This is a genomic window from Sphingomonas sp. GW821-FHT10F11, from assembly GCF_058809095.1.
In genome coordinates this window covers 114,579-171,212 of sequence record NZ_JBXASH010000005.1, presented here as the reverse complement: position 1 = coordinate 171,212, position 56,634 = coordinate 114,579, and the positions used below count along the sequence as shown (strand labels likewise).

Sequence of the window (56,634 nt, the reverse complement as noted above, 5' to 3'; positions counted from 1 at the left end):
GGTCGAGGTCAGCCGGATGCCGATATTGTCGCCGTCGACCAGGCCGGCATTGTTGACGGTGATCGCCCCCGAGACGGTCGCCTGGTCGATGCCGATCAGCGGATCGATCACGCCGGTCGTACCGATGTTGGTGACGATGTTGCCGATCGTCGAGGTGCTGCCGATGCCCGCCGCGCCGGCGTTGATCCGGCCGTTGACGTTGATCGTCGTGGTGCCCGAGGACACGCCGCTATCGGTGCGGATGCCATAGGCCGTCGCCGTATTGGCCGTGATGGTGCTGCCCCCGGTCAGGGTGACGTTGATCGTGCCGGCGTTCGCCGCGGCGGCGGCGTTCACGGCGATGATCGCCGAGTGGCCGGTGGACGAGACATTGCCCGTGGTCACTGCGATGTTGCCGCCCGTCGACCGGGCGAAGACACCGTTGCCGATGGTCGCGGTGACCGGCCCGACCGCGGTGACCGTCGTCGAGCCCAGGCCGAAATTCTCGGCATCGATGCCGAATTGCCCGGCGACCGATCCGTTGGTTGTCACCGCGACGTTGCCGGTTGCCGCGGCCGAGAGGAGCGCGGCGACCACACCGGCATTGCCGGCTTGGACGCTGCCGTTCGCCACCACGGTGACCGAGCCGGCGGTCGAGATGCTCTGGACGTCGATCGCATCGCGGGTCGCGCCCGTCGCGGTCACCGCACCGGTGGTGACGCTGATGTTGCTGCCGATCGCCGTGTCGCGAACAAGGATGCCGTCGCCGCCGGTCGCGCTGCTCGCGCCGGAGATGTTGACCAGGACACTGCCCGCGCCGTTGTTGCGGATGTTCGCGCCGTCGCCGTTCAGCCCGACAAAGCCGCCGGTGCCGGTCACCGCGATGTTGCCCGTGCCGCCGGTGCCGCCAATCAGGGTCAGGCCGCGCGTCGCGCCGGTCACGGTGTTGGCGACCGCGACGGTCACCCCGCTGTTGCCGGCCGCCATGATGCCCTCGGCGACCGTGCCGGTGACGGTGCCGTTGGCAGTGACCCCGACCGTGCCTGAGCCCTGGTTGAGAGCGAAGATGCCGGTCGTGCCGGAGACGGTGCCGGCGGTGACATTGACCGCACCCGTACCCGCCGCGGCGACCTGTTGCGCGACGATCGCGATGGCGCCGGTGGAGGAGACGCTGCCTGTAGTGACCGTGACGTTGCCGCCGGTAGCCAGCGCGAAGATGCCGTTGCCGGTGGTCGTGGTGACCGGGCCGACCGTGGTGACGCTGGTCGAGCCGGTACCAAAATTCTCGGCGTCGATGCCGAACCGCGCGTCGATCGACCCGTTGGTGGTCACGCCGATGTTGCCGGTTCCGGCTGCCGGGAAGATCGCTGCCACCACGGCGGCATTGCCCGCCCGGAGATTGCCGTTGGCCACGACCGTGACATTGCCGGTGGTCGACAGGCTCTGGACGTCGATTGCATCCTTGCCGCCGGCCAATGCGGTGACGGCGCCGGTGGTGACACCGATATCGCCGCCGATCGCGGTGTTGCGCACGACGATGCCTTCGCCAGCGGTCGAGCTGCTGGCGCCCGAGATGTTGACCGTGACGCTGCCCGAACCGTTGTTGAGGATGTTGGCCGCATCATCGGTGCCACCGACGAACCCGCCGGTGCCGGTCACACTGATGTTGCCCGTCCCGCCGGTGCCACCGATCAGCGACAGGCCGCGTGTTGCGCCGGTCACTGTGTTGGCGGCCGCGACGGTCACCGCGCCGTTGCCGGTCGCCTTGATGCCCTCGGCAAACGTGCCGGTGACCGTGCCGAGGGCGGTCACGTCGATCGTGCCGGTGCCGTTGTTGAGCGCCAGGATGCCGGTCGTGCCGGAGACGTTGCCTGCGGTGACATCGACATTGCCCGCACCCGCAGCGCTGGTCTGCTGCGCGACGATCGCCGTGTTGCCGGTCGAGGTCACGTCACCTGCGGTGACGGTGACATTGCCGCCGGTAGCCAGCGCGAAGATGCCGTTGCCGGTGGTCACATTGACCGGACCGACCGTGGTCACACTGGTGGAGCCGGTGCCGAAATTCTCGGCGTCGATGCCGAATCGAGCGTCGATCGAGCCGTTGGCGGTCACGTCGATGTTGCCGGTTCCGGCGGCCGGGAAGATCGCGGCCACGATGCCGGCGTTGCCGGCCTGGACATTGCCGTTGGCAACGACCGTGATGTCGCCAGTCAGCGACTGGGCCTGGATGTCGATCCCGTCCTTGCCGGCGGTCAGCGCGGTGACCGCGCCCGTGGTGACACTGATGTCGCCGCCTGCCGCGGTATCGCGTACGACGATGCCCTCGCCGCCGGTCGAGCTGCTTGCACCGGAGATGTCGACGGTCACGGTGCCGGAGCCGTTGTTGAGGATGTTCGCCGCATCGCCGGTGCCGCCGACAAAGCCGCCGGTGCCGGTGACCGAGATGTTGCCGGTGCCGCCGGTCCCGCCGATCAGGGAGAGACCGCGCGTCGCGCCGGTCACGGTGTCGGCGACGCTTACGGTCACCGCGCCGTTGCCGGTCGCCTTGATGCCTTCGGCGAACGTGCCGGTGACGGTACCGTTGGCGGTGATGCCGACCGTGCCGGTGCCGTTGTTGAGGGCGAGGATGCCGGTCGTGCCCGAGACGTTGCCCGCGGTAACGTCGACATTGCCCGCGCCTGCTGCCGAGGTCTGCTGCGCGACGATCGCCGTGTTGCCGGTCGAGGTCACGTCACCTGCGGTGACGGTGACATTGCCGCCGGTAGCCAGCGCGAAGATGCCGTTGCCGGTGGTCACATTGACCGGACCGACCGTGGTCACACTGGTGGAGCCGGTGCCGAAATTTTCGGCATCGATGCCGAAGCGCGCATCGATCGAGCCGTTGGCGGTCACGTCGATGTTGCCGGTTCCGGCGGCGGGGAAGATCGCCGCCACGATGCCGGCGTTACCCGCCTGGATGTTGCCGTTGGCAACGACCGTGACGTCGCCAGTCAGCGACTGGGTCTGGATATCGATGCCGTCCTTACCCGCGGTCAGCGCGGTGACCGCGCCGGTGGTGACACTGATGTCGCCGCCTGCCGCGGTATCGCGCACGACGATGCCTTCGCCGCCGGTCGAGCTGCTCGCGCCGGAGATGTTGACCGTGACGGTACCGGAGCCGTTGTTGAGGATGTTGGCCGCATCGCCGGTGCCGCCGACGAACCCGCCGGTGCCGGTGACCGAGATGTTGCCGGTGCCGCCGGTTCCGCCGATCAGCGAGAGGCCGCGCGTTGCGCCGGTCACGGTATCGGCGACGCTTACGGTCACTGCGCCGTTGCCGGTCGCCTTGATGCCTTCGGCGAACGTGCCGGTGACGGTGCCGTTGGCCGTGATGCCGACCGTGCCGGTGCCGTTGTTGAGGGCGAGGATGCCGGTCGTGCCGGAGACGTTGCCGGCGGTGACGTCGACATTGCCCGCACCCGCTGCCGAGGTCTGCTGCGCGACGATCGCCGTGTTGCCGGTCGAGGTCACGTCGCCCGCGGTGACGGTGACATTGCCACCGGTCGAGAGGGCGAAGATGCCGTTGCCGGTGGTCACGTTGACCGGACCGACCGTGGTGACGCTGGTGGAGCCGGTGCCGAAGTTCTCGGCATCGATGCCGAACCGGGCATCGATCGAACCATTGGCGGTCACGTCGATATTGCCGGTTCCGGCGGCCGGGAAGATCGCCGCCACGATGCCGGCGTTGCCGGCCTGGACATTGCCGTTGGCAACGACCGTGACATTGCCCGTCAGCGACTGGGCCTGGATGTCGATACCGTCCTTGCCGGCGGTCAGCGCGGTGACCGCGCCCGTGGTGACACTGATGTCGCCGCCTGCCGCGGTATCGCGTACGACGATGCCCTCGCCGCCGGTCGAGCTGCTTGCACCGGAGATGTCGACGGTCACGGTGCCGGAGCCGTTGTTGAGGATGTTCGCCGCATCGCCGGTGCCGCCGACAAAGCCGCCGGTACCGGTGACCGAGATGTTGCCGGTGCCGCCGGTCCCGCCGATCAGGGAGAGACCGCGCGTCGCGCCGGTCACGGTGTCGGCGACGCTTACGGTCACCGCGCCGTTGCCGGTCGCCTTGATGCCTTCGGCGAACGTGCCGGTGACGGTACCGTTGGCGGTGATGCCGACCGTGCCGGTGCCGTTGTTGAGGGCAAGGATACCGGTCGTGCCCGAGACGTTGCCGGCGGTGACGTCGACATTGCCCGCACCCGCAGCGCTGGTCTGCTGCGCGACGATCGCCGTGTTGCCGGTGGAGGTCACGTCGCCCGCGGTGACGGTGACGTTGCCACCGGTCGAGAGGGCGAAGATGCCGTTGCCGGTGGTCACATTGACCGGGCCGACCGTGGTGACGCTGGTGGAGCCGGTGCCGAAGTTCTCGGCATCGATGCCGAACCGGGCATCGATCGAACCATTGGCGGTCACGTCGATATTGCCGGTCCCCGCAGCCGGGAAGATCGCGGCGACGATGCCGGCGTTGCCCGCCTGGATGTTGCCGTTGGCGACAACCGTGACGTCGCCAGTCAGCGACTGTGTCTGGATGTCGATGCCGTCCTTGCCCGCGGTCAACGCGGTGACCGCGCCGGTGGTGACGCTGATGTCGCCGCCGGTCGCGGTATCGCGCACGACGATGCCTTCGCCGGCGTTCGAGCCGCTCGCACCCGAAATGTCGACCGTGACGGTGCCGGAGCCGTTGTTGAGGATGTTCGCCGCGTCGCCCGTGCCACCGAAGAATCCACCCGTACCGGTGACCGAGATGTTGCCGGTGCCGCCGGTCCCGCCGATCAGGCTCAGGCCGCGCGTCGCGCCGGTCACCATGTCGGCAACGTTGACGGTCACCGCGCCGTTGCCGGTCGCCTTGATGCCCTCGGCAAACGTGCCGGTGACCGTGCCGAGGGCGGTCACGTCGACCGTGCCGGTGCCGTTGTTGAGCGCCAGGATGCCGGTCGTGCCGGAGACGTTGCCTGCGGTGACGTCGACATTGCCCGCACCCGCAGCGCTGGTCTGCTGCGCGACGATCGCGGTGTTGCCGGTCGAGGTCACGTCACCTGCAGTGACCGTGACATTGCCGCCGGTAGCCAGCGCGAAGATGCCGTTGCCAGTGGTCACGTTGACCGGACCGACCGTGGTGACGCTGGTGGAGCCGGTGCCGAAATTCTCGGCGTCGATGCCGAACCGGGCATCGATAGATCCGTTGGCGGTCACGTCGATATTGCCGGTCCCCGCAGCCGGGAAGATCGCCGCCACGATGCCGGCGTTGCCCGCCTGGATGTTGCCGTTGGCAACGACCGTGACGTCGCCAGTCAGCGACTGGGCCTGGACGTCGATACCGTCCTTGCCGGCGGTCAGCGCGGTGACCGCGCCCGTGGTGACACTGATGTCGCCGCCTGCCGCGGTGTCGCGTACGACGATGCCCTCGCCGCCGGTCGAGCTGCTTGCACCGGAGATGTCGACCGTGACGGTGCCGGAGCCGTTGTTGAGGATGTTCGCCGCATCGCCAGTGCCGCCGACGAAGCCGCCGGTGCCGGTTACACTGATGTTGCCAGTGCCGCCCGTGCCGCCGATCAGGGAGAGGCCGCGCGTTGCGCCGGTCACGGTGTCGGCAACGCTTACGGTCACCGCGCCGTTGCCGGTCGCCTTGATGCCCTCGGCGAACGTGCCGGTGACGGTGCCGTTGGCCGTGATGCCGACCGTGCCGGTGCCGTTGTTGAGGGCGAGGATGCCGGTCGTGCCCGAGACGTTGCCGGCGGTGACGTCGACATTGCCCGCACCCGCAGCGCTGGTCTGCTGCGCGACGATCGCCGTGTTGCCGGTGGAGGTCACGTCGCCCGCGGTGACGGTGACGTTGCCACCGGTCGAGAGGGCGAAGATGCCGTTGCCGGTGGTCACATTGACCGGACCGACCGTGGTGACGGTGGTGGAGCCGGTGCCGAAGTTCTCGGCATCGATGCCGAAGCGCGCATCGATCGAGCCATTGGCGGTCACGTCGATGTTGCCGGTTCCGGCCGCCGGGAAGATCGCCGCCACGATGCCGGCATTGCCCGCCTGGATATTGCCGTTCGCCACGACCGTGACGTTGCCGGTCAGCGACTGGCTCTGCGCGTCGATGCCGTCCTTGCCGGCGGTCAACGCGGTGACCGCACCCGTGGTGATCGAAATGCCGGTGCTGGTTGCGACGTCGCGGACGGTGATGCCTTCGCCCGCCGCCGCAAAGACGTTGCCGGAAACGTTGATGTTGACCGAACCGACGCCGCCCGTCTGCACCGCATCGAGCGCATTGCCTGCGCCGTTGTTGGTGATGCCGCCACCGGTGTAAATGATCGGGCCGCCGGCCGCCGTCAACGACAGGGCGGCCGTGCCCCCTGCGGTCGGCGTGTTGCCGGCATCGACGCTGATCGTGCCATTGTTGGTGACGGTGATCCCGCCAGCGGCGGTGTTGGTGACCGCAAGGCCGTTCCCGCTCACTGTCGTTCCCGCGTCGACATTGAGGATGATCGGCGTGGCGATCGGGCCTGAATAAGCGCGGTCGTTGGGCGGATTGGTGGGATAGGTCGTGTCGGTGGTGACGGTGTTGTCGCACACGACGGTGACGCCACCCACGAGGCAATCCGCCCAGGCCTGTCCCGGCGTCAGCAGACTCGCGCCCACAACGACAGCGGCACCGATAGTGGACCGCAAGGCGAGCCGACTCGCCTGCGAGCGCAGGTTCCTTTGCAATGTCGATTTGTTGGAAGCCTGACCGGGGGTCGTCGTCGAAAGACCATCGAGGTTCTGTACGCACACCATATATCTGCCCCTTTGTAGTGCAGCGAAATAGGTGCGACCCCGGATCATGCCGAAGCTTATTATTATTGTTTTTCCGAGGCCCCTATCGACGAGGCATTGATCTGAGTCAACCGACTCCGACTCCGGGCGAGGCGGCGCCAGCGACATCTTGCACCAGTAACGGTTCCTTCTCCGCCTGCCTGAATCGAAGATATTCTTCGGTTTCCGGGTTGAAAGCGGCCAGGCCTACCGGCCCGTCAAAACCGCTCCGCATAGGCCTTGACCAGGTCGAACAGGAAATCCCGCCCGACATAGACCGAGCGCACTTCACGCCGTTCGTTCAGGCCGTGGGTACCGTTGCCGTCCGGGTCGCTCCAGCCGCCGGGCACGCCATAGGTCGGGATGCCGATCGGGGCGATGAAGGTGGCGTCGGTCGCACCCGTCATCATGGCGGGGATGAGCGACACGCCAGGAAAATACCGTGCGACGAGCTTTTCCGCGGGCCCCATGATCTTCGGGTCGAGCGGCGGGGGGACGGCGACGGGGCGGAGACGACCGACGAGAGTGACCTTCACCTTCGGGTCGCCGATCGCCGCGATCAACGCGGCGCGGGTCGTATCGGCATCCTCGCCGGGGACGATGCGGCAGCTCACCGTCGCCTTGGCCCGTTGCGGCAACGCGTTCACGGCGTGCCCTGCCTCCAGCATGGTCGCCACGCAGGTGGTGCGCAGCATCGAATTATGGGTGCGATCGGACGAGACGATCGCCTCTGCCGCGCGATCGGCCGGGTCGGCGGCGAGCGCGACCATGGCGCGGCCGACGGCGTCCTTCTGCTCGGCGCCGGCTTTCGCGAAATAGGTACGCGTGGTGTCGTTGAAATGGACGGGGAATTTGTACGCGCGCACCTTGCCGATCGCGTCGGCGAGCTCGTAGATGGCGTTATCGTCGATCGGGATCGAGCTGTGGCCGCCGATATTGGTCGTCTCCAGCTCGAAGGCGCGATTGGATTTCTCGCCGATCTGGATCGCCTGGCTGACGACCTTGCCATGCCCGTCGGTGGTGCCGCCGCCGCCTTCGTTGAGCGCGAATTCGGCGGCGATGAGATCGGGCCGGTTCTCGGCGAGCCATTGCGCGCCGTTCATGCGGGCGCCGGATTCCTCGCCGCAGGTGAGGGCGAGCTTGATCGTGCGTTTCGGCTTGTAGCCCTGCTGCTTGAGGCGGATCAGCGTATCGACCCAGACCGCGACCATCGCCTTCATGTCCGAGGTGCCGCGGCCGTAGAAATAGCCGTTTTCCTCGATGAACTTGTAGGGATCGCGCGTCCAATCCTCGCGGCGGGCATTCACCACGTCGAGATGGCCGAGGAGGAGCATCGGCTTCGCCTTGGGCGAGGTGCCCGGGAGCTGGGCGACGAGGCCGCCGTCGAGCGGGAATCCGTCCACCTTGAACAGAGTGAGCTGATCGTCGGTGTAGCCGGCCGCCTTGAGGCGGGCGGCCATCTTCTCCGCGGCGGCGGTGCAGCTGCCGGTAGAAACCGACGTGTCGGTCTCGACAAGTTCCTTGTAGAGATCCCGGAAGGCGAGCTGGTCGGGGCGGGGCGTGATCACCTGGGCGGCGGCGCCGTGGGACGCGAGCAAGGCGAGAGCGGCGGCGGCTGTGGCGAGCGGTTTCATGCGGTGTCCCCCCGGGGTGTTGAAGCGAGGCTAGGGGGGCGGTTCGGGGGGTGTCAAACGCTTCCGGTGGATGGGTTCACTTACCTCCGTCATGCCGGACTTGTTCCGGCATCCACCGTTCCGCGAGAACCTCGGTGTTTGGTTTTCGGCACGGTGGACCCCGGAACAAGTCCGGGGTGACGATGGGGATGGGGCGGGAATTTTATCCCGACGCCCCACCCACCAGCAGGATATGCGCGGCGCGATCGATGAAGGTCGGATCGCTGGCGCAGAAATGTTCGAGGCGGGCGAGGCTGGCTTCGAGCGCCAGATCCTCGGTCGCCGGGTTCCAGTCGCTTTCCGTGCGGAAGCGGCTGTGGAAGACGTCAATGCCGGCGATCTCGCGGATCGCGCAATGCGGGGCGAACAGCGCGCGGAACTCGCGGGCGCTGAACAGGTGAAGGCCGAATTCGAGATGGCGGCCGTCGACCAGGTCGATCTCCAGCCGATCATGGGCATGGTCCTGGTGGAAATGCCGGACCTTCTCCATGCCGGAGATGAAGATCGACGGCAGGCTGCCGGTCGAGCGGACGGTGGCGATCAGGGCGCCGTCCGTGACCCGGGCCAGCGCGCGGGCGACCGCGGGGAGCTGCGCAGGGGCGACATGGTTGAGCACGCCATAAAGGCAGAGCGCCAGGTCGCAGGCGTGACGACCTTCCTGCTCGAGTGTTTCGAGGATGTCGCCGACCGCGAAGGTCACGCCGATGCGGGGATCGATGACGTCGGCCGCAGCCTGGCGGGCGAGGGCGATCATCGTGGGCGAGAGATCGATGCCGTGCCCCTCGATCGCGGTGAAGCCGAGCGCGCGGGCGCGGGTGACGGTGCGCAGCAGCCAGGTACCCGGGCCGCAGCCGAGATCGAGGATGCGGATGGCGTGGCGGCCCTGGGCGCGCAGCTCGATCAACGCCTTGTCGATGCGCTGCCACAGCTCGCGATCGGCGAAGCCGTAGCGGCCGGAGAAATCGCCGTCGCCATCGGCATAGTCGCGATAATCGATGCCGGCGACGTCATAGGCGAGCGCGATTTCCCTGGCGGGCAGGAGAGGATCCGGGTCGGGGACATGTTCGAGCGAGATTGGGCGAGTGGCCATTGAGTGGTCCTGTGGATTGTTGTGTCCCCGCGAAGGCGGGGATCCAGCCTGGGCTCCCGCCTTCGCGGGAGCACAATGAGGGAGTCAGTCGGAATCGGGGCGGAACGGCCTCAGCGATAAGGGTCCCTGAATCCGAGGGTGATGTCGGGGCGCGGTTTCCGCGCCGGGGCGAGGCGGCAGGCCAGAGCGAGGGAGATCAGCGCGAAGCCGATCAGGCCGACCACCAGCAGGCCGGTGAGATCCGGAGTCATCATCGTCCTCCATGTCAGGCTGCGAGGGTTGAGGTGAGCGGGGCGCTCACCAGCTCCACGGTCGCGCCGGGGAAGGCGTGGCGTTCGAGGCGGGCGAAATGGAGGGCGGCGTCGCGCGAGATGAACACGCCCTCGATCAGGCCGTGATTTTCCTGGACCATCCAGCGGCCGCGGCGATCCTGCCCGACCTGGAGGATATGGGGTGTCGCACCGGGCTCGGCGGGACGGGTGTGCATCGAGATGCTCCTGCGCCGGCAATGGGGCCGCCGGCACGGCACGGCGCGCGGTCGCGTCGTGGCCCTCAGATAGGCGTGGGACGCATTAAGCTTCGAGGGCGAGCTGGGGTCGTCCGCATTAGGATCGCGTAAAGAGCGGCCGGGGTTGGACAGGTCCCCGGCCGCTCCCTGCTGTGGTTATCGCGACGCGTTCCGGATCTCCCTAGCCGATCCGGTCGCGGCGCGATTCCGCAGGCACTTGTCCCGCCTCGGCGAGTTCGGTGAGCTTGATGAATTCCTGGCGCCAATAGCCGTCCGGGTTGCCGGCGAGGCGGCGGATATCGGCATAGGCGATGTCGCCGAGCCGCGTGTCGCCGCGCAGTTTCTGGCCAAAGGCGGCGACCGCGGTGGCGAAGGCCATGTCGCCCTGGGGCAAGGCGCGGGTGGCGAGCTGCGTGGCGGCGACCGGGCGTTCGATCAGGCGCGAGGTGTCGCCGTTCGGCAATTTGTAGCGCAGGCGGACAAAGGCCATTTCGCCGTCCTGTTTGCCGGTCGCGGGCGCGCGGCGGTTGTCGGTGTAGCGGCGGTCGGACAGCCAGCCTTTCGTGCCGGCGGGGACAACCTCGTAGATCGCGGTGACCTGATGGCCGGCTCCGATATCGCCCGCATCGACTTTGTCATTGTCGAAATCCTGTTCGGCCAGCGCGCGGTTCTCGTATCCGATCAGGCGGTACTGGCTGACATAGGTGGGATTGAACTCGACCTGGACCTTCACGTCCTTGGCAATGGTGAAGAGCGTGGAGGACAACTCCTCGGACAGGACCTTCTTCGCCTCCATCGCGCTGTCGATATAGGCATAGTTGCCGTTGCCGAGATCGGCGATCGATTCCATCAGCGAGTCGTTGAGATTGCCCTGGCCGAAGCCGAGCGTGGTAAGAGTGATGCCGTCATCGCGCTCATGCTCGATCAGTTTCTCCAGCTCGGTCTGGTCAGTGATGCCGACATTGAAGTCGCCGTCGGTCGCGATGAGGATGCGGTTGACCCCGTCCTTGATGAAATGCTCGCGGGCGATGGAATAAGCGAGCTGGAGCCCTTCGCCACCCGCGGTCGACCCGCCCGCGCTGAGATCGTCGAGCGCTGCCTTGATCTCGGAAGGATTGCTGGTGGAATCGAGCACCACGCCTGCCGCGCCAGCGTAAACGACGATCGCGACCTTGTCCTCGCGGCCGAGATTGTCGGCGAGGGTGGAGAGGGCCGATTTGACCAGGGGCAGCTTGTCCGGCTCGTCCATCGAGCCGGATACGTCGACCAGGAAAACGAGGTTTGCGGCAGGGCGGCGGGCATAGGACAGGTCGTAGCCGCGCAGGCCGATGCGCAGGATCTTCGTGTCCTGGTTCCACGGCGATTGCGCGACGTCGGTGGTGACGCTGAACGGCGCTTCGCGATCGGCGGGCAGAGGATAATCATAACGGAAATAGTTGATCATCTCCTCGGTGCGGACCGCGTCGACCGGCGGTTTCTGGCCCTGGGTGAGGAAGCGGCGGACATTGGCATAAGCACCGGTGTCGACATCGACCGCGAAGGTCGAAACGGGGGCGTCGGCGACCATGTGGACGGGGGAGATGGCGTTGGGCTTGTATTTCTCGCCGCCGGGGTCGGTGGCGAGCATCTCGTCGGCCGCGGCGCCACCCGTTTCGTAGCTGGGGGTCGAATAGGTGTTGCCGCCTGGCTTGGAACAGCCGGCCAACATTGCCGTCAACGCCACGCCGCACAGGATCGTCTTGGACTTCATGACATGCTCCCTAGCTCGGCTCGCCTTATTTGAGCCACATTATGGCCATGTTTGTGTCACGCCTGTTTTGGCTTGGCAAGTGTTTTCCTATCTCATGAGGGGATATTGGATTCTTGGCGGAAAACCGCGATTCTTGATGAAGGGTGCCAGAGTAAGGCTCATGCGACATTTCGGTCGACACGCGCGATCACGGCGTTAGAATCCGGCTTAATGGGCAAGCAGATCATCACCTATGCCGCATTCTGGCCTTATTATCTGCGCGAGCACGCGAAGCCGGAGACGCGGCGGCTGCATTATGCCGGGACGGCGCTGACCTTCGTGTTTCTCGCGGTCGCAATTATGAAGGGCGGCTGGTGGTGGGCGCTGGTGCCGATTGCCGGATATGGCTTTGCCTGGGCGGCACATTTCGGGGTGGAGAAGAATCGGCCAGCCACCTTCACCTGTCCGATGTGGTCGCTCTTCAGCGATTACCGGATGTTTTTCCTGTGGCTGACCGGGCGGCTGGGGCCGCATCTGCGCGCGGTGGGCGTGGCCTGATCAGAGCGCGGGGACGATATCCGTCCTGGTGAAATCGTCGCCTTTGAACAGGAGTGGTTCGTTCGCCTGGGAGGCAAGTGCATAGGCGAAACAATCGCCGATGTTCAGACGGGCAGGGTGCCCGCTGTGCTTGCCGAAGGTGCGATAGGCGTGTCGGGCGATACGGGCATGATCGGCAGTGGTATCCGTGATGCCGATCTCGAACTCGGCAATCAGGTCGTCGAGCTTCGCGGCGTCGCTGGGGTTGAGGTGGCGGTCGGCCACAATCCCGGCTTCGAGATAGGTCGCAGAGGACATGCGCGTGGAACCCCGCGCTTCCTCCAGGGCAAGAAGGATGGCGGCGGCCCCGTCCTCCCCCTTGAGCAGCGCGATCAACGCCGAACTGTCGACGATCATCTCGGCAAGTCGTCCTCATCGTAGAGCAGGGCGTCGATATCGGCGGATCCCGGCATATCGGGATAGCGACGCTTGATGTCGGCGCCGACCGCCAGCCATTTCTCGATCAGCTGTTCCCGGTTGGGGCGGGCAAGGCGATCGAGGCGCTCGCGCAGCGCCGTCGTGACAGCCTCGGTCAGGCCTTCGCCGGTCACCTCGGACAAGCGTTCGGCAAGGGCACGCGCCTCCGGGCTTTTGATATTCAGCTGTACGCCCATGTTTCTACCTCGTTCGCCCCACATTCTACCATAAGCTGGAATTGCCGTCAGCAAATTTTAGGGTGGATTGCAGGCGACCCCGGGGACGCTATGTCAGGGCCATGCACACCGCCCCCAACACGCTCGCCCTGATCGGCAACACGCCGCTCGTCCGTCTGAACGGCCCCAGCGAGGCCAGTGGCTGCGACATCTTCGGCAAATGCGAGTTCGCCAACCCGGGTGCCTCGGTAAAGGATCGCGCGGCGCTATTCATCGTCGAGGATGCCGAGGCGAGGGGACTGATCCAGCCCGGCGGGACGATTGTCGAGGGGACCGCGGGCAATACCGGCATCGGCCTTGCGCTGGTCGCCAATGCCAAGGGCTACAAGACGATCATCGTGATGCCCGAGACCCAGAGCCGGGAGAAGATGGATACGCTGCGCGCGCTCGGTGCCGAACTCGTGCTGGTGCCGGCCGCGCCTTATTCGAACCCAGGGCATTTCGTGCATACTTCGCGCCGGATCGCCGAGGAGACGCCCAACGCGATCTGGGCCAACCAGTTCGACAATATCGCCAACCGTCGTGCGCATATCGCGGGGACGGCGGAAGAGATCTGGACCCAGATGGATGGGCGGATCGATGGCTTCACCTGCTCGGTCGGTACCGGCGGGACGCTGGCGGGCGTGGGGCTGGGGCTCAAGGCCAAGGACGAGAGCGTGTGCATCGCACTGAGCGATCCGTACGGCGCCGCGCTCTACGAATATTATGCCTGTGGCGAGCTGAAGTCCGAGGGCAGTTCTGTCGCCGAGGGGATCGGGCAGGGGCGCATCACCGCCAATCTGGAAGGCGCGCCGATCGATACGCAGTTCCGCATCTCCGACGAGGAGGGCATGGAATGGGTGACGCGGCTGCTCGACGAGGAAGGGCTGTGTCTGGGGCTGTCGTCGGGCATCAACGTCGCCGGTGCGGTGCGGCTGGCGCGGGAGCTGGGCCCGGGCAAGAGGATCGCGACGATCCTGTGCGACACCGGATTCCGCTACCTTTCGACGCTCTACAACCGCGCCTGGCTCGAGTCGAAAGGGCTGACGGTTCCGGAGCGGCTGAAGCGCGAATAGTCGAACCATCGACAAGACTCTTTTCATGCGTTACATTTATGCCACACGTATGAAAATGGTCGCACAGGATCCGGCGCAGACGTCGCAGCGGGTGAAGGTCGGGATGATCGGCCTTGCCGCCGTCCTGCTTCTCATCGGGCTGGCGGCCGCGATCTTCTCCACCGCCAGCAAGGAACGCCCGCTGATCGTGGTCGGCGGTGCGCATCCCGATGTCGTTGCCAACCTGGCGGCGGGCAACCAGGCCCTGCCGGTCGAAGGAGCGAGCAGCGAGCCGCTCGCCGAGCTCGGCGTGGCGCCGAGCACCGTGACCGACGTGAACGTGGCGCAGGCGTCCAACAACGCAAAGCCCAAATGAGCCCGATCTCTCCGATACGGCCGACGACGTCGGCGGGGAGAATCGGGGAGAACACGCCCGGGCCCCGGGGCGATCGGGGGAAAATGCCCCCGAAACCCCGAGATCGCCAGAACACACCAAGAACAGGTTGAAATGACTAGAATTAATTCCCCGGAGAATCGAAGCCATTAGGGCTTTTGCCCCGGTTTTCCCCTGATTTCCCCTTGAATCCCCGGTAGCCCCGAGTTAACCCTGTTCCAACAGGGGTAAACTCATCTCGCCTGCGCGGCGTTGCGCTGGAGGGCGGCGAAGGCCGTCTTTCGAAGACGGGAGAGTCATGCCTGCTGGTGTTCGGGGTACGGTGTGGCGCAAAGGGCGGAATATCAGGGAGACGGACTTGGCCTTGTCGACGACAAGGGCCGTGTCGCCATCCCCGCTTCGCTCAGGGCCATCCTGGCGGCGAACAGTCCGCGTCCCGACGGGAAGGACGGCGGCACCGTCATCATCGGCGTCCATCAGAAGCACCCCTGCCTGATTGCCTATGACCCCGCCTATGTCTCCATCCTGAAGGCCAAGCTCGACGCGCGCGAGGAGAATTACACCACGGACGACGGCGAGTATGACTACAACATCAAGCGCCGTGCTGCCCAGGGAGAGGCGACTCCGTTCGACGGATCGGGCCGGTTCATCATGCCCGGCTTCCCACGCTTCCACGCCAAGATCGGGACCAACGCCTTTTTCTACGGCGTGTTCGATTATTTCGAGATCTGGGACCCCAAGACGCTGATCGAAGCCGAGGGCGTGGCCGAGATGGTGAAGTCGTGCGCCCGCTACCACTGCCAGCTCAAGGGGATCGCGCTGTGATCGCTCCTGAGCCCCATGTGCCCGTGCTGCTCCGAGAGGTTGTCGCCGCGCTCGCCGTTACCCCGGGCGAACGTCATGTCGATGCCACCTTCGGTGCCGGCGGCTACACGCGCGCTTTGCTCTCCAGCGGCGCGATCGTCTTTGCCTTCGATCGCGACCCCGATGCGATCGCGGGCGGGCGGGCGATGGAAGCGGCGGCGGACGGCGCGCTGACCCTGATCCCGGCGACCTTCTCCGCGCTCGATGCGGAGCTCGAGGCGCGCGACGTGGTGCCGGTGGACGGCGTGACGATGGATATCGGCGTGTCCTCGATGCAGCTCGACCAGGCCGAGCGCGGCTTTTCCTTCCAGTCGGACGGGCCGCTCGACATGCGCATGAGCCAGGAAGGCGAAACCGCCGCCGACTTCGTCAACATGGCCGATGAAGGCGCAATCGCCGACGTGTTGTATAATTACGGAGAGGAGCCGCGGGCCCGCCGCGTTGCCCGCGCGATCGTCGCGGCGCGCCCGATTACGCGCACGGGAGAGCTGGCGCACGTCGTCCGCCGGGCGCTCGGATACAAGCCGCACGACAAGAAGGATCCGGCCACGCGGACCTTCCAGGCGATCCGTATCTATTTGAATAGAGAGCTGGAAGAGCTCGCCGAGGGCCTTGCCGCGGCCGAGCGCGTGCTCAAGCCGGGCGGTCGTTTGGCAGTGGTCACTTTCCACTCTTTGGAGGACCGGATGGTCAAGCGATTCCTCCGCGAACGGAGCGGATCGTTACCCGGCCGCTCCCGTCATCTTCCTGAGTTGATGGTTAACGCCAAACCAAGCTTTGAGAATGTCGGTCGCGCGGTGCGTGCCGACGATGCCGAGATTGCGCGCAACCCCCGCGCCAGATCGGCAACGTTACGAACAGCGTTGCGGACGGATGCCGCAGCCTGGTCTTCTGAAGGAGCGTTGTGATGCTTGCGTATGCCTGGAAGAGTCTTGGTTGGTTCCTGGCCGGCGTTGCCGTTGCCCTGGGCTTCCTGCTCGTGCCGTTGCAGGTCGCGGCCGAGCGCAAGAAGCTCGACAAGACGGTGGCGCTGATCGCCCAGGCGCACCGCGATATCCGCGCGCTGGAGACCGAGTTCGACACGCGCGCCAACCTCGCCCAGCTCGAGAAGTGGAACGGCGACACGCTGCGCCTGACTGCGCCGGCGGCGACCCAGTTCGTGTCCGACGAGGGCGCGCTCGCGTCGCTCGACCTCAACCAGGGCCATGATGCGACGGTGCAGACCGCCTCGCTGGTCGTGCCCGCGCTGCCCGACGGATCGACCATGCGCCCGGCGGCGACACCGGCGGTGGCGACCCGCATCGTCGAGGCGGCCGCGACCGCGACCAAGCCCGCGCCGGCTGCTCCGGCGACCGTGGGACAAGTTCGCGAGCGGGCCGTGCAGGGCGGCAAGACCCAGACGGTGGCGCTGCTCGACCGCAAGCTGCTGAGCGATTCGACGATCGGCGACCTGTTCAGCGGCGCCCGCACGGAAGCGGGGCGCATGCGTTGACCGCGCTCGTCGCCCGGCCATTGCCGCAACGGCGCCTGACCGGCCAGCGCCATGCGCTGGTCGCGACGGCGCATGTGCGGCTGATGATCCTGATGCTGATGCTCGCGGCCGGCTTCACGCTCGTGATCGGGCGGATCGCGATGCTCGGCTTCGTGTCCGAGCCGACCAGCATCCAGGGGCCGGTATCGGGTATCGGGCCGCGCGGCGACATCCTCGACCGCAATGGCGAGCCGCTGGCCCGGACGATCGAGGCGTGGACCATCGGCGTGCACCCCGGCAAGCTGCTCGGCGACAAGCGGGAACTGGCGGCGAAGCTGGCCGCGGTGCTGCCGGGGCATGATGAATCCTGGTATTATGCCAAGCTGACCCTGCCGGTGAACTTCACCTATCTCGAGCGCCATGCCTCGCCGGCGATCGTCAACGCGGTCCATGCGATCGGCGAGCCGGGCCTTGCCTTTGCGCGCGAGCCGGAGCGGCTCTACCCGCAGACGACGATGGCGGCGCATGTGCTTGGCTATATCGGGCCGACGGGCGACGACAAAAGGATCATGGGCCGCGCCGGTATAGAGCGCGCGTTCGAGGACCAGCTGACCAGCCCTTCCACGCGCGACACGCCGGTGATGCTGTCGATCGACAGCCGCGTTCAGGCGGCGATGGAGAGCGAGCTGGGCCGGGCGATGATCGCGTTCAAGGCGAAGTCCGCGACGGGCATCGTACTGGACGTGAATACGGGCGAAGTGATCTCGATGGTCTCGCTGCCGGTCTATAATCCCAACAAGCTCGCCGGCACGAGCAGCGACGCGCTGCGGAACAACGTGACCCAGAGCGTGTACGAGCTGGGATCGACCTTCAAGCCGATCACCATGGCGACCGCGATCGAAAGCGGCGTCGTGACCTCGATGGCGAAGCGCTACGACGCGACCGAGCCGCTGCATGTCGGCGGCTTCACCATCCATGACGATCATGCGCAGAAGCGCTTCCTCGATGTGCCCGAGGCGCTGATCCATTCGTCGAACATCGTGACCGCGCGCATTGCCGACGAGATCGGCAAGGATCGCATGGCGGCGATGTTCAAGGCGATGGGCTTCGACACGCGTCCCGAGATCGAGCTGCGCGAGAAGCAGAAGCCGATCTGGCCGGTCTTCTGGGCGCGCACCACGGTGATGACGACCGCCTATGGGCACGGCATCGCGGTGACGCCGCTGCACCTCGCCAATGCCTATGCGACTTTGGTGAACGGCGGCATCTGGCGCCCGACGACCTTGCTGAGGGTCGCGCCGGGCAAGGCGCCCGAGGGCCGCCGCGTGCTGTCCGAGACGACCAGCGCGCGGATGCGTCAGCTGCTGCGGCTGGTCGTGACCCAGGGCACCGGCCGCAAGGGGGAGGCGCCCGGATACCGGGTCGGGGGCAAGACCGGCACCGCCGAAGTGGCCGGTGCTGGCGGTTATTCGAAGAAAGCGAACGTCTCGACCTTCGCGGCGGCTTTCCCGATGGACGCACCACGCTATGTGGTGATCGCCATGCTCGATTCGCCCATCGGCAATGCCGAATCCTTTGGTCTCACCACCGCTGCCTGGACCGCGGCCCCGGTCGTCAGCCGCGTGATCTCGCGCACCGGCGCGATGCTGGGCGTGACGCCCGATAACAACCGCGACGTCGACGTTTCGGAGCTGCTGCCGCTGCTGTGGCATGCGCCGGGCGAGAACCCGGCGGACGCCGAATGAAGCTTGGCGCGCTGACCGGTGGAGCGGAGGACGCGACTGTCACCGGCTTCGCGATCGATCACCGCAAGGTGGCGCCCGGCACTATCTTCGGTGCGTTCGAGGGCGCGCAGGTGAATGGCGAGGATTTCATTCCGGCGGCTGTCGCCGGCGGTGCGATCGCGGCAGTGGCGCGGCCCGAGGCGCACGTCGAGGGCGTGGTGCATATCGCCGATACCAATCCGCGGAAACGCTTCGCCGGGCTAGCCGCACGCTATTTCGCGCCGTTTCCGGAGACGGCGGTCGCGGTGACGGGGACCAACGGCAAGACATCGACCGTCGAGATGACGCGCCAATTGTGGCGGATGACCGGTTTCCACGCTGCGTCGATCGGTACGCTGGGCGTGACCACGGCGGACGACCAGGTCTCGACCGGGCTGACCACGCCCGACATCGTCACCTTCCTGTCGAATGTCGCCGGGCTGGCGCGCGAGGGCGTGAGCCATGTCGCGTTCGAGGCGTCGAGCCATGGGTTGTCGCAATATCGCACCGAGGGGCTGCCGGTCAGGGCTGCTGCCTTCACCAATCTGAGCCGCGATCATCTCGATTATCACGGGACGATGGAGGCCTATTTCGAGGCCAAGCTGCGGCTGTTTTCCGAAGTGGTCGTCGATGATGGCGCCGTGGTGGTGTGGGCCGACGACCTCCATGCAGCGCGCGTGATCGAGATCGCACATGGGCGGGGGCTTCGTGTGCTCACGGTGGGGACACAGGGCGAGGCGCTGAAGCTGGTGTCGCGCGATCCGACCTTGCTGGGGCAGGGGCTGGTCATCGAAGCCGAGGGCAAGACGTACAAGGTGATGCTGCCGCTGATCGGTGCCTATCAGGCAGCGAACGCGTTGACCGCGGCGGGGCTGGTGATCGCGACGGGCGGAGACGTAGCGCAGACTCTGGCGTCGATCGGACGGTTGCAGCCGGTGAGGGGGCGGCTGGAGCGCGCGGTGATCACGCGGAGTGGGGCCCCGGTCTATGTCGATTATGCGCATACGCCCGACGCGCTCGAGGCGGCGGTCTCGGCGCTGAAGCCGCACGTGTCCGGGCGGCTGATCACAGTGTTCGGCGCGGGCGGGGATCGCGACCAGGGCAAGCGGGCACCGATGGGCGCAGTCGCGGCGGCGATGTCCGACAAGGTCTATGTGACCGACGACAATCCGCGCTCTGAGGATCCGGCCGCGATCCGCGCGATGGTGATGGAAGGCGCGCCGGGTGCGACCGAGATCGGGTCGCGGCGCGATGCGATCGGCGCAGCGATCGCCGAAGCGGGACCGCAGGATATCGTCCTGGTTGCCGGCAAGGGGCACGAGCAGGGACAGATCGTGGGCGATCTGGTGCTGCCGTTCGACGATGTGAGCGTTGCGCGGGAGATGGCGGCATGAGTCTCTGGACTTCCGCCGAGATTGCGGCCGCCACGGGCGGCTCGGCGTCGGCCGACTTCGCCGCCACCGGCGTCACCTTCGACTCCCGGGAAGTCGGACCGGGCGACCTGTTCGTCGCGCTGAAGGGCGAGACGAGCGACGGGCATAAATTTCTCGATCAGAGCTCCGAGCGGGGAGCGTCGGGTGCGGTTGTCAGCGTATCGACACCGCACCCGCATGTTTTGGTCGCCGATACCATGGCGGCACTGGAAGATCTGGGACGCGCGGCGCGGGCGCGGACCGCGGCGAAGATCATCGGCGTCACCGGATCGGTCGGCAAGACCAGCACCAAGGAAGCGCTGTTCGCAGCGCTCGATCGTGGCGTGCCGGGTACGGCGCATCGATCGGTGAAGAGCTACAACAACCATACCGGCGTGCCGCTGAGCCTGGCGCGCATGCCGGCGGCGAGCCGGTTCGGCGTGTTCGAGATGGGCATGAACCATGCCGGCGAGCTGGCGCATCTGACCACGCTGGTGCGGCCGCATGTCGCAATGGTGACCGCGATCGCACCGGCGCACACTGCTTTTTTCCCCGACGAATCTGCCATCGCTGACGCCAAGGGCGAGATCTTTGCCGGGCTGGAGCCGGGCGGAGTGGCGATCATTCCCTATGACAGCGCGCATCGCGACCGTCTCATCGGGCATGCCAAGCCCCATGCCGCGACAATCGTGACCTTTGGGATCGATCCGGGCGCGGATGTGCGGGCGATCGAGACGATGCGCACTGCGAACGGCGGAACCTTCGTGACCGCATCGGTGGGCGACAAGGAGTTGAGCTTCACCGTCGGTCAGCCGGGCATGCATTGGGTATCGAACGCGCTCGCGGTGCTGGCGGCGATCGATGCGGTCGGTGGCGATCTTGCGCTCGCCGGGCTTGCGCTGGCGGAGCTGGGCGGGCTTGCCGGGCGCGGGGCACGGCTGACGGTACCAGTCCGTGGCGGCGAGGCGCTGGTGATCGACGAGAGCTATAACGCCAACCCGACCTCGATGCGGGCGACCCTGGCGGTGCTGGGCGCCGAGAAGGCGGTACGCAGGATCGCGGTGCTGGGCGAGATGCGCGAGCTGGGCGAGAAGAGCGACACCTATCATGCGGGCCTGGTCGAGCCGGTGGTCGCGGCTGGCGTCGAACGGGTCATTCTGGTCGGTGAAGCGATGACGGCGCTGGCGAACGCGCTTGAGGGCAGGGTCGATTTCGTCCATGTGCCCGATGCCGCGGCCGCGCGGGCAAGCCTGCTGGAAATGCTGGCGCCGGGCGACGCGGTTCTCATCAAGGGTTCGAACGGAGTCGGGTTGGCGAGCGTGGTCGCCGGTTTGGCGAACGGGACAGCATAATGCTCTATTTGATCGCCAGTTACCTCGGTTTTCCGGGTCTTCTCAACCTCTTCCGCTATCTGAGCTTCCGCTCGGGCGGGGCGGTCGCGACGGCTTTGATCATCGGCCTGATCATCGGGCCGCGCTTCATCGGCTGGCTGCGTGTGCGCCAGGGCAAGGGGCAGCCGATCCGCAGCGACGGGCCGCAAAGCCACCTCGCCAAGCGCGGCACGCCGACCATGGGCGGGCTGATGATCCTGACGTCGCTGGTGCTGTCGATCCTGTTGTGGATGGACCTGAGCAACCCGTTCGTCTGGGCCTGCACCTTCGTGACGCTGGGCTTCGGCGCGATCGGCTTCCTCGACGATTACGACAAGGTGCGCAAAGCGAGCACCAAGGGCGTGTCGGGGCGGATGCGGCTGGTCGGCGAATTCACTATCGCGGCGATCGCGGCCGGGCTGATCATCCATCAGAACAATGCGACCGGCACGCATCTCTATCTGCCGTTCACCAATGGCTGGTGGATCGACCTGGGCTATTTCTACATCGTGTTCGCTGCCTTCACGATCGTGGCGTTCGGCAATGCGGTGAATTTGACCGACGGGCTTGATGGGCTGGCGACCATGCCGGTGATCATCGCGGCGGTCGCTTTCATGATCATCGTCTATCTGGCGGGCAACGCGAAGTTCGCGACCTATCTCGGCATTCCGCACGTCCCCAGGGCGGGCGATCTCGCCATCTTCTGCGGGGCGATGGTCGGCGCGGGGCTTGCGTTCCTGTGGTTCAACGCGCCGCCGGCCGCCGTGTTCATGGGCGATACCGGCAGCCTCGCGCTGGGCGGGGCGCTCGGCACCATCGCTGTCGTCGCGCATCACGAGATCGTGCTGGGCATCATCGGCGGCCTGTTCGTGATCGAGGCGCTCTCGGTCATCATCCAGGTGTTCTTCTACAAGCGCACCGGCAAGCGGGTGTTCAAGATGGCGCCGATCCATCATCATTTCGAGCAGCTCGGCTGGAGCGAACCGACCGTCGTGATCCGGTTCTGGATCATCGCGCTGGTGCTCGCGCTTGCGGGCCTGTCGACCCTGAAGCTTCGGTGATCACCAGCCCCACATGGCGCGGCAAACGCTACGCGGTGCTGGGGCTTGCGCGCTCGGGCGCGGCGACGGTGCATGCGCTGGTGGCGAGCGGGGCCGAGGTGACGGCGTGGGATTCCAACGCGGCGGCGCGGGCGGCCGTTTCCGGCGCGACGATCGCCAACCCGGAAGAAATCGATCTTGCCGGCTTCGATGGGCTCGTCGTGTCGCCGGGCGTGCCGATCAATCGTCACCCGATTGCCGCCAAGGCACGGGCGACGGATGTGCCGATCATCGGCGATATCGAACTGTTCGCTCAGGCGCGGGCCGGCCTGCCGGCGCACAAACTGGTTGGGATCACTGGCACCAACGGCAAGTCGACCACCACGGCGCTGATCCATCACCTCCTGGAGACCGCCGGCAGGCCGGCCCGGCTAGGCGGGAATATCGGCAAGCCGATCCTGGGCGAAGAGCCGCTGCCGGAGGGTGGCGTCTACGTACTCGAGCTGTCGAGCTATCAGATCGACCTGACCACCAGCCTGGATTGCGATGTCGCGATCCTGCTCAACATCACGCCCGACCATCTCGATCGCTATGCCGGGTTCGAGGATTATGCCGCGTCCAAGGCACGGCTGTTCGCGATGCAGTCGCCGGATCATGCCGCGATCATCGGGATCGGCGATTCCGTCTCGGCCGACATTGCGCGATCGCTGTCGGCGCGGCGCCAGCATTTGACGAAGATCGCGCCGGGCATGTGCATGGACCAGTCGCGCTGGCCCTCGCTGCAGGGGCCGCACAACGCGCAGAACGCGCTTGCCGCGATCGAAGCGTGCAAGGTGCTCGGGATAGACGATGCGACAATCGATCGCGGGCTGGCAAACTTCAAGGGCCTGCCGCACCGGATGGAACGAGTCGGTACGCGCGGCGGCGTCGCCTTCGTCAACGACAGCAAGGCGACCAACCCGGAATCGACCGCGCCGGCGCTCGCCGCGTTCGACCGGATTCACTGGATCCTGGGCGGTCAGGCCAAGACCGACGATCTCGATGCCTGCGCGCCGTCCTTCGGGCATGTCGCGCGCGCCTATACGATCGGTGAGGCGGGGCCGCGCTTCGCCGCGATCCTGAAGCCGATCATGCCTGTCGAGGAAAGCGGTACCCTGGCAGTAGCGGTGACGAGCGCGGCGGCCAATGCGGTGGCGGGCGAGACCGTGCTGCTGTCGCCGGCCTGTGCCTCGTTCGACCAGTTCCGCGATTTCGAGGATCGCGGCGACCAGTTCCGCGCGCTTGTCGAGGCGCTGGCATGAGCAAGGCACCCACCGGTACGCTGACCCTGTGGAAGCGCATGAAGGGCGGAGGCGGCCGCGGCGACCGCTCGGCGCTGGGTATGTGGTTCTGGGATATCGACCGCATGCTGCTGCTGCTCACCCTGTTACTGATCGCGGTCGGGCTGATCGCGGTGGGTGCTGCCTCTCCGGCTGCGGCTACGCGTTATTCCGACGACAAGCATCACATCCCGGCGCTCTTCTATCTCTGGTGGCAGCTCGCCTGGGTGTGCGTGTCGCTGCCGATCCTGTTCGTCGTGTCGATGCTGCCGGTCGCGATCGCGCGGCGCATGGCGCTGCTCGGTACCGTCGTCTGCCTCGTATTGCTGATCGCAGTGCCGTTCTTCGGGGTAGAGAAGAATGGCGCGACCCGGTGGCTCAATTTCGGCGTGTCGCTGATCCAGCCGTCCGAGTTCCTGAAACCCTTCTTCATCGTCACCTGCGCCTGGCTGCTGTCGATGCGCGCCAAGGACGAGGCATTGCCGGTGGTGATCATCACCGGCGCGATGACCGCGCTGGTCGCGCTGCTGCTGATGCTCCAGCCCGATTTCGGCCAGACCATGGTGTTCGCCGCGGTGTGGCTGGCGCTGCTGATGATCGCGGGGACATCGCCCAAGGTGATGGCGGCGTTGATCGGCTGCGTGCCGGCGGGGGTGATCGCCGCCTACCTCTTCTACGGTACGGCACGCACGCGGATCGATGCCTATCTCTTCCCGAACAGCGAGGGGGCGGGGGCGTCAGACCATTTCCAGACCAATGCGGCGCATGACACGATCACGGCGGGCGGCTGGCGCGGTACCGGGCCCGGTGGCGGATCGATGAAATTTCGCTTGCCCGAGGGGCATACCGACTACATCTTCTCGGTGATCGGCGAAGAGTTCGGGCTGGTCGCCTGTGTGATCATCGCGCTGCTGTTCCTGGCGATCGTCGTGCGGGTTTTCGTGAAGCTGCTCGACGAGCAGGACGAGTTCAGGCTGTTCGCGGCGGCGGGGCTCGCGACCCAATTCGGCACGCAGGCGCTGATTTCGATGGCGGTGAATACCGGCCTCGCCCCTTCCAAGGGCATGACCTTGCCCTTTATCAGCTATGGCGGATCGTCGATGATCGCGCTGTCGATCGGCATGGGTCTGTTGCTGGCTTTCACCAGACGCAATCCCTTCGTATCGCGGTCGCCTTATATCGCACGATGGAGCGGGGAATGACTCAGGCACGGCACTTCGTTCTCGCCGCGGGCGGCACGGGCGGGCATATGGTCCCGGCGGCGGCTCTGGCTGCCGAACTGATGAAGCGCGGGCACCATGTCGCGCTGATCAGCGATGAGCGTGGCGTGCGCTTTCCCGGGCTGTTCGAGGATGTGCAGACTCACGTGCTGCCGGCCGGGCGGCTGTCGGGCGGGCCGATCGGCTGGGCGCGCGCTGCGTCGGCCATGGTCAAGGGCCGGGCGATGGCGATCGAGCTGTACCGCGCCTTTCGTCCCGATGCAGTGATCGGTTTTGGCGGTTACCCCGCGTTGCCGGCGCTGCTCGCGGCGTTCCAACAGAAGATACCGACCGCGGTGCATGAGCAGAATGCGGTGCTGGGGCGCGTGAACCGGCTGGTCGCGGGCAAGGTGACTGCGATCGCGACCTCCTATGCCAATGTCGAGCGGCTCGCCGCCAAATATCATGGCAAGACTCACCTGGTGGGCAATCCGGTGCGGGATTCGGTGCTGGCGCTGCGCTCAAGGCCTTATCCGCTGTTGGAGGAAGACGGCATCTTCCGCGTGCTGGTCACCGGCGGCAGTCAGGGCGCGAGCGTGCTGAGCCAGGTCGTGCCGGACGGGCTGTCGCTGCTGCCGGTGAGCTTCCGCCGTCGGTTGCAGGTGACTCATCAGGCGCGGATCGAGGATATCGAGACGGCGCGCGCGAAATATGCCGAGCTGTCGATCGCTGCCGACCTCGCCACCTATCTGCCCGACCTGCCGGAACAACTCGCCTGGGCGCATCTGGTGATCGCGCGGGCGGGTGCCTCGACGCTCGCCGAACTGACCGTGGCGGGGCGTCCTGCGATCCTGGTGCCGCTGCCCAGTGCGACCGACGACCACCAGACGGCGAATGCCAGGGAAATGACCGCGGCGGGTGGTGCGCGGACGATCGACCAGCGCAGCTTCACGCCGGTCGAGCTTGCCAAGCAGATGCAGAAGCTCGGGCTCGATCCCGCCGCCCTGCAGAATGCGGCCGGCCGCGCGCGGAGTTGCGGGCGGCCCGATGCGGCGCGCGACCTTGCCGACCTGGTCGAGAGCCTGAACGATACGCCTGGGGACATGCCGATCGGCGTGCCGCTGCCCATGGGCAACAACGGAAAGCCGATCTACGCATGAAGGGTGTCGCAACCGATATCGGCACGATCCATTTCGTCGGCATCGGCGGAATCGGTATGTCCGGCATCGCCGAGGTGATGCACAATCTCGGCTACAAGGTGCAGGGATCCGACATGGCAGAGGGCTATGTCGTGCAGGGCCTGCGCGACAAGGGCATCATCGTGCATATCGGGCAGAAGGCCGAGAATCTGGGCGATGCGGTGGTCATCGTCACCTCGACCGCGATCAAGCGCGGCAATCCCGAACTCGAGGCGGCGCTGGAGCGGCGCATTCCGGTGGTGCGGCGCGCGGAGATGCTCGCCGAACTGATGCGGCTGAAGTCGACCGTCGCGGTCGCCGGTACGCATGGCAAGACCACGACGACCTCGATGGTCGCGGCGCTGCTCGACGCGGGCGGGGTCGATCCGACCGTGATCAACGGCGGGATCATCAACAGCTACGGCTCCAACGCGCGGCTCGGCGCGAGCGACTGGATGGTGGTCGAGGCCGACGAGAGCGACGGCAGCTTCCTGCGGCTCGACGGTACGATCGCGGTCGTCACCAATATCGATCCCGAACATCTCGATCATTATGGCTCGTTCGATGCGGTGAAGGACGCGTTCGTCGAGTTCGTCGAGAATGTGCCTTTCTACGGCGCGGCGTTGCTCTGCCTCGATCATCCCGAGGTGCAGGGCATCATCCCGCGGCTGCGCGACCGGCGCGTCGTCACTTATGGTTTCTCGGCCCAGGCCGATGTGCGCGGCGTGAACGTGACGCCGATCCCCGGCGGCAACCGGTTCGAGGCGATGGTGCGCAATCGCGATGGGTCGGTGCGCTCGATCGAGGGCATCGAGTTGCCGATGCCGGGGCGCCATAATGTCCAGAATGCGCTGGCCGCGATCGGCGTGGCGTTGGAAATCGGGATCGACGATGCGACGATCCAGCAGGGCTTCGCCAAGTTCGGCGGGGTGAAGCGGCGCTTCACCAAGGTCGGCGAGACGGGTGGCGTGACGATTATCGACGATTACGGCCATCACCCGGTCGAGATCCGGGCGGTGCTGTCGGCGGCGCGCGAGGGCGTCGAGAACCGCGTGATCGCAGTGGTGCAGCCGCATCGCTATTCGCGCCTCGGCGACCTGATGGAGGAGTTCCAGCAGGCCTTCAATGATGCCGACATGGTCTATGTGACGCCGGTCTATGCCGCGGGCGAGGCACCGGTCGAAGGTGTCGATGCCGAGGCGCTGGTCGAGGGCATCAAGCGTCGCGGGCACCGGTCGGCGGCAACGGTCGCCGATGCCGCTGCGCTTGCGACCACGCTTGCCGGTGTTGCCCAGCCGGGCGACATGGTCGTCTGTCTCGGGGCAGGGGATATTACTAAGTGGGCCGCAGGCCTCGCCGATGCCATCGAGGCAGCGCGATGAGCAGTGTCTGTTACGCCTTGCCGCCCCTTCAGGGCACAGCCGTGCACGAGGGCAGCCTGGCCGACTTCATCTGGTTCCGCACCGGCGGGCCGGCGGAGTGGCTGGTGCGGCCGAAGGACGTGCATGACCTGTCGGTGTTCCTGGCCGGGCTCGATCCCGAGGCGCCGGTGCTGCCGGTTGGGGTCGGATCGAACCTGATCGTGCGGGACGGCGGCGTGCCGGGGGTCGTGGTGCGATTGCCCAAGGCGATGGCGAAGGTTTCCATCGAGCCGGGCAACAGGGTTCGTGCCGGCGGTGCGGCGATGGGGATTTCGGTTGCCAGTGCCGCGCGCGATGCGGGCATTGCCGGGCTCGAGTTCCTGCGCGGTATCCCAGGCACGGTCGGTGGCGCGGTGAAGATGAATGCGGGCGCCTATGGGCGCGATACCTCTGACATCCTGATCGAGGCGACCGTCGTGACGCGCATGGGCGATGTCGAGGTCTGGCCGGCGGCGAAGTTCGGCTATGTCTATCGCCATTCCGATCTGCCGGCGGGCGCGGTTGTGGTCGAGGCGGTGTTCGAGGGCGTTCCCGGCGATCCGGCGGTGATCGGCGCCGAGATGGATCGCATCGCTGCCGAGCGCGAGGCGTCGCAGCCGCTGCGGTCGCGCACGGGCGGCTCGACCTTCAAGAATCCGGACGGACACAAGGCCTGGGCGCTGATCGACCAGGCGGGCTGCCGTGGACTGACGCGCGGCGATGCGCAGGTCAGCGAGAAGCATTGTAACTTCCTGCTCAACCTCGGCAGCGCGACCAGCGCGGAGATCGAGGCGCTGGGCGAGGAAGTGCGCGAGAAGGTTAGGGCGACCTCCGGGGTCGAACTCGAATGGGAGATTCAGCGCGTGGGGGTCAAGAAATGAATAAGCTCCACGTAGCAGTGTTGATGGGCGGCTGGTCGGCCGAGCGCGAAGTCTCGCTGATGTCCGGCGCCGGCGTGGCCGATGCGCTAGAGAGCCTTGGACACCGCGTCACCCGCATCGATATGGGGCGCGACGTCGCGGCGAAGCTGGCCGAGGTGGCGCCGGATGTCGTGTTCAATGCTTTGCACGGCACGCCTGGCGAGGACGGGTCGATCCAGGGCATGCTCGACCTGATGGGGCTGAAATACACCCATTCGGGCCTCGTCACCTCGGTGATCGCGATCGACAAGCTGCTGACCAAACAGACCCTCGTGCCGCACGGCATCCCGATGCCCGGCGGACGGATCGTGAAGAGCGAGACTCTGTATGAGGGCGATCCGCTGCCGCGGCCCTATGTGCTGAAGCCGGTCAACGAAGGCTCCTCGGTCGGCGTGGCGATCGTCACTGACGAGGGCAATTACGGCAACCCGATCGCTCGCGGCGTGAGCGGGCCCTGGGGCGAGTTCGAGGAGCTTCTGGCCGAGCCGTACATCCGCGGGCGGGAGCTGACCACTGCGGTGCTGGCGGGCGAGGCGCTCGCTGTAACCGAGCTCAAGCCGAAGAGCGGCTGGTATGATTACGACGCGAAATATACCGATGGCCTGACGGTACATGTCTGTCCGGCCGAGATTCCCGACGACATCGCCGACGCCTGCAAGCGTATCGCGCTCGACGCGCACCGGCTACTCGGCTGCGAGGGCGTGTCGCGCTCCGATTTCCGCTGGGACGACAGCCAGGGCGTGGACGGCCTGTTCCTGCTTGAGGTCAACACCCAGCCCGGCATGACCGCGCTCAGTCTGGTGCCGGAGCAGGGGCGCTATATTGGTCTCAGCTATGCCGAACTGGTCCAGAAGATCGTCGAGGAGGCCCTGGGCCCGGAGAAAACAACGTGAGCCGAACGATCAAGCGCGGATCGCCGCCCCGGCGGCAGATCCAGTCGAAACGCCGCCAGCAGCCCAAACAGTCGATCATCGATCGCACGATCGAGGCGCTGCCGATCAGCCATGACACGCTGCGCCGCATCGCGACCTGGTCGATCGTCGGCGCGGTCGGGGCAGTGGCGATCACGACGGCGACCTGGTTCGGCGTGCCCGGCGCGATCGGCGTCGCCATCGCCGAGGGTGTCGGCCGTGCGGGCTTCCGCGTCGAACAGGTCGAGGTGACCGGCCTCAGCCGGATGGACCGGATGACGGTCTATGCCGTCGCACTCGACCAGAAATCCCGCGCGATGCCGTTGGTCGATCTTGAGGACGTTCGCCAAAAGCTGCTGTCCTATGGCTGGATCGCCGATGCGCATGTCTCGCGCCGGCTGCCCGATACGCTGCTGGTGCATATCGTCGAGCGCAAGCCGACGGCGGTGTGGCAGGATCGCGGCAAGCTCTCGCTGATCGCTGAGAATGGCGTGTGGCTCGAGCCGGTGAAGGCCGAGGCGATGCCCGACCTGCCGTTGGTCATCGGCCCTGGCGCGAACGAGCAGGAAGCGAAGTACCAGAAGCTGCTCGAAGCAGCGCCCGCGCTGCGCCCGCTGGTCAAGGCGGCGACCTGGGTCGGTAACCGGCGCTGGAACCTGTTGTTCGAATCCGGCGAGACGCTGGCGCTGCCCGAGGGCGATGGCGATGCCGCCAAGGCGCTGGTGAAATTCGCCCAGCTCGACGGTGTGCGGCCGCTGTTGGGCAAGGGCTGGATCCGTTTCGACATGCGCGATCCGACAAAGCTGGTTGCGCGCAAGCCCGGTCAGGTGATTAATCGTGCCATTACCGATCCGGAAAGCGAAAATACGTCGCAGCAACCGGCACTTATCGAAGCCAAGCATAGCGCGTTCAAGTTGGTACAGGGGTAAGGCGTATGGCGAAGACAGCACCCGAAGGACTGATCACGGCGCTCGATATCGGGTCGTCCAAGGTTTCGGCGATGATCGCGCAGAAGGGCGATGGCGGCGAGCTGATCGTGCTCGGCACCGGCCAGCGCGAGAGCCGGGGCGTCAAGCGCGGCTATATCGCCGATGCCGCCGCGACCGAGGTTGCCGTGCGCGAGGCGGTCGAGCAGGCGGAGCGGATCGCCGGGACCAATATCGAGAATGTCTGGGTCAGCTTCTCGGCCGGCGGGCTGGTGTCCGACGTCGCCTCGATCGAGTTCGAGCTGGGCGGTCACCGGGTCGAGCAGTCGGATATCGACGCGCTGCTTCAGGCGGGGCGTGAATCGATCGATCCGGCGGGACGCATGGTGCTTCATGCGCAGCCGGCGCTCTACACACTCGACGGACTCACCGGGGTGAAGCGTCCGCTCGGGTTGCATGCCGATCGGCTTGGCGTACACATCCATGTCGTCGCCGCCGACGGGTCGCCGGTGCGCAACCTCGGTCTGTGCGTCGCCAATGCGCATCTCGAAGTGAAGGCGATCATCGCCTCGCCGGTCGCGACCGGCATGGCCTGTCTGTCGGAGGAAGAGCGCGAGCTGGGCGTCGCCCTGGTCGAGATGGGTGCGGGCATCACCAACGTCTCGCTGTTCGCCGGCGGCATGCTGGTCGGCCTGACCTCGATCCCGATCGGCGCGGCGGACATCACCGACGACATCGCCTCCGCCTTCGGCACGCGCCGGGCGCAGGCCGAGCGGATGAAGTGCTTCTACGGCTCGGCCAATGCCAGCCCCCGCGACAATCATGACATGATCGACGTCGCGCCGATCTCAGCCGAGGACGGCGCGGGCGAGGGTACGCGCATCACCCGCGCGCAGCTCATCTCGGTGATCCGCCAGCGGCTCGACCATCTGATGAACGAGGTACAGAAGGCGCTGGTCGACCTGAAGTTCGAAGGCCCGGTGGGCCGCCAGGTCGTCATCACCGGCGGCGGCGCTGAGTTGAAGGGCATTGCCGATTACGCGCAGCAGGCGCTCGGCCGCTCGGTCCGGATCGGCCGGCCGCGCGGGCTGACCGCCTTGCCGGAAGCGCATGGCGGCCCTGCTTTCGCGACCTTGGCGGGCCTCGCTTTCTATGCTGCGGCCGATCCGGTCGACTTGCGATCCTTGTCGCCGGCGAATCAGTTGGTGCATCGACCGAAGGGACTTGCGATCTTCAAGAGGCTGATCGCGACCGCCAAGGCGAATTATTAAAGAAATACGACAAGATTTAGCTGTTCGTGCTGGAGTCACCGCAAGGGATGGTGCAGAACGGACGGTATCATCATTGAACGCCCCGATGTTTGGGGTGTTGCGGAGACCAGGCGATGAGCATCGAATTCCTTCCCCCCGAAGTCGACGAGCTGACGCCGCGCATCGCGGTGATCGGGGTCGGCGGTGCCGGAGGCAACGCGATCGCGAACATGATGCGCGCCGAAGTGCAGGGCGTCGACTTCCTCGTCGCCAACACGGATTCGCAGGCGCTCAAACAGTCAAGCGCGTCGCACAAGATCCAGCTCGGCGCGAAGATCACGCAAGGGTTGGGCGCCGGTTCGCGTCCGGAGATCGGCCGCGCCGCGGCTGAAGAGACGATCGAGCAGGTCAGCAAGATGCTCGAGGGCGCGCATATGTGCTTCATCGCGGCCGGCATGGGCGGGGGCACGGGCACGGGCGCGGCGCCGGTCATCGCAAAGGCGGCCCGCGACATGGGCATCCTGACCGTAGGCGTCGTGACCAAGCCGTTCGCCTTCGAGGGCAACCGCCGCGCGAAAGCTGCCGACGCGGGCATCGAGGAACTGCAGAAATATGTCGACACGCTGATCGTCATCCCCAACCAGAATTTGTTCCTGGTCGCCAATGCGAACACCACCTTCAAGGAGGCGTTCCAGATGGCCGACGAGGTGCTGCAGCAGGGCGTGCGCGGCATCACCGACCTGATGGTCATGCCCGGCCTGATCAACCTCGACTTCGCCGACGTCCGTTCGGTGATGCAGGAAATGGGCAAGGCGATGATGGGCACCGGCGAAGCGTCGGGCGACAATCGCGCGATCGAGGCAGCGTCCAAGGCGATCGCCAACCCGCTGCTCGACGGCGTGAGCATGAAGGGCGCCAAGGGCGTGATCGTCTCGATCACCGGTGGCGACGACATGCGCCTGCTCGAAGTCGACGAAGCCGCGAACCATATCCGCGAGCTGGTCGACGAAGACGCCAACATCATCTGGGGTTCGGCGTTCAATCCGGAACTCGAAGGCAAGATTCGCGTGTCGGTCGTCGCGACCGGCATCGAGGCGGAAGCGCGTCCGGCCACCGCAGCGGCGCCGGTGTCGCGCGCCTTCACCTTCTCCGCGCCGAAAAAGGCCGAGGAAGCGCCTGCTCCCGTGGTCGAGGCTCCTGAGCCAGTCGCCGCCGAGCCGGTCGCGGCCGAAGCCGAGGAGCCTGCCGCCGAAATCACCCTGGAAGCACCGGAAGCCGCCGGCGACGGCGACGAGCTGGTCCTGGGCAGCGAGACACAGGTTTCCGATGCGCCGGTGTTCGGCGAGGAGGAAGAGAGTGCGGCGGAGCCGGATGCGGCGCCTGATCCCGACCTCGCGGTGCGTCGCCGCTGGCTCTCGCCCGGCGCGCCTGCCGCCGAGGAGACCCCGGCCGAAGCAGCCGAGCCGGCGCCCGCCGCGCCGCGCGTGAAGCTTGGCGGTACCCTGTTCGAGCGCATGTCGAGCGTCTCGCGCGGTGCCGCACGCGAGGAAGAGCCGACCGACAAGGATGCGCTCGACATTCCGCGCTTCCTGCACCGCCAGAACAATCAATGAGATGACGCCGGCGCGCGCGCCCGGTTCATCGCCGGCGCGCGTCGCTCTGGCGCGCCTCACCTGGGCCGGACATTGCCGGTTCAGGCGGACTCGGCTCTAGGCCCCTCATGCGCGTTTTCCGTCTTTTCGGGTCTGCTCTTTCGCTTGCCTTGCCTTTGTCGGCGGTGCCAGCGGTGGCGCAGGTGCAGACGGTTCAGCCGCTCAATCCGCTGGGCGACGAGCTGGCCGCGGAAATGCGGGTGCTGGCGGCCAATCCCCTCGACATCAACGCCCTGGTGCGGGCCGGCGAGTTGGCGCTGAAGCTGGGCGACCAGACCGCGGCGGCGACCTTCTTCGCGCGCGCCGAACGGCTCGATCCGCGCAACGCGCGGATCAAGGCCGGCATGGGCAGCCTGCTCGTCCAGGCCGAGCGGCCGGGCGAAGCGCTGCGGCGCTTCGGCGAGGCCGAGGCGCTGGGGCTCGACCCGCGCAATTACGCCGCCGATCGCGGTCTGGCCTATGACCTGATCGGCCAGCAGGAACGCGCCCAGCGCGATTACCGCCTGGCGCTGAAAGATGGGCCGGCCGACGAGACGATCCGGCGCTACGCCCTGTCGCTCGGCATCTCGGGCAAGCGCGACATGGCGTTGCAACAGCTCGATCCGCTGGTCCGCCGAAGCGATCGCGGCGCATGGCGCGCGCGTGCCTTCATCCTGGCGATGAACGGCGACGATCAGGGCGCGTCGCGCATCGCGACCAACATGATGCCCCCGGGGCTTGCCCAGGGATTGTTGCCCTTTTTCGAGCGGCTTCCTGGTCTGGGGCCGACCGACCGCGCCTTCGCGGTGCATTTCGGCGAGTTGCGCGCGACGCCCGAGCGGATCGCCGATACCCGGATGATCCCGGCGCTCGCGCCCCTGCCGCCCGAGCCCGGCATGGCGGCACCCATTGTCGTTGCCGCGGTGCAGGCCCCGCCCAAAGCCCAGCCGGAGGATCGTCGCAGCCGGCGCAAGAAGCGCGGCAAGCAGGACGCCGTTCAGGTCGCGACCGCACCACCGCCGCAGGTGCAGCCCCAGGCTCCTCCGTTGCCCCAGCCGCCGGTCTATGTCGCCACCACCGATCCGGTCGATCAGCCGCCTTACGCCCAGCCTGCCATGGTCCAGCCGACCTCCAGGACCCCGTCCAGCGCGCCGGAGGCCGGACGGCAGAGCATGACGCTGGCACCGGTGACCGGATCGCGACCCGCCACAGTCATAGCCGCGACACCGACCATGGTGCCGGAACGGCGCGCCCCGCCGGCGGAAGCCGACACGCGGGTGGCGGTTGCTCCGACCCGCCCGGCGATCGTGGCAGGGCCTCCGGTGTCCTCCGCGGTCGAAACCGACTCACGGGTTCCGGAAAGCGTCTCCCGGCCGCCCGTCGGCGCGCCGCCATCGGTTGCGTCGATCGCGCTGGCGACACCGGAACCGTCCGCGCCTGCCTTGGTCGCAGCACCCACCCCGCCACCGACGTCGACGCCTGCCGTGACGGCCCCGCCGGCGCGAGCGGTCGCGGCGACGCCGAGCCCGGTGCGGAGCGAGGATTCGATCCTCGCCAGCATCATCGCCAATATTTCGGTGCCGGGATCCGAGCTGGTGGACGGCCCGCCGGTCGAAACCGCCCAGGCCGATCCGCCACGGACACCGGTGACGACGCCCGTCCGGGCAGCGCCGGCGCCGGTCGATACCGGTGCGGCGGCCCGTGAGGCGGCGGAGAAGAAGGCGGCAGCGGACAGGCAGGCGCTGGCCGACAAGAAAGCGGCGGAGACGAAGAAGCTGGCCGAGGCGAAGAAGCTCGCGGATGCGAAAAAGGCGGCCGAGCTGAAAAAGAAGAATGATCCCAAGATCCTGGAGCCGTCGCGTATCTGGGTGCAGGTCGCCGGCGGGGCGAATGAATCGACCTTGCCGAAGGAATGGGAAAAGGTCCGCGCCAAGGCGCCGGCGGCGTTCAGGGGCAAATCGGGCTGGACGACGCCGCTGCGTGCCACCAACCGCGTGCTCGCCGGGCCGTTCAAGACCAATGACGAGGCTCGCGCTTTCGTCAACGCGCTCTCCAAGGAGGGCCTGTCGGCCTTCACCTTCACCAGCGACGCGGGCCAGAAGGTCACGAAGCTGGCTGCGAAGTGAGCGAAGCCCCGCGTCACGCTCGCTGGGCTGCGGATCCGGCGAAGAGCCGCGGCCGGCTGCACGGCGAACAGCGCGAAACCGTGCGCGGCCCGCGCGATGCGTTCCAGCGCGACCGCGACCGCATCATCCATTCGATCAGCTTCCGCCGGCTGCGCCACAAGACCCAGGTGTTCATGGCGCCCGATGGCGACCATTTCCGCGTTCGCCTGACTCACAGCCTCGAGGTCGCCCAGATCGGCCGCACCGTCGCGCGCACCCTGGGGCTGAACGAGGACCTGACCGAGGCCCTGTGCCTGGCGCACGATATCGGCCATCCGCCCTTCGGCCATGCCGGAGAGGACGCGCTGAAGGAGGCGCTGACGGGGCAGGGCGGGTTCGACCACAACGGCAACACGCTGCGCGCGCTGATGGTGATCGACAGCCCCTATCCGCGCTGGAACGGACTGAACCTGACCTGGGAGACGCTCGAGGGGCTGGCCAAGCACAATGGCCCGATCACGAAGCCGCAATGGGCGCTGGCCGAGGCTGATGCGGCGTTTCCGCTCGACCTGACGCGCTGGCCGTCGCTCGAGGCGCAGGTCGCCGCGATCGCCGACGACATCGCCTATGACAATCACGATATCGACGATGGGCTGCGCGCGGGGCTGCTGACGCTCGACCAGATCCTCACGGTGCCGGTGGTGGCGGCCGGGTGGGACGCGACCCGGAAGCGCTTTCCCGATATCGCGCCCGACCGTCTGATCGGCGAGCTGGTGCGGTCACAGATCGGCACCATGGTCAACGACCTGATCGCCGAGACGCGGCGTCGCGTCGACGGGGCGGGAATCGAGACGGTGGAGGATGTGCGGGCTGCCGGCATGTGCCTTGCGGGCTTTTCGGATGAGATGCGCGAGGCCGAGCGATCGCTCAAGCGCTTCATGTACGCCAATCTCTATCATCATCCGCGGCAGCTGGAGGCTGCGCGGATCGCCGGGGAACTGGTGGCGGGGCTGTTCGGGGCCTATCATGCGGACCCCAGCCGGATGCCCGCCGATTGGCATGGGCGGCTACCCGCGGAGGAACCCGCGCGCAGCCGCCACATTGCCGATTTCATCGCCGGGATGACCGATCGCTATGCCGTCACCCGCTATCGCGAGGTGGTCGGACCGATCGACCTGCCTGAGGGATTTTAGCGCGAGGCGAGCGCGACCGGGGTCAGCTTGGCCTGGGCGTCCTTCACCGTGAACGAGACGGGCTCGCCGCCGGAGACGCCGCTGACCTGGTCGCCGCGAACGATGAGCTCGAACGCGCTGCCCGATGGGTAGCGGCGGCCGCTGATGACGACGCGGTTCGCTTTGACGGCCATGGTGTAGACATAGGTCTGGCCGTCGCGGGTGAATTTGCGCTCGGGCGCCTCATCCTTGGCGAAAACGGGAGCGGAGAACGTCGCGAACATCGCGGCGACGGCGAAGATGGCCTTGGGGAGGGTCTTGGTCATGATCTTTCCTTTCGTTGCTCGAAAGCCAGATCAGCATCCTCCACTCGTCTTGTGGGCTCAGTATATTGCGGCGCAGCAAAATCCCAACCGCAAAGATTGCGCGACCAGTTGCAAGAAACGGACGGTGAACCGTGTCTACCGCCCGAAATGACAAACTCTCGCGACATCCGGGGTGTAGAAGGGGTGCCGGGATGATGGGAACGGGATCATGGCGGACGCCGGCATTGCGTTGAATCGGTTCGGGCTGGGGGCGAGGCCCGATGAGGCCGCGCCCGGCGACGCGCGGAAATGGTTGTTGGGTCAGCTCGACGCGTTCGATCCGAAACCCGCGGCGATCGCGGCGCTGCCCGCCCGCCAGATCATCGCGGGAGAGCTGTCCGACTATATCGATCAGGCCCGCATGCTCCGCCGGGAATCCGGGATGGGGCGGAGGCAACGGGCCCCCGCCGCGATGGCGGCTCCAGCGATGACCGGAGACAAGATGGCGCCGGGGGCGAAGGCCATGGACCCGGCCGACGCGAACGATCCGGTGAAACAGGCCCGGCAATTCGCCCAGCGCCAGGCGCGGGACTATTATGTCGGCGCGGTCGGCGCGCGGGCATCCGCCGCACTGGTCACGCCGGCGCCGTTCGTCGAGCGGCTGGTGCATTTCTGGGCGAACCATTTCGCGATCTCGGTCGACAAGGTGCAGGTGGTCGGGCTGGGTGGGCTGCTCGAGTTCGAGGCGATCCGGCCGCATGTGCTCGGTCGGTTCGGGGACATGCTGAACGCGGTCGAGCGGCATCCGGCGATGCTGCTCTATCTCGACCAGGCGCAGTCGGTCGGGCCGAACAGTCCGGCCGGCGCGCGTGCCGCCGGACGTGGCAACCGCAATCTGGGGCTGAACGAGAATCTCGCGCGCGAGATCATGGAGTTGCACACGCTGGGTGTCCGCACCGGCTATGCCCAGGCCGATGTGACCGAATTCGCCCGGGCGATGACCGGCTGGAGCGTCGCCGGCCTGACCCGGGGCGTCTTCGCCCGTGCGGCCGGCGTGGCCGGCACGCCTGGCGATTTCGTGTTCGCCGCGCCGTTGCACGAGCCCGGCACGCGCACGATCATGGGCAGGAGCTATGCCCAGAACGGCGAGGCGCAAGCTCAGGCGGTGCTGAACGACCTGGCGGTCCATCCGGCGACCGCAACTCATATCGCGACCAAGCTGGCGCGGCATTTCGCTGGCGATACGCCGCCCGCGGCACTGGTGCAGCGCATGCAGGAGAGCTTCCTGAAGACGGGCGGGGACCTGCCCAGCCTGTACCGCGTACTGATCGACTCGCCCGAGGCATGGGCCGGGCAGCCGGCCAAGTTCAAGACGCCGTGGGAATGGTCGATCTCGGCCTATCGTGCGCTGGGCATGAAGGAAGTCCGGCCCCAGACGGTGACGACCCTGCTCAACCAGCTCGGCCAGCCGGCCTGGAAGCCGGGATCGCCGGCCGGGTATGATGATATCGCGGCGAGCTGGGCCGGACCCGACGCGATCCTGCGGCGGGTCGAGGCGGCGGAGCGCTTCTCGGCGCGGGCGGGCGTGCAGATCGACGCGCGCGATCTGGCGCCGAAACTGTTTCCGGCGTCTCTCTCGACCGCGACCGCCCAGTCGCTCGCCCGGGCCGAAAGCGCGGGGCAGGCGCTCGCCCTGCTGCTCGTCGCCCCCGAATTCATGCGGAGATAGAGATGATCGATCGTCGCTCCTTCATCGGCGCCGCCACGGCCGGCACCCTGGCGCTGGGCCTTTCGCCGCGCATGGCCTTCGCCAGGGCGGAGACCGACAAGCGCTTCGTCTTCATCATCCAGCGCGGCGCGGCGGACGGGCTCGGCACGGTCGCCGCGGTAGGCGATCCGGCTTTTGCCGGCGCGCGGGGCATGCTGGCCGACGATTTCGCGACCGCGACGAAGCTCGACTCCATGTTCGCGCTGCATCCCTCGCTCAGCGGCATCGGCGCACTCTATGGGCAGGGGCAGGCACTGTTCGCGCATGCGATCGCCTCGCCCTATCGCGACCGGTCGCATTTCGACGGGCAGAATGTGCTCGAGACGGGCGGGGCGGGTGCCTATCGGGTCAAGGACGGCTGGCTCAACCGGATGCTCGACGTGCTGCCGCCGAGCCAGGCCAAGGCGATCGCGATCTCCGCGACGGTGCCGATGGCGATGCGCGGCAGCCATGAGGTCTCTTCCTATGCGCCGTCAGCGCTACCGGACGCCTCGGACGGGCTGATGGAGCGAGTCACGATGCTCTATCAGGGCGACGCCCAGCTTCATGCGCTGTGGAGCGAGGCGATGGCCACGCGCATGCTGACAACCGGCATGACCAATGACGACGGCAAGAATGCCGTCGCGACCGGTGCGCTGGCGGCGAAACTGCTCGCCCCCGCGAACGGCGCGCGGATCGCGATGATCGAGACCGGCGGATGGGATACGCATGCCCAGCAGCGCGGACGGCTCGGCGCTCAGTTGCGTGGGCTCGACGGGATGGTCGGGGCGCTGCAGGCGGGGCTCGGGCCGCTCTGGGCCGACACCATGGTGTTGGTCGCGACCGAATTCGGGCGGACGGTGGCGATCAACGGTACCGGCGGGACGGATCACGGCACGGCCAGCGCGGCGATGCTGATCGGCGGCGACGTGAAGGGCGGGCGCGTGCTGACGGACTGGCCGGGGCTGGGCCATGCGGCCCTGTTCGAGGCGCGCGATCTCAAGCCGACGATGCAGCTCGATTCGTTCATCGCGGGCGCCGTGGCCGAACATTTCGGGATCGAGCCAGGGCGAGCGATGAAGGCATTGTTCCCCGATGCCGGGGCCGTGCGTCCGATTGCCGGTCTGGTGCGTAGCTGACGCATCGGAATCCTCCGGCGACGGGGGAGGGCTGGCGGAGCCAGGTTTTCAAAGGCTCACACCTGTAACCGGGAAGTTGCTCCGCCGGCCTGAGCCGTCCGCGCGATTTGAGTGTAGGCGCGCCATCCGCTAAGGGCCGCGCTCGCTCTTTAGACCGGACCAGCAATGACCCTTTACACCCGTTTCGCCGCGCATCTCGATGCGGCGCTTGATGCCCTTGTCGCGGCGGGCGATCTGCCCGCCGGGCTGGATCGCGCCAATGTTACCGTCGAGCCGCCGCGCGACCCGAGCCATGGCGACCTGGCGACGAACGCAGCGATGGTGCTGGCCAAGCCCGCTGGCACCAATCCGCGCGTGCTGGCGGAGAAGATCGCGGGTGAGCTGGGCACGCTCGACGAGGTCCAGGCTGTCTCGGTGGCCGGACCGGGCTTCATCAACCTCGCGCTGACCGACGATACCTGGCGGTCGGAGCTGTCGGCGATCCGTGACGAGGGCGCCGACTATGGCCGCTCGACGAAAGGCGCGGGCACGACGGTGAATATCGAATATGTCTCGGCCAACCCCACGGGGCCGATGCATATGGGCCATTGCCGCGGCGCGGTGGTGGGTGACGCACTTGCCAGCCTGCTCGAATTCGCCGGCGCGAAGGTGATCCGCGAATATTATGTCAACGATGCCGGCGGCCAGGTCGATACGCTCTCCCGCTCGGTGCACCTGCGCTACCGTGAGGCGCTGGGCGCCGATATCGGCGAGATCCCGACGGGGCTCTATCCCGGCGACTATCTCGTACCGGTAGGCCAGGCGCTGGCGGCGGAGTTCGGCGACAAATATGCGGTCGCGCCCGAGAGCGAGTGGCTGGTTCTGTTTCGCCAGCGTGCAGTCGTGGCGATGATGGAGTTGATCAAGGCCGATCTCGCCTTACTCGGCATTCACCACAACCTCTTCTCGTCCGAGGCGGAATTGCAGGCCGCGGGTAAGCCTGAGGCGGCCGAGGCGGATCTGCGCGCACGCGGCCTGGTCTATGACGGCATGCTCGAAGCGCCCAAGGGCGAAACGCCCGAGGATTGGGAGCCAGTGGTGCTGCCGCTATTCCGCTCGACCCAGTTCGGCGACGATCAGGACCGGCCGATCAAGAAGTCGAACGGGCAATGGACCTATTTCGGCGCCGATCTCGCCTATCATTACCAGAAGGCGCAGACGGCAGATGCGCTGATCGATATCTGGGGCGCCGATCATGCCGGCACGGTCAAGCGGATCGTCGCGGCGGTGCAGGCACTGACCGGCGGCAAGACGCGGTTCGACGTGAAGCTCGTCCAGATGGTGCGGCTGATGCGAAACGGCGAGCTCGTGAAGATGGGCAAGCGTCTCGGCAATTTCGTCACGCTCGCCGAAGTGGTCGAAGAAGTTGGCAAGGATGTCGTCCGTTTCACCATGCTGACGCGTAAGGCCGATACGCAAATGGACTTCGATTTCGCCAAGGTTGTCGAGGCGTCGAAGGACAATCCGGTCTTTTACGTTCAATATGCCCATGCCCGCGTTGCTTCGCTTCATCGGCGCGCGGCCGAGGTGGGTATTGCCTGCGACTCGGTCGACCTGTCCCAACTTGAAACGGAAGACTTGGCGCTGGTGAAGCGTGCCGCGCAGTTCCCGCGGGTCGTGGAAACGGCGGCAACGGCGCGTGAGCCGCATAGAATTGCTTTTTATCTCTATGACTTGGCGGCAGAGTTTCACGCACTCTGGAATGTCGGAAACGACCGGCCTGACCGCCGTTTCCTGATCGTGGACAATCCCGCCGTCACGTGCGCACGCCTTTTCTTGGCCGACGCTATCGGGCAAATCATCCGCAACGGACTCGGCATCATGGGGGTGCAGGCGGTCCAGGAGATGAACTGATGACGACGTCGAGCGACTATGAGGTCCGCGACGAAGATCGGCTGCCCTGGCTCGAAACCGTCGATGAGGATTACGACCAGGGGCCGTCAGTCCTGCGCGTGGTCCTCATGGTCGTCCTTGGCCTCGCGATCATCGCGGCGGCGATCTTCGGCTATTATTGGTACAAGCAGCGTCAAGGTGCGGACGGAAATGGCGCGCTGATCGTCGCACAGGAAGGCGACTACAAGGTCAAGCCCGACGACCCCGGCGGCCTGAAGGTCGAGGGCGAAGGGGAAGTCGCCGTCGCGACCAGTGACGGCGCGGGCGGCGGCAATGCCTCGATCGATCTCAACGCGACGCCGGAAACGCCGGTCGCGGGCACCAGGGCAGCGCCCGCCGCGCCCGTCACCGGCGGATCGAGCAAGGCGGTTGTGGCGATCCCGGCCTCGGGCGGCAAGCTGACGGCGACCACGCCCTCCGCCGCGCCCGCGGCAGGTCCGGCATCGCGCGGCTCGCTGGTGCAACTCGGCTCCTTCCCCGACGAAGGCTCGGCCAATGCCGCCTGGGCGAGCGCGGCGAAGCGCTTCACCTATCTCGCCCCGCTCGGCAAATCGGTGCAGAAGGCGGATGTGAACGGTCGCACGGTATTCCGCCTGCGCGTGAATGCGGGCAGCGCCGGCGCGGCGTCCGAGCTGTGTGGCAGGCTGAAGGTCGCGGGCGAGGCCTGTTTCGTGGCGAACGACTAAGCTATCCAAGGAGGATCGGCATTCAGCCGGGACGCTCCCTTGGCATGTAGGCGGATCCAACAAAGGGGCCGGGTTTCTGGCTGTTCCTGACCCATGATTTTTTTGCTGGCTGTTATGTTGGATTTTCTGCCCGGATCTACGACGCGTTTTCAGTCACTTGAGACCATGCTGGCTGTTCTCGAATAACAGCCAGCGAACAGCCACGGAACAGCCAGCAATCAGCCAGGATCCGGCAGTCCGAATTCTCCTTTGTTCAACGCTTAGAAAGAGCCGGGGTCGATACCCGGAAGGGTGCCGTCCGATCCCTTGCTGCCACCATCTGCCGTGATGTTGAATCAAGGCAGACCGCCGCTGAGTGGCGATGCGCCCTGTTCCTCTCCTTCGAGGGGCTTTTTGACCGCCTGCCTTCCTGTTAGTCCTCCCCTATGAAGCCCGTCATCTACGGCCTGTCCGGCCTGACCCTTATGCCCGAGGAACGCTCCTTTTTCTGCCAGGCCGATCCGGCCGGCTATATCCTGTTCAAGCGGAATATCGCTGACCGGGCGCAGGTCCGCGCGCTTACAGACGATCTGCGCGCGCTGTCGGGGCGGGACGACCTGCCGATCCTGATCGACCAGGAGGGCGGGCGCGTCGCGCGGATGGGGCCGCCGGAATGGCCGGCTTTCCCAGCCGGCCCGGCGTTCGACGCGCTGTACGAGACGGCACCGATCTCGGCGATCGAGGCGGCGCGCGCCAATGCCCAGGCGATCGCGCTGATGCTGGCCGAGGTCGGGGTCACGGTCGATTGCCTGCCGCTGCTCGACGTATCGCAGCCTGACACGACCGAGGCGATCTCCACTCGCGCGCTGGGGTCCGAGCCGATGCGCGTCGCGGCGATGGGCCGGGCGATCGTCGAGGGGTTGCGCGATGGCGGCGTGGTCGGCGTGGTCAAGCATATGCCGGGGCATGGCCGGGCGAAGGTCGACACCCATTATCATCTGCCGACCGTGACCGCGTCGGACGCGGAACTCGAGATCGACCTCGCGCCGTTCAGGGCACTGGCTGGTGCGCCGATGGGGATGACCTCGCATATCATCTTCGAGGCGTGGGACCCGGATCGGCCCGCGACTCTGTCGCCGGTCGTGATCGAGGACGTGATCCGTCGGCGGATCGGCTTTGATGGGCTGCTGATGACCGACGATATCGACATGAAAGCGCTGACCGGCAGCGCCGGCGACAAGGCGGCGGGCGCGATCGCGGCCGGCTGCGACCTGGTGCTCGATTGCTGGGGCCGGATGGACGAGATGGAGGATATCGCCAGGCGGTTGGGCGAAATATCGGCGACGTCGTTGGGACGACTGGAGCGGGCGATGGCGACCATCATGGGCACGCAGCCCCGGGGTGAGATGGCGGACCTCATCGCGAAGCGGGATGCATTGCTGGCGCTGGTCTAATTCCTCCTCTTCCCCCTTCGGGGGAGGAACTGTTAGCGTGGTCCGATGGACGCCGACGCCGAGACGCTGACCCTTGATATCGATGGCTGGGAAGGTCCGCTCGACCTGTTGCTGGCGCTTGCGCGCAACCAGAAGGTGGACCTGCGCGAGATATCGATCCTGGCGCTGGTCGATCAGTATCTGCGCTTCATCGAGCAGGCCAAGGCGATCAAGCTGGAGGTCGCGGCCGATTATCTCGTGATGGCGGCGTGGCTCGCCTATCTCAAATCGGCGCTGTTGCTGCCGCGCGACCCCGAGGAGCAGCCGAGCCCCGAGGAGCTGGCGCTACGCCTCCAGTTGCGGCTCGAACGGCTCAACGCGATGCGCGAGGCAGGCGCCCGGCTGATGGCGCGCGACCGGCTGGAGCGCGACGTCTTCCTGCGCGGCGCGCCGGAAGGGTTGCGCACGGTACGCAAGGCATTGTGGCAGGCCGAGATCTACGACCTGATCTCCGCCTATGGCCGGATCAGCGCACGCACCCGCCCGGTGATGCATATCGTCGCCAACCGGCCGGTGATGACACTCGAAGCGGCGCTTGAGCGGGTATCGCGTCTTGTCGGCGAACGGATAGACTGGGCCATGATCGAGACCTTCCTGCCCGAATCCGCCTCCGGCATCTTCCGCAAGTCGGCGCTCGCTTCCAGCTTCGTCGCGGCACTGGAGTTGGCACGGCAGGGCAAGGTCGAACTTCGCCAGAAATCGCCCTTTGCGCCGCTCTATTTGAAGGGTTCCGCATGAAGCGCGCCGACGATTTGACGCGCGCGGTGGAGGCGGTGCTGTTCGCGGCGACCGAGCCGATGACGGTGGACGCGATCCGCGCGCATCTGGGCAATGCCGACAATGTCCGCGGCGTGCTGGAGGAGATCCAGGCCGATTTCGCCGGGCGCGGCATCGAACTGGTCAGGCGCGGCGACCGCTGGCACTTCCAGACTGCCGGCGACATGGCGCATCTGCTCCGCCGTGACCGCGAGGAGCCACGCAAGCTGAGCCGGGCCGGCATCGAGACCTTGGCGATCATCGCCTATCACGAGCCGGCGACTCGCGCCGAGATCGAGGCGATTCGCGGCGTGCAGATCTCCAAGGGTACGCTCGACGTGCTGATGGAGGCGGGCTGGATCCGTCCCGCAGGAAGACGCGAGGTGCCGGGGCGACCCTTGCTCTACGCGACGACGCCCGAGTTCCTGGCCCATTTCGGCCTCGCCAGCAGACGGGATCTGCCGGGAATCGACGATCTCAAGGCGGCCGGGCTGCTCGATCCGGTCGATCTCGCGCTGGAACATGCCGGCGAGCATGATGATGAGAACACCGAGGTAGAAAATGCGGACGAAGAGGCCTAGATAGGTCTGCGTCCTAGGAGATTTGTGATGGGTAGTTTCAGCCTGATGCACTGGCTGGTGTTCGGTGTAATCGCGATCCTCGTGCTCGGGGGCGGACGTTTCTCGAACATGATGGGTGACGTCGCCAAGGGCATCAAGCAGTTCAAGAAGGGCATGGCCGAAGAGGAAGAGACGCCTCGCGAGGCGAGCCGGATCGATCGCAAGGCCGGCGAGCCCGTGATCGAGGTCGAGGGTGAGAAGCTGCGCGAGGAGCGCTGAGCGTTGCGGGCTGGCGTCGCGCCGGAGCCGATTGCGGCATCCCGGCGCGCGCGCCGTTGCATGACCATTATCATCGCACCGAAAATGGCCTTGGCGCGCCATCGGGTCCACGGCATTTTATAGAGTTTCCGAATGTTCGATATCGCGCCCACCGAATTGATGCTCGTCGGGATCGTGGCGCTGCTCGTCATCGGCCCCAAGGACTTGCCCAAGGCGATGCGCTTCGTCGGCTATTGGGTATCGCGCGCGCGCGGTGTCGCGCGGCAGTTCCGATCGGGCTTCGATTCGATGATGCGCGAGGCCGAACTGCAGGAAATGGAAAAGAAATGGGCGGAGGAGAATGCGCGGATCATGCGCGAGCACCCGCCCACGCCGCAGCAGATGCTGCCCATGGCGGTGGTGGATCATGAGGATGCCGGGCCGGCGCTGGTCGAGCCGCCGCTGATCGCCGCCGCGCCGGAACCGGAGGCGCTGCCCGCGCCCGAAGCGAAGCGCGCGCGCAAGAGCGCGAAGGCTGCCGACGGAGAATCGAAACCCCCGGTCAAGCGCGTGCGCAAGCCCGCCGCGAAGGCCGATTCGTGAACGCCCCGGTGGACGATCTCGACGCCAGCCGTGCTCCGTTGCTCGATCATCTGATCGAACTCAGGCGGCGGCTGCTCTATTGTGTCGCCGCCCTCGTGGTGAGCTTCTTCGTCGCTTTCTATTTCGCCGAGCAGATCTTCGGCTTCCTCGTCCATCCGCTGGCCGCGGCGGGGCAGAACAAGGTCATCTACACCCAGATATTCGAGGCGTTCTTCGTCCAGGTGAAGGTCGCCTTTTTCGCAGCGATGATGCTGTCCTTCCCGGTGATCGCCAACCAGCTCTGGCAGTTCGTGGCGCCAGGTCTGTACCGCCAGGAGAAGAAGGCGTTGCTGCCGTTCCTGCTGGCGACACCGGTGTTGTTCATCGGCGGCGCGGCGATGGCCTATTATGTCGCGGTGCCGATGGCGCTGCATTTCCTGCTATCCTACCAGGGCGATCTCGGCGGCGGCATCAAGCAGGAGGCGCTGCCCTCGGTCGCCAATTACCTGTCGTTCGTGATGCAGTTCCTGTTCGCGTTCGGCGTCTCCTTCCTGCTGCCGGTGGTGCTGATGCTGCTCGAGCGCGCCGGGATCGTGACGCGCAAGCAGTTGGTCAGCGCGCGGCGCTATGCGATCGTCGGCGCCTTCGCGATAGCGGCGGTGTTGACCCCGCCCGATATCGGGTCGCAGCTGTTGCTCGCGATCCCGCTCTGCCTGCTCTACGAGCTGGCGCTGATCGGCATCTGGTTCACCGAGCGGAAGCGCTCGAAGGTCGCAGCCGAGACCGAGACCACGGAAATCGAGAAGGTGTGAAGGGCAACGCCGTCTCCCGACAGCGGACCGGGCGCACATAGGAAAAGGCCCCCTCCCGGTCGGGAGAGGGCCTCAGTCTGCCTGGATGTGGCAGATTATTTGGCGTCGTCGGCCGTCTTGGCGACGGTGCTGCCGGCCGAGGACACGTCCTTGCCGACGCCTTCGATGGTGTTGCATGCGCTGACCATCAGCGCTCCGGCGACGAGGGCCAGTCCAACAAGCTTGCGCATCGAATATCTCCTGAGATTGGCGTTCTGCCGAACGATCAATGATCGGCGGGGGCGTTCGTTCCGTGGAAGCAACGGCCCAATATGATTGAGCTGGAAAAGATTTTGGGCCCGAAAGCGCCACCGGGGGGGAGGGTTGACGCTTTCGGGCCCATGTCTTGGATAGCGAGAGCGGGGGGGCATAAATTCACTATCCGGGGCTAAGAACGTAGCTCTTGCGAAGCGGTTCCAGGGATTCGAAAAATTTTTTCGATTCTTTTGAATCGCTTGAATCAGTCCCGCCCGGTGATTGCGATGGCGATCTCATAGGCGCCGACCAGCGGATCATGGTGGAGCCGCGAGCGCAACTGGCGGGACAGGCCTTCCATCACGCGGCCATAGCGTTCCTCGACCACCCGGCGCAGCTCGTCGCCGTCGACCAGCGCGGGCGAATTGACGCGCAGCAGCGCCCGGGTCTCACTCTCGTCCGGCTTCACCGAGATGCGGATCTGCGCGGTGGGATTGAAGGTCATCGCCAGTTCGACGATCTCGGTGATCAGGAAGGCGACTGCGATCGCCACGTCCTGGCTGACCAGGAACGGATCGATATCGATCGCGATGCCCAGCTGCGACGACCCTTCGGGCGCGGTCGCCCGGATGTTCGAGGCGAGTTCGCCGATCACCGAGCGTAGCGAGAGCCCGCGATTCTCTTCCAGTTCCGCGAAATGGTGGCGGTGGACGACCGCGAGCGCGTCGACGCGGCGCTGGATCGAGGCATAGGCAGCCGTCGCTTCCTTGCTGCGCGCTCCGCGGGCGTGGAAGTTGATCAGGCTCGAGATGACCTGGAGGTTGTTCTTCACGCGGTGATGCACTTCGCGCGTCAGCCTGGTCTGGCGTACCAGCCCTTCGGCGAGACCGGCCTCGTGCGCCGCGACGGTGCGACTGATCATGCGGAAGGTGTCGCCCAGCTCGCGGATCTCCTGCGCGGGGAGGGCGCGGACCTCGGCCGGGTCGATCTCCTCGCCGGGGACATAGGCGGCGACGGCGGTACGCAGGCGGCGCAACGGGCGGATCAACAGCCGGTCGACCACGAACCAGCCGATACCGGCCGCTGCGGCCCACATCAGGATCGGCAACAGCATGGCGATCATCAGTGGCGAGGTGATCGGCGCGCTGCGTACGCTGGTTTCGAGCGACAGGCCGCCGATGCCGAGCGCGGTCCGCATCGTTTCGCGCCGTTCCAGCGCGCCGCGCGGCGGGAGCTGGGTCACCGGCAGCGATTCACCGCCGTGCATGAGCACTGCCTCATAGGGAGGCGCGAAATCGCTGGGCCGACCGGTCTCGGCGAGGAAGCGCGTCGGGAAGAAGGCGGTCCCGGTCGCACCGGTGGCGCCGGCGGTCGCGAGCACCAGGCCGCGCCCGGGGACGATGCGCGCGGTGATCGGATCGGTGCCGGCGGCTACGGGCGCCAGGTCGGCCGGGAAATCCGCACCGCACAGGGTCCGCGCGCGCCGGTCGCGGATGACGAAGCGCGTGCCGCTGACTGCCTGTTGGGCGAACACGCCTTGCGCACGAGCGCAGCTCGGTGCGTCGCCCTGATCGGCATCGAGCGCGTTGAGGGCGACCCGCAGGGCGGTCATGTCGCCGACCAGCTCGATCGCCAGCTTGCGTGCGCTCTCGGCCGAAGCGAGGCGGAGCTGGGCGCGGGCGGTTTCGTCAGCGGTCTGCGTGGTCTTCAGCGAGGCGAAGAAAGCGATGATCGCAAGCGGCAGCAATGCCGCGCTCAGGATCAGGAAGATCTTGGCGCCGGTCGGAATCTGGGCAACGAGCTTCTTGCGTTGGGCCGGAGCCTGAGGCTCGACGGCGGAATCCGCCATGGGCTCGCTCAGTCGAGCTTGCTCAGGAGGTCGAGCATCTCGGGCGGAACCGTTTCGTCCACCGTCTTCTGATATACGGTGCGCAGCGCGGCCCCCATATCACGGTCCTTGCTTTGGACCCTGGCCGGTTTTGCGGCCCGCGGTTTTTTCGAAGACTCGTCGCCCGAACGCAAAATCGTCCCCCTTGAGCATCCGGTGTGCAAGCCGGGCATATCGAGAAACCCGGCCGAGGAAAACGGCAAGGTGCATCGCGCATACAATCCACGACGAAAGCATGAAACCAAAGATCGCCTCGATTGTTCCATGTCTGATGCGAAAAAGCCCGGCACTCACGCTCGGGCCGCGAAACGCGTTGCAATGGCGGGGGGCCGCTTCCACAAGGACCCCTGTCAGATCTTGGCGTTTTTCTTGGAGGAGACCCCGACAGCCATGTCGCTTGGACAGCAGCTTGCCCCCCACCTTCCTTTCCTTCGCCGCTATGGCCGGGCGCTGACCGGCAGCCAGCAGCATGGCGACCGCTACGTACGCGCGACGCTGGAAGCGATCGTGGCGGCCCCCGGGGAATTCCCGCGCGACGTCGATCCGCGGCTCGGCCTCTATCGGACGTTCCAGGCGATCTGGGGCTCGACCAACTATGACGAGACGCCCGAGAATGCGGGCGCCGATGCCGGCAGCACCCAGGAAGCGATCGCGCGGGCACGCCTCGCCAAGATGACGCCGCTGTCGCGCCAGGCGCTGCTTCTCACTGCGATGGAGGGCTTCACGCCCGAAGATGCCGCCTATCTGATCGAGGTCGAGACCAGCGAGGTCGACGCGCTGGTCAGCGAGGCGCTGGCCGAGATCGAGAAGCAGACGCGCGCGCGCGTGCTGATCATCGAAGACGAACCGATCATCGCGATGGATATCGAGACGATCGTGCGCGACCTCGGCCATGACGTCACCGGCGTGGCCGTGACGCGCGACGAGGCCGTCGCGCTGGCGATGGAGGATCGCCCCGGCCTGGTGTTGGCTGACATCCAGCTGGCCGACGACAGCTCGGGCATCGACGCGGTCAAGGACATCCTGGCCGAGTTCAATGTGCCGGTGATCTTCATCACCGCCTTCCCGGAGCGCCTGCTTACCGGCGAGCGGCCCGAGCCAACCTTCCTGATCACGAAGCCGTTCCAGCGCTCTACTGTGAAGGCGGCGATCAGCCAGGCCTTGTTCTTCGATTCGGCGACGGTTCCCGCCCTCTGACGGGAACTTTACCTGACCCCCGGCATTGGAAGTTCCATCTGGTACGGACCCAAAACAATGCTCGGGGGTTATAGGCAAATGGCAAATCCAGACGAACAGACTCACCTCAGCGGTGAAGAAGCCCGGGCAGGCGCAACGCCGCATATGACCAGATACATACTGGGCATGTCCCTGGTGCTTGTGATCGTGATCTTCGCGTTCCTGCTGCTCCGCTAATCATTCAAATGACCGAAACCGCGTGGCGTGGTGGACTTGACCCAGGTCCGCCCCCATGTTCGCTTTCCGGACCACGAAACGGATGTTCATGACCGACGCTTTCGAGACCGACGACGATGACGATATGGCGCCCGAGCCGGTCGAGCACGTTGCTCTGTCCGATTCCGAATTCAAGGCGCAGCTTGCCCAGGTAATCCCGCATCTGCGCGCCTTCGGACGTTCGCTGTCGGGCAACCGCGATCTCGCCGACGATCTGGTGCAGGAAACGCTGATGAAAGCCTGGGCGGCGCGGCTGCGTTTTCAGGCGGGCACGAACATGCGTGCCTGGACCTTCATCATCCTGCGTAACCTGTATCTCTCCCAGATGCGCCGCGCGCGCTTCAAGGGGGAATGGGACGATCTGGTCGCCGATCGCATCCTGGCGGCACCCGCTAACCAGGACCGGCATGTCGAACTGGGCGATATGCAGCGCGCCTTGCTTCATCTGCCCCAGCCGCAGCGCGAGGCACTGATCCTCGTCGGCGCGGGCGGCTTCGCCTATGAGGAAGCGGCGGAGATCTGCGGCGTCGCCGTCGGCACTATCAAGAGCCGTGTCGCGCGCGGTCGCGTCGCGCTCGAGACGATCATGAACGACAATTCGCTTCCGTCGCGCCGCAGCCACAGCAACGAGCCGGGCATGACGGCGCTCGATACGATCATGGGCGAGGTCGAGGATCTGAGCCGGGACCGCGGCGACTGACGCCGCAGGTTCGTTCCGATTCTAGCAACGCTGCGAATTGCGGTCGGCGACGTCGATCTGGCGGAGCAGCGCGGAGAAATCGTCCGCCTGCGGGTCCTGACGGCCGAAGGCGGCACGCAAGGCCCCACTGATCATGTCGCTCGTCTTCGGCGCGGCCACGATATACCCTTCGGATACAGCGTCTTTCGCGGAAGGTGTGAACTTGATGGACATGAACCTAGAACGAACGAGCAAGTGAATTCGTTGCTTGCAAATCCAAGCTAATTAACGGGATTATACCTAGTTGTTGCATGACTGACACGCATCCGGAAGAATTGGTTAAAGACGCGGTTCGCCGTGCACGGGCAGAATCGCCCTTTTTGACCCTGTTGCTCGATCGCGAACCGGCACTTTCCAGCGATCTCGAGCAGGGAATTTTGCCGTCACTTGCAGCAGTGCCGATCGACGATCCCGCAATGCCGGTGATGCGTCGTTTGCGGCTGGAGCGCCGCAGGTTGGCACTGCTCGTCGCGGCCGGAGACCTTGCGGGCGCTTATGACCTCACCGTCGTAACGAGTGCTCTCTCCGACTTCGCTGACCGGGCACTCGATGCCGCGATTGCCGCCGCGATCGCCGAACGGACGCCGGGGACCGCGCCCGCCGGATTCGCGGCCATCGCGCTAGGCAAGCAGGGTAGCCATGAGCTCAACTATTCGTCGGATATCGACCCGATCCTGATCTTCGATCCCCAGACCCTGCCGTGCCGGCCGCGCGAGGAGCCGGACGAGGCGGCGGTGCGGATCGGCCGGCGGGTGGTGGAGATCCTTCAGGCTCGCGATGGCGACGGCTATGTATTGCGTGTCGACCTGAGGCTGCGCCCCTCGCCTGAGGTGACCCCGATCGTGCTGCCGGTGGATGCCGCGATCTCCTATTATGAATCCTTGGCGCTGCCGTGGGAGCGCGCCGCGTTCATCCGGGGCAGGGCGGCCGCCGGGGACCTGACGCTCGGCGCGCGCTTCCTCGAGACGATCCGGCCTTTCATCTGGCGGCGCGCGCTCGATTTCGGCGCGATCGGGGAGATTCGGGGCATTTCGCGTCGGATACGGGACCATCATGCGCAGGGGCAGGTGTTCGGGCCGGGATTCGACCTGAAGCGGGGGCGGGGTGGCATCCGCGAAATCGAATTCTTCGCGCAGATTCATCAGCTTATCCATGGCGGGCGCGATGCGTCGGTGCGGGCGCCGGCGACGCGCGATGCGCTCGCGCGGCTCGCGGACGCGGGCTGGATCGCCGCAGGGGAGGCGGAGGCGATGATCGCGGCCTATACGCTGTTCCGCACGATCGAGCACCGGGTACAGATGGTCGACGACCGGCAGACGCATCACCTGCCGACCGGGCCGGCGCTCGACGGGCTGGCGCGGCTTCACGGCGTCACGGACGGTGAGGCGCTGCTCGATCTGCTCCGGCCGCATGTCGAGACGACCGCGCGGACCTATGACGCGCTCGATCCCGACGACGAGGGCGCGCTGTCACAGGATGGCGAGCATCTGGAGGCGCAACTTGCCGGGGCCGGGTTCGCCGATGCGCCGGCAGCGGCGCGGCGGATCGAGCAATGGCGTGCGGGCACCTATCCGGCGCTACGCAGCCCCGCCGCGCGCGCGGCGTTGGAAGCGGTGCTGCCGGGACTGATCGAGGCGCTGGCCAGGGCGCCGGACCCGCAGGGCGCGATCGTGCGGCTCGACGTCATGCTGGCGAAGCTGTCGAGTGCGATCAATTTCTTCCGCCTCCTCGAGGCACGGCCGGCGCTGGCGCGGCTGCTCGGCGCGATCCTGAGCCATACGCCGACCTTGGCGGAGGCGCTGGGCAGGCGGCCGGAATTGTTCGACGGGTTGATCGATGCAAGCGCGCTTGACCCTGTGGGCTCAGTGGACGCGGTGGCGGAGGAGATGCGCGAGGAGACCGCAGACTATCAGGCACAGCTTGATCATGTCCGTCGCGTCGTCGGCGAGAAGAGATTTGCGCTCGGCACGCAGATCGTCGCCGGGGTCGGCGATCCGCTCGAAGTGTCGGCCGGTTATGCGCGGGTGGCGGAGGCGGCGATCGTCACGCTGGCCGAAGCGACCGTGGCCGAATTCACCCTGAAGCACGGGATCGTACCCGGCAGCGAGCTGGTCATCCTGGCGCTTGGCCGAATGGGCGGCGGAGCGCTGACCCATGCCTCCGACCTCGACCTGATCTATCTCTTCACCGGCGATTACATGGCGGAGTCCGATGGTGAAAAGCCTTTGGGTGCAGTTCTTTATTACAATCGCCTGGCACAACGTGTGAGCGGTGCGCTGTCGGCGCCGACAGCGTCGGGGCCGCTTTACGACATCGACACGCGGCTTCGCCCCTCGGGCACGCAGGGGCCGCTGGTCGTCTCGCTTGACGGGTTTGCCCGCTACCAGCGCGAGGACGCCTGGACCTGGGAGCATATGGCGCTGACCCGGGCCCGGCCGGTGTTCGGTTCCGACGACGCACGGGCGGCGACCCAGGCGGTGATCGACGCGGTGCTGCGCGGTGATCGCCCCGATCGCGACGTGGTCGCCGATGCGATCGGGATGCGCGCCGAAATGGCCGCGCACAAACCACCGGCCGGGCCGCTCGATGCCAAGCTGTCGCCGGGCGGCCTGGTCGACCTGGAGTTCGCGGTGCATGTGGTGCAGCTCACCAGACATGCCGGCCTCGACCCGCATCTTGCGGTGGCAATCCGCGAGCTGGTCGAGGCGGGGCTGGCGCCGCCGCCGATCGCCGCCGCGCACGACTTCCTGACCCGCCTGCTGGTCACGCTGCGCCTGGTCGCGCCCGACGCTCAGCCGCCGGCCCAGGCAACGCGCAACCTGATCGCCCGCGCGCTCGACGTTGCGGATTGGGAAGCGGTGGTTGCGTGCTTCGCGAGGACGCGGCAGGAGGTTTCCGATTTCTGGGCCGCGGTGGCCAGGGCCGGAAGAACGACTGGAGACGGATGATGGCGGCGGCGATCGAGGAAGGCGGCAAGCTTCCCAATGTGGACCTGACGACGCCCAGCGGCGGCAAGATCAACCTGCGCGATTATCTCGGCAAGCCGTTGGTCCTGTATTTCTACCCCAAGGACGACACGTCGGGCTGCACCCGTGAGGCGCAGGATTTCAGCGGGCATTATCCCGAATTCCAGGCGCTGGGTGTCGAAGTGCTCGGCGTGTCGCGCGACACGCCGATCAAGCACCAGAAATTCATCGACAAATATGACCTGACCGTGCCGCTTGCGACCGACGACCAGAACCAGGCGCTCGAGGCGTTCGGCATCTGGGTGGAGAAGAAGCTCTACGGCAAGACCTATATGGGCATTGACCGCTCCACCTTCCTGTTCGACGCGAAGGGGGTGCTGGTGCGCGTCTGGCGGCGGGTGCGGGTGCCCGGGCATGTGATCGACGTGCTCGAGGCGCTGAAGGAGCTGCACTGATCGTCACGATGAGCATCGCGCAAGCGGTGCGGGAGGTGCTGGAGACGGCTGATCCCGCAGCGAAGGTTCGTGCCGCCCGGGCAGCGGCGCGGGCGTGGCGTCGGGGGCGCCTCGAGCATGCGTTCGACGTCGCCATGCCCGATCGCCCGGCGCGGCCGGCTCACCCCGAATTGCTGGCGCCGAGCGAGATGCCGAGGCGCGGCAAGGGTGGGTCGGAGCGAGGGCGGATCGCGCTGCTCCACGCGCTGGCGCATATCGAATTCGTCGCGATCGACCTCGCGTTCGATATGGTCGGGCGGTTCGGTGCCGAATTCCCGCGGGGCTTCGCGGACGACTGGATGTCGGTCGGCGCAGACGAGGCAATGCACTTCGCCCTGCTCGACCGGCGCCTGCGCGCGCTCGGCAGCCACTATGGCGCGATGCCGGCGCATGACGGCTTGTGGGAATCGGCGACGGCGACCGCGGAGGACTCGCTTGCCCGTCTCGCGGTCGTGCCGATGGTGCTCGAGGCGCGCGGACTGGACGTGACGCCGGAGACGATCCTTCGCTTCCGATCGGCGCGCGACGAGCCGAGCGCGCGCATCCTGCAGCGTATCCTGACCGATGAAATCCGGCATGTTCGCGCGGGCACGATCTGGTTCGAATTCGGCTGTTCCGCCAAGGGATTCGCACCCGAATCACACTGGCGCTCTCTGGTCGCGCGATATTTTCGGGGGATGATTAAGCCGCCGTTCAACGACTCGGCGCGCAACTCAGCCGGTCTGACGCTAGAATATTACGGCGCGCTTGCCCCTCTGTGAAAAACTAGGTCAATTGCGACACGTTCAGGACGCGGAGGGGCTGCGACCAGGACGATTAGGGGCGGGCGCTGGATTTCCGGCAATCGCATTCAAATGGTCGCCGGGGATAGATGAGCAAAATTTCCATCGCGTCGAGCGCGCAATTCGTGTCGCGACTAAAGACGCATTTCACCACCCGGGACTTCATTTTTCACGACGGTCGTGACCTGCGGCGCTTCAGCGTCGGCGGGCGCACCCAAGCGCTGATGGCCGGCGTTGCCGGGATCACTCTGTGCTTTTCCGCTTATGGCGTCGCCCAGGCAGCCGTTGGCGCCGTCGCGATGAGCGGCATCGTCGATGCCCCGCTGTCGCCCGAAGCCAAGGTCGCGCAGATGCAGGCGAAGGTCGCAGCGATGCAGGCCGATGTCGAAACCATCAAGCAGGCCGCCAAGGCTCATGCCACCCGCGTCGAGCAGCGCCAGGCACTGATCTCCGCCGTCGTCACCGGCAAGGGCGATCCCCGCGCGCTGGCACTGGCCGCGCCGACGATCGACAGCCATGCCGACCAGCTTGCCGCCGACGTGCTTGCGCCGCTCAAGCAGGTCGAGCAGCGTCAGGTCGCGATGGCGGTCAAGGTACGCCAGGCCGCCGAGCAGCGTTACGCCATGACCGTGGCGCACGTCCGCAAGCTCGGCATCGCGCCGGAACGTTTCGCGCCGCGCATGGCGGCGATGGGCGGGCCGTTCGAAGCCGCCGACAGCGTTGAGGCCGAGGCCGACCTGCGCGCCGACATGCAGTTCCGTTCGCTGTTCATGACCTGGAAGAAGCTCGATTCGCTCGAGCAGGGTGTGATCGCCATCCCCTCGGCCCAGCCGGTCGAGCGCCTTGCCTTCACCAGCAATTACGGCGTCCGTGCCGATCCGTTCCGCGGCACCGCGGCGATGCACGCCGGTGTCGATATCCCCGGCCCGGTCGGCACCCCGATCTATGCGACCGCCGACGGCATCATCGATCGAGCCGAGCGCTCGGGCGGATATGGCAATATGGTCGAGATCAACCATGGCAAGGGCATCCAGACCCGCTACGGCCATCTCTCCAAGATCCTCGTTGCGCCTTTCACCCGCGTGCATCGCGGCCAGCTCATTGCGCTGATGGGCTCGACCGGCCGTTCGACCGGCCCTCATCTTCATTACGAGGTCCGGATCGACGGCCATGCCGTGAACCCGGTCCCCTTCCTGCAGACCGCCGACTATCTGCTCGCGGTGCAGGATCGCGCGCTGAAGACGACCCAGGTGTCGGTGGGCGGCCCGGCCGCGGCCGACTGATCTGCTCGGGTGCCCCGGGCATCGGTTGCCGATGATCCCCGGAACGCCTATCTGCCAGTCATGGCAACCGTGACAGCTCCAGAGATTGCGCTCACCGATTCCGCCGCCGCGCGCGTCGCGGCGATTGC

At 66.6% G+C, this 56,634-nt stretch carries 52 protein-coding genes (2 of these 52 running past the window's edge); 39 read left to right on the top strand and 13 right to left on the bottom strand.

From position 1 onward, the window contains the following. From AC1RT8_RS16115 to AC1RT8_RS16090, 6 genes are all read right to left on the bottom strand, one after another. Window positions 1-6,654 carry the 5' portion of a hypothetical protein gene (locus AC1RT8_RS16115; protein WP_493076669.1) on the bottom strand. The gene continues 1,815 nt to the left of window position 1, outside the view, so the window shows 6,654 of its 8,469 coding nt (coding positions 1-6,654); its start codon is at window positions 6,652-6,654; its stop codon lies beyond the left edge, outside the window. A gap of 374 nt (window positions 6,655-7,028) precedes the next feature. After that, the gene (locus AC1RT8_RS16110) at window positions 7,029-8,444 is read right to left on the bottom strand and encodes a M20/M25/M40 family metallo-hydrolase (RefSeq protein WP_493076668.1); all 1,416 of its coding nucleotides are present in this window, start codon (window positions 8,442-8,444) and stop codon (window positions 7,029-7,031) included. A 202-nt stretch (window positions 8,445-8,646) separates the two neighbouring features. Then, window positions 8,647-9,573 (bottom strand): class I SAM-dependent methyltransferase, encoded by a 927-nt coding sequence (locus AC1RT8_RS16105; RefSeq protein WP_493076667.1) that lies wholly within the window; start codon window positions 9,571-9,573, stop codon window positions 8,647-8,649. A gap of 110 nt (window positions 9,574-9,683) precedes the next feature. After that, window positions 9,684-9,824, bottom strand: a complete 141-nt coding sequence (locus AC1RT8_RS16100) for a hypothetical protein (protein ID WP_493076666.1) — start codon at window positions 9,822-9,824, stop codon at window positions 9,684-9,686. Window positions 9,825-9,838: 14 nt separating this feature from the next. Next, on the bottom strand, window positions 9,839-10,060 hold the full coding sequence (locus tag AC1RT8_RS16095; protein WP_493076665.1) for a hypothetical protein: 222 nt from the start codon (window positions 10,058-10,060) through the stop codon (window positions 9,839-9,841). A 202-nt stretch (window positions 10,061-10,262) separates the two neighbouring features. Beyond that, on the bottom strand, window positions 10,263-11,831 hold the full coding sequence (locus AC1RT8_RS16090; protein ID WP_493076664.1) for a vWA domain-containing protein: 1,569 nt from the start codon (window positions 11,829-11,831) through the stop codon (window positions 10,263-10,265). Window positions 11,832-12,041: 210 nt separating this feature from the next. Here AC1RT8_RS16090 and AC1RT8_RS16085 point away from each other — a divergent pair, with 210 nt between their 5' ends. Then, window positions 12,042-12,368: an Mpo1-like protein gene (locus AC1RT8_RS16085; protein WP_493076663.1), complete on the top strand. Its 327-nt coding sequence runs from the start codon at window positions 12,042-12,044 to the stop codon at window positions 12,366-12,368. On the opposite strand, the gene AC1RT8_RS16080 is transcribed toward AC1RT8_RS16085, so the two are convergent. Together AC1RT8_RS16080 and AC1RT8_RS16075 are read right to left on the bottom strand one after the other, a co-directional pair. Next, a complete protein-coding gene (locus AC1RT8_RS16080; protein ID WP_493076662.1) occupies window positions 12,369-12,743 on the bottom strand; it encodes a type II toxin-antitoxin system VapC family toxin in 375 nt (124 codons plus the stop codon). A gap of 17 nt (window positions 12,744-12,760) precedes the next feature. Continuing rightward, on the bottom strand, window positions 12,761-13,021 hold the full coding sequence (locus AC1RT8_RS16075; protein ID WP_493076661.1) for a type II toxin-antitoxin system VapB family antitoxin: 261 nt from the start codon (window positions 13,019-13,021) through the stop codon (window positions 12,761-12,763). Window positions 13,022-13,122: 101 nt separating this feature from the next. Here AC1RT8_RS16075 and AC1RT8_RS16070 point away from each other — a divergent pair, with 101 nt between their 5' ends. The 20 genes from AC1RT8_RS16070 to AC1RT8_RS15975 all read left to right on the top strand — a co-directional run bounded on the left by AC1RT8_RS16070 (window position 13,123) and on the right by AC1RT8_RS15975 (window position 36,440). Next, a complete protein-coding gene (locus tag AC1RT8_RS16070) occupies window positions 13,123-14,115 on the top strand; it encodes a cysteine synthase A (RefSeq protein ID WP_493076660.1) in 993 nt (330 codons plus the stop codon). 25 nt (window positions 14,116-14,140) lie between these two features. Then, window positions 14,141-14,470, top strand: a complete 330-nt coding sequence (locus tag AC1RT8_RS16065) for a hypothetical protein (protein WP_493076659.1) — start codon at window positions 14,141-14,143, stop codon at window positions 14,468-14,470. A 342-nt stretch (window positions 14,471-14,812) separates the two neighbouring features. Next, the gene (locus tag AC1RT8_RS16060; RefSeq protein WP_493076658.1) at window positions 14,813-15,313 is read left to right on the top strand and encodes a division/cell wall cluster transcriptional repressor MraZ; all 501 of its coding nucleotides are present in this window, start codon (window positions 14,813-14,815) and stop codon (window positions 15,311-15,313) included. After that, window positions 15,313-16,260 carry a 16S rRNA (cytosine(1402)-N(4))-methyltransferase RsmH gene (rsmH, locus tag AC1RT8_RS16055; protein WP_493076830.1) on the top strand — a complete coding sequence of 316 codons (948 nt, stop codon included), beginning with the start codon at window positions 15,313-15,315 and terminating at the stop codon, window positions 16,258-16,260. The genes AC1RT8_RS16060 and rsmH overlap by 1 nt, the downstream gene beginning before the upstream one ends. After that, window positions 16,260-16,844: a hypothetical protein gene (locus tag AC1RT8_RS16050; protein ID WP_493076657.1), complete on the top strand. Its 585-nt coding sequence runs from the start codon at window positions 16,260-16,262 to the stop codon at window positions 16,842-16,844. The genes rsmH and AC1RT8_RS16050 overlap by 1 nt, the downstream gene beginning before the upstream one ends. Next, window positions 16,841-18,568: a peptidoglycan D,D-transpeptidase FtsI family protein gene (locus tag AC1RT8_RS16045; protein ID WP_493076656.1), complete on the top strand. Its 1,728-nt coding sequence runs from the start codon at window positions 16,841-16,843 to the stop codon at window positions 18,566-18,568. The genes AC1RT8_RS16050 and AC1RT8_RS16045 overlap by 4 nt, the downstream gene beginning before the upstream one ends. Beyond that, window positions 18,565-19,980, top strand: a complete 1,416-nt coding sequence (locus AC1RT8_RS16040) for a UDP-N-acetylmuramoyl-L-alanyl-D-glutamate--2,6-diaminopimelate ligase (RefSeq protein ID WP_493076655.1) — start codon at window positions 18,565-18,567, stop codon at window positions 19,978-19,980. Before AC1RT8_RS16045 ends, AC1RT8_RS16040 begins: the two co-directional genes overlap by 4 nt. Further along, window positions 19,977-21,350, top strand: coding sequence for a UDP-N-acetylmuramoyl-tripeptide--D-alanyl-D-alanine ligase (locus tag AC1RT8_RS16035; protein ID WP_493076654.1), 1,374 nt, complete (start codon window positions 19,977-19,979; stop codon window positions 21,348-21,350). Before AC1RT8_RS16040 ends, AC1RT8_RS16035 begins: the two co-directional genes overlap by 4 nt. Continuing rightward, window positions 21,350-22,429: a phospho-N-acetylmuramoyl-pentapeptide-transferase gene (mraY, locus tag AC1RT8_RS16030; protein ID WP_372848426.1), complete on the top strand. Its 1,080-nt coding sequence runs from the start codon at window positions 21,350-21,352 to the stop codon at window positions 22,427-22,429. The genes AC1RT8_RS16035 and mraY overlap by 1 nt, the downstream gene beginning before the upstream one ends. Beyond that, complete coding sequence (gene murD / locus AC1RT8_RS16025) at window positions 22,426-23,709, top strand: UDP-N-acetylmuramoyl-L-alanine--D-glutamate ligase (protein WP_493076653.1); 1,284 nt, start codon at window positions 22,426-22,428, stop codon at window positions 23,707-23,709. The genes mraY and murD overlap by 4 nt, the downstream gene beginning before the upstream one ends. Continuing rightward, window positions 23,706-24,929 carry an FtsW/RodA/SpoVE family cell cycle protein gene (locus AC1RT8_RS16020; protein WP_372848422.1) on the top strand — a complete coding sequence of 408 codons (1,224 nt, stop codon included), beginning with the start codon at window positions 23,706-23,708 and terminating at the stop codon, window positions 24,927-24,929. The genes murD and AC1RT8_RS16020 overlap by 4 nt, the downstream gene beginning before the upstream one ends. Then, on the top strand, window positions 24,926-26,086 hold the full coding sequence (gene murG / locus AC1RT8_RS16015; protein WP_493076652.1) for an undecaprenyldiphospho-muramoylpentapeptide beta-N-acetylglucosaminyltransferase: 1,161 nt from the start codon (window positions 24,926-24,928) through the stop codon (window positions 26,084-26,086). The genes AC1RT8_RS16020 and murG overlap by 4 nt, the downstream gene beginning before the upstream one ends. Further along, window positions 26,083-27,486 (top strand): UDP-N-acetylmuramate--L-alanine ligase, encoded by a 1,404-nt coding sequence (murC, locus tag AC1RT8_RS16010; protein ID WP_493076651.1) that lies wholly within the window; start codon window positions 26,083-26,085, stop codon window positions 27,484-27,486. Before murG ends, murC begins: the two co-directional genes overlap by 4 nt. Further along, window positions 27,483-28,385, top strand: coding sequence for a UDP-N-acetylmuramate dehydrogenase (murB, locus tag AC1RT8_RS16005; protein WP_493076650.1), 903 nt, complete (start codon window positions 27,483-27,485; stop codon window positions 28,383-28,385). The genes murC and murB overlap by 4 nt, the downstream gene beginning before the upstream one ends. Beyond that, complete coding sequence (locus AC1RT8_RS16000) at window positions 28,382-29,317, top strand: D-alanine--D-alanine ligase (protein WP_493076649.1); 936 nt, start codon at window positions 28,382-28,384, stop codon at window positions 29,315-29,317. The genes murB and AC1RT8_RS16000 overlap by 4 nt, the downstream gene beginning before the upstream one ends. Then, window positions 29,314-30,264 carry a cell division protein FtsQ/DivIB gene (locus AC1RT8_RS15995; RefSeq protein WP_493076648.1) on the top strand — a complete coding sequence of 317 codons (951 nt, stop codon included), beginning with the start codon at window positions 29,314-29,316 and terminating at the stop codon, window positions 30,262-30,264. The genes AC1RT8_RS16000 and AC1RT8_RS15995 overlap by 4 nt, the downstream gene beginning before the upstream one ends. 5 nt (window positions 30,265-30,269) lie before the next feature. After that, window positions 30,270-31,532, top strand: coding sequence for a cell division protein FtsA (ftsA, locus tag AC1RT8_RS15990; protein WP_493076647.1), 1,263 nt, complete (start codon window positions 30,270-30,272; stop codon window positions 31,530-31,532). Between the two features lie 113 nt (window positions 31,533-31,645). Further along, window positions 31,646-33,124, top strand: a complete 1,479-nt coding sequence (gene ftsZ / locus AC1RT8_RS15985; protein WP_493076646.1) for a cell division protein FtsZ — start codon at window positions 31,646-31,648, stop codon at window positions 33,122-33,124. 107 nt (window positions 33,125-33,231) lie between these two features. Next, window positions 33,232-35,268 carry an SPOR domain-containing protein gene (locus AC1RT8_RS15980; RefSeq protein WP_493076645.1) on the top strand — a complete coding sequence of 679 codons (2,037 nt, stop codon included), beginning with the start codon at window positions 33,232-33,234 and terminating at the stop codon, window positions 35,266-35,268. Beyond that, window positions 35,265-36,440, top strand: a complete 1,176-nt coding sequence (locus tag AC1RT8_RS15975) for a deoxyguanosinetriphosphate triphosphohydrolase (RefSeq protein ID WP_493076644.1) — start codon at window positions 35,265-35,267, stop codon at window positions 36,438-36,440. Before AC1RT8_RS15980 ends, AC1RT8_RS15975 begins: the two co-directional genes overlap by 4 nt. On the opposite strand, the gene AC1RT8_RS15970 is transcribed toward AC1RT8_RS15975, so the two are convergent. Further along, a complete protein-coding gene (locus tag AC1RT8_RS15970; RefSeq protein ID WP_493076643.1) occupies window positions 36,437-36,745 on the bottom strand; it encodes a hypothetical protein in 309 nt (102 codons plus the stop codon). The two genes, AC1RT8_RS15975 and AC1RT8_RS15970, sit on opposite strands and share 4 nt — an antisense overlap. A gap of 208 nt (window positions 36,746-36,953) precedes the next feature. On the opposite strand from AC1RT8_RS15970, the gene AC1RT8_RS15965 reads away from it, so the two are divergent. From AC1RT8_RS15965 to tatC, 10 genes are all read left to right on the top strand, one after another. After that, window positions 36,954-38,453: a DUF1800 domain-containing protein gene (locus AC1RT8_RS15965; RefSeq protein WP_493076642.1), complete on the top strand. Its 1,500-nt coding sequence runs from the start codon at window positions 36,954-36,956 to the stop codon at window positions 38,451-38,453. A 2-nt stretch (window positions 38,454-38,455) separates the two neighbouring features. After that, the gene (locus AC1RT8_RS15960) at window positions 38,456-39,610 is read left to right on the top strand and encodes a DUF1501 domain-containing protein (RefSeq protein WP_493076641.1); all 1,155 of its coding nucleotides are present in this window, start codon (window positions 38,456-38,458) and stop codon (window positions 39,608-39,610) included. 165 nt (window positions 39,611-39,775) lie between these two features. Then, window positions 39,776-41,503 carry an arginine--tRNA ligase gene (argS, locus tag AC1RT8_RS15955; protein ID WP_493076640.1) on the top strand — a complete coding sequence of 576 codons (1,728 nt, stop codon included), beginning with the start codon at window positions 39,776-39,778 and terminating at the stop codon, window positions 41,501-41,503. After that, window positions 41,503-42,228 carry an SPOR domain-containing protein gene (locus AC1RT8_RS15950; protein ID WP_493076639.1) on the top strand — a complete coding sequence of 242 codons (726 nt, stop codon included), beginning with the start codon at window positions 41,503-41,505 and terminating at the stop codon, window positions 42,226-42,228. Before argS ends, AC1RT8_RS15950 begins: the two co-directional genes overlap by 1 nt. Before the next feature lie 425 nt (window positions 42,229-42,653). Beyond that, window positions 42,654-43,661 (top strand): glycoside hydrolase family 3 N-terminal domain-containing protein, encoded by a 1,008-nt coding sequence (locus AC1RT8_RS15945; RefSeq protein ID WP_493076638.1) that lies wholly within the window; start codon window positions 42,654-42,656, stop codon window positions 43,659-43,661. A 45-nt stretch (window positions 43,662-43,706) separates the two neighbouring features. Continuing rightward, window positions 43,707-44,438, top strand: a complete 732-nt coding sequence (locus AC1RT8_RS15940; protein WP_493076637.1) for a segregation and condensation protein A — start codon at window positions 43,707-43,709, stop codon at window positions 44,436-44,438. Further along, window positions 44,435-45,037 carry an SMC-Scp complex subunit ScpB gene (gene scpB, locus AC1RT8_RS15935; RefSeq protein WP_493076636.1) on the top strand — a complete coding sequence of 201 codons (603 nt, stop codon included), beginning with the start codon at window positions 44,435-44,437 and terminating at the stop codon, window positions 45,035-45,037. The genes AC1RT8_RS15940 and scpB overlap by 4 nt, the downstream gene beginning before the upstream one ends. 27 nt (window positions 45,038-45,064) lie before the next feature. After that, window positions 45,065-45,295, top strand: a complete 231-nt coding sequence (locus AC1RT8_RS15930; RefSeq protein WP_493076635.1) for a twin-arginine translocase TatA/TatE family subunit — start codon at window positions 45,065-45,067, stop codon at window positions 45,293-45,295. Window positions 45,296-45,427: 132 nt separating this feature from the next. Continuing rightward, window positions 45,428-45,877 carry a Sec-independent protein translocase protein TatB gene (gene tatB / locus AC1RT8_RS15925; RefSeq protein ID WP_493076634.1) on the top strand — a complete coding sequence of 150 codons (450 nt, stop codon included), beginning with the start codon at window positions 45,428-45,430 and terminating at the stop codon, window positions 45,875-45,877. Then, window positions 45,874-46,668: a twin-arginine translocase subunit TatC gene (gene tatC / locus AC1RT8_RS15920; protein WP_493076633.1), complete on the top strand. Its 795-nt coding sequence runs from the start codon at window positions 45,874-45,876 to the stop codon at window positions 46,666-46,668. The genes tatB and tatC overlap by 4 nt, the downstream gene beginning before the upstream one ends. 95 nt (window positions 46,669-46,763) lie before the next feature. On the opposite strand, the gene AC1RT8_RS15915 is transcribed toward tatC, so the two are convergent. From AC1RT8_RS15915 to AC1RT8_RS15905, 3 genes are all read right to left on the bottom strand, one after another. Next, entirely contained in the window at window positions 46,764-46,898 is a 135-nt protein-coding gene (locus AC1RT8_RS15915; RefSeq protein ID WP_493076632.1) for an entericidin A/B family lipoprotein, read from the bottom strand. A 269-nt stretch (window positions 46,899-47,167) separates the two neighbouring features. After that, window positions 47,168-48,751, bottom strand: coding sequence for a sensor histidine kinase (locus tag AC1RT8_RS15910; RefSeq protein ID WP_493076631.1), 1,584 nt, complete (start codon window positions 48,749-48,751; stop codon window positions 47,168-47,170). An 8-nt stretch (window positions 48,752-48,759) separates the two neighbouring features. After that, entirely contained in the window at window positions 48,760-49,080 is a 321-nt protein-coding gene (locus tag AC1RT8_RS15905; RefSeq protein WP_493076630.1) for a NepR family anti-sigma factor, read from the bottom strand. Window positions 49,081-49,180: 100 nt separating this feature from the next. Between AC1RT8_RS15905 and AC1RT8_RS15900 the strand changes: the two genes are divergently transcribed. The 3 genes from AC1RT8_RS15900 (at window position 49,181) to AC1RT8_RS15890 (ending at window position 50,942) form a co-directional block, all read left to right on the top strand. After that, the gene (locus tag AC1RT8_RS15900; protein WP_493076629.1) at window positions 49,181-49,987 is read left to right on the top strand and encodes a response regulator; all 807 of its coding nucleotides are present in this window, start codon (window positions 49,181-49,183) and stop codon (window positions 49,985-49,987) included. Between the two features lie 78 nt (window positions 49,988-50,065). After that, window positions 50,066-50,203: a hypothetical protein gene (locus AC1RT8_RS15895; protein WP_493076628.1), complete on the top strand. Its 138-nt coding sequence runs from the start codon at window positions 50,066-50,068 to the stop codon at window positions 50,201-50,203. Between the two features lie 88 nt (window positions 50,204-50,291). After that, window positions 50,292-50,942 (top strand): sigma-70 family RNA polymerase sigma factor, encoded by a 651-nt coding sequence (locus AC1RT8_RS15890; RefSeq protein WP_493076627.1) that lies wholly within the window; start codon window positions 50,292-50,294, stop codon window positions 50,940-50,942. 21 nt (window positions 50,943-50,963) lie between these two features. Here the strand turns inward: AC1RT8_RS15890 and AC1RT8_RS15885 are convergent, their stop codons facing one another. Beyond that, window positions 50,964-51,155, bottom strand: a complete 192-nt coding sequence (locus AC1RT8_RS15885) for a hypothetical protein (protein WP_493076626.1) — start codon at window positions 51,153-51,155, stop codon at window positions 50,964-50,966. A 77-nt stretch (window positions 51,156-51,232) separates the two neighbouring features. Here AC1RT8_RS15885 and AC1RT8_RS15880 point away from each other — a divergent pair, with 77 nt between their 5' ends. The 5 genes from AC1RT8_RS15880 to erpA form a co-directional block, all read left to right on the top strand. Next, entirely contained in the window at window positions 51,233-53,929 is a 2,697-nt protein-coding gene (locus AC1RT8_RS15880) for a bifunctional [glutamine synthetase] adenylyltransferase/[glutamine synthetase]-adenylyl-L-tyrosine phosphorylase (protein ID WP_493076625.1), read from the top strand. Next, window positions 53,929-54,402 carry a peroxiredoxin gene (locus AC1RT8_RS15875; RefSeq protein ID WP_493076624.1) on the top strand — a complete coding sequence of 158 codons (474 nt, stop codon included), beginning with the start codon at window positions 53,929-53,931 and terminating at the stop codon, window positions 54,400-54,402. Before AC1RT8_RS15880 ends, AC1RT8_RS15875 begins: the two co-directional genes overlap by 1 nt. Window positions 54,403-54,410: 8 nt before the next feature. Then, a complete protein-coding gene (locus AC1RT8_RS15870; RefSeq protein WP_493076623.1) occupies window positions 54,411-55,202 on the top strand; it encodes a ferritin-like domain-containing protein in 792 nt (263 codons plus the stop codon). A 110-nt stretch (window positions 55,203-55,312) separates the two neighbouring features. Next, window positions 55,313-56,506, top strand: a complete 1,194-nt coding sequence (locus AC1RT8_RS15865; protein ID WP_493076622.1) for a peptidoglycan DD-metalloendopeptidase family protein — start codon at window positions 55,313-55,315, stop codon at window positions 56,504-56,506. Between the two features lie 60 nt (window positions 56,507-56,566). Further along, window positions 56,567-56,634: the start of an iron-sulfur cluster insertion protein ErpA gene (gene erpA, locus AC1RT8_RS15860; RefSeq protein WP_493076621.1), read on the top strand. Its footprint extends 274 nt past the window's final position; the window shows 68 of its 342 coding nt (coding positions 1-68); its start codon is at window positions 56,567-56,569; the stop codon falls past the right edge of the window.

What these genes read in the sequence shown, in the direction of transcription:
- AC1RT8_RS15865 (WP_493076622.1), top strand. Translation starts at nt 55,313, where the DNA reads ATGAGCAAAATTTCCATCGCGTCGAGCGCGCAATTCGTGTCGCGACTA.
- AC1RT8_RS15880 (WP_493076625.1), top strand. Translation starts at nt 51,233, where the DNA reads ATGACTGACACGCATCCGGAAGAATTGGTTAAAGACGCGGTTCGCCGT.
- AC1RT8_RS15915 (WP_493076632.1), bottom strand. Translation starts at nt 46,898, where the DNA reads ATGCGCAAGCTTGTTGGACTGGCCCTCGTCGCCGGAGCGCTGATGGTC.
- scpB (WP_493076636.1), top strand. Translation starts at nt 44,435, where the DNA reads ATGAAGCGCGCCGACGATTTGACGCGCGCGGTGGAGGCGGTGCTGTTC.
- AC1RT8_RS15895 (WP_493076628.1), top strand. Translation starts at nt 50,066, where the DNA reads ATGGCAAATCCAGACGAACAGACTCACCTCAGCGGTGAAGAAGCCCGG.
- AC1RT8_RS15960 (WP_493076641.1), top strand. Translation starts at nt 38,456, where the DNA reads ATGATCGATCGTCGCTCCTTCATCGGCGCCGCCACGGCCGGCACCCTG.
- AC1RT8_RS15945 (WP_493076638.1), top strand. Translation starts at nt 42,654, where the DNA reads ATGAAGCCCGTCATCTACGGCCTGTCCGGCCTGACCCTTATGCCCGAG.
- AC1RT8_RS15950 (WP_493076639.1), top strand. Translation starts at nt 41,503, where the DNA reads ATGACGACGTCGAGCGACTATGAGGTCCGCGACGAAGATCGGCTGCCC.
- AC1RT8_RS15870 (WP_493076623.1), top strand. Translation starts at nt 54,411, where the DNA reads ATGAGCATCGCGCAAGCGGTGCGGGAGGTGCTGGAGACGGCTGATCCC.
- AC1RT8_RS16105 (WP_493076667.1), bottom strand. Translation starts at nt 9,573, where the DNA reads ATGGCCACTCGCCCAATCTCGCTCGAACATGTCCCCGACCCGGATCCT.
- AC1RT8_RS16035 (WP_493076654.1), top strand. Translation starts at nt 19,977, where the DNA reads ATGAGTCTCTGGACTTCCGCCGAGATTGCGGCCGCCACGGGCGGCTCG.
- murC (WP_493076651.1), top strand. Translation starts at nt 26,083, where the DNA reads ATGAAGGGTGTCGCAACCGATATCGGCACGATCCATTTCGTCGGCATC.
- AC1RT8_RS15970 (WP_493076643.1), bottom strand. Translation starts at nt 36,745, where the DNA reads ATGACCAAGACCCTCCCCAAGGCCATCTTCGCCGTCGCCGCGATGTTC.
- AC1RT8_RS15875 (WP_493076624.1), top strand. Translation starts at nt 53,929, where the DNA reads ATGGCGGCGGCGATCGAGGAAGGCGGCAAGCTTCCCAATGTGGACCTG.
- AC1RT8_RS16110 (WP_493076668.1), bottom strand. Translation starts at nt 8,444, where the DNA reads ATGAAACCGCTCGCCACAGCCGCCGCCGCTCTCGCCTTGCTCGCGTCC.
- AC1RT8_RS16000 (WP_493076649.1), top strand. Translation starts at nt 28,382, where the DNA reads ATGAATAAGCTCCACGTAGCAGTGTTGATGGGCGGCTGGTCGGCCGAG.
- AC1RT8_RS16090 (WP_493076664.1), bottom strand. Translation starts at nt 11,831, where the DNA reads ATGAAGTCCAAGACGATCCTGTGCGGCGTGGCGTTGACGGCAATGTTG.
- AC1RT8_RS16075 (WP_493076661.1), bottom strand. Translation starts at nt 13,021, where the DNA reads ATGGGCGTACAGCTGAATATCAAAAGCCCGGAGGCGCGTGCCCTTGCC.
- ftsA (WP_493076647.1), top strand. Translation starts at nt 30,270, where the DNA reads ATGGCGAAGACAGCACCCGAAGGACTGATCACGGCGCTCGATATCGGG.
- ftsZ (WP_493076646.1), top strand. Translation starts at nt 31,646, where the DNA reads ATGAGCATCGAATTCCTTCCCCCCGAAGTCGACGAGCTGACGCCGCGC.
- murG (WP_493076652.1), top strand. Translation starts at nt 24,926, where the DNA reads ATGACTCAGGCACGGCACTTCGTTCTCGCCGCGGGCGGCACGGGCGGG.
- AC1RT8_RS16065 (WP_493076659.1), top strand. Translation starts at nt 14,141, where the DNA reads ATGCGTTACATTTATGCCACACGTATGAAAATGGTCGCACAGGATCCG.
- AC1RT8_RS15900 (WP_493076629.1), top strand. Translation starts at nt 49,181, where the DNA reads ATGTCGCTTGGACAGCAGCTTGCCCCCCACCTTCCTTTCCTTCGCCGC.
- AC1RT8_RS16040 (WP_493076655.1), top strand. Translation starts at nt 18,565, where the DNA reads ATGAAGCTTGGCGCGCTGACCGGTGGAGCGGAGGACGCGACTGTCACC.
- murB (WP_493076650.1), top strand. Translation starts at nt 27,483, where the DNA reads ATGAGCAGTGTCTGTTACGCCTTGCCGCCCCTTCAGGGCACAGCCGTG.
- AC1RT8_RS16070 (WP_493076660.1), top strand. Translation starts at nt 13,123, where the DNA reads ATGCACACCGCCCCCAACACGCTCGCCCTGATCGGCAACACGCCGCTC.
- AC1RT8_RS16050 (WP_493076657.1), top strand. Translation starts at nt 16,260, where the DNA reads ATGCTTGCGTATGCCTGGAAGAGTCTTGGTTGGTTCCTGGCCGGCGTT.
- AC1RT8_RS15885 (WP_493076626.1), bottom strand. Translation starts at nt 51,155, where the DNA reads ATGTCCATCAAGTTCACACCTTCCGCGAAAGACGCTGTATCCGAAGGG.
- AC1RT8_RS16095 (WP_493076665.1), bottom strand. Translation starts at nt 10,060, where the DNA reads ATGCACACCCGTCCCGCCGAGCCCGGTGCGACACCCCATATCCTCCAG.
- AC1RT8_RS15940 (WP_493076637.1), top strand. Translation starts at nt 43,707, where the DNA reads ATGGACGCCGACGCCGAGACGCTGACCCTTGATATCGATGGCTGGGAA.
- AC1RT8_RS16085 (WP_493076663.1), top strand. Translation starts at nt 12,042, where the DNA reads ATGGGCAAGCAGATCATCACCTATGCCGCATTCTGGCCTTATTATCTG.
- AC1RT8_RS15965 (WP_493076642.1), top strand. Translation starts at nt 36,954, where the DNA reads ATGGCGGACGCCGGCATTGCGTTGAATCGGTTCGGGCTGGGGGCGAGG.
- AC1RT8_RS16100 (WP_493076666.1), bottom strand. Translation starts at nt 9,824, where the DNA reads ATGACTCCGGATCTCACCGGCCTGCTGGTGGTCGGCCTGATCGGCTTC.
- AC1RT8_RS15890 (WP_493076627.1), top strand. Translation starts at nt 50,292, where the DNA reads ATGACCGACGCTTTCGAGACCGACGACGATGACGATATGGCGCCCGAG.
- tatB (WP_493076634.1), top strand. Translation starts at nt 45,428, where the DNA reads ATGTTCGATATCGCGCCCACCGAATTGATGCTCGTCGGGATCGTGGCG.
- mraY (WP_372848426.1), top strand. Translation starts at nt 21,350, where the DNA reads ATGCTCTATTTGATCGCCAGTTACCTCGGTTTTCCGGGTCTTCTCAAC.
- AC1RT8_RS15910 (WP_493076631.1), bottom strand. Translation starts at nt 48,751, where the DNA reads ATGGCGGATTCCGCCGTCGAGCCTCAGGCTCCGGCCCAACGCAAGAAG.
- AC1RT8_RS15930 (WP_493076635.1), top strand. Translation starts at nt 45,065, where the DNA reads ATGGGTAGTTTCAGCCTGATGCACTGGCTGGTGTTCGGTGTAATCGCG.
- AC1RT8_RS16020 (WP_372848422.1), top strand. Translation starts at nt 23,706, where the DNA reads ATGAGCAAGGCACCCACCGGTACGCTGACCCTGTGGAAGCGCATGAAG.
- argS (WP_493076640.1), top strand. Translation starts at nt 39,776, where the DNA reads ATGACCCTTTACACCCGTTTCGCCGCGCATCTCGATGCGGCGCTTGAT.
- AC1RT8_RS15980 (WP_493076645.1), top strand. Translation starts at nt 33,232, where the DNA reads ATGCGCGTTTTCCGTCTTTTCGGGTCTGCTCTTTCGCTTGCCTTGCCT.